The following is a 49,994-nucleotide window of genomic DNA, read 5'->3' as shown; positions in this document are numbered from 1 at the left end:
GATAATTAAGGGGTTACATTGTTATAATAAAAGCCTACCAATAAAAGGAATGTGGTCATGAAAAAAACACCGCTCGCACTTACCCTATCTCTCTTATCTAGCCCCGTTTTTGCTATTACTAATGGCACTAATGTGGACTGGCAAAATGATTTTGATGACATGGTAAAAAACAACTGTACAGGGATGGTAGTCGGTGGGAATCAAATATTAACCGCTGCGCATTGCACCGAATTAACAGGAATCACGTTTGCTAACGGGGTAGCGATGGACGCGAGCCGTCGGGATGACCACCCTAATTATTTGTATTCAAGCTCTGGTTCTCAATACGATGTATCTGTATGGACGCTACCTCAAATACCTGAGACCCAAAATATTCATTATTTTGCCAATTTGAACACACAGACCGTAGCTATTGGAGATTCTATTAAAGCGTATGGTTTTGGAGGGTATAACCCATTAGCGTATGCTGAACTTATTATAGGTAAATTATCTTCTTTAGCATCGACAGGTTTTGAATCAACCGCAATATCGGGCGACCTAATTCAAGGCGACAGCGGCGGTATATGGATGCATGGAAACAACGTTGTAGCTATAAATCGTAGCTTTAGCCACAGTCGATTATCATACGGCACAGACCTTCACTACGCGAAAGACTTCCTACTAGAAAAAATCAACAGTTGGCATTACCCTACCGTGCTCAAAGGAACGGGCACTCAGACTGTAAAAGTTCAGTCTTTACACCAAAATAGCGTAGTCGATTCTGCGACAAGCTCTGGTGATGTAACGATCACTGGCGGTACATGTCAAACCTTGCCTGCGATTGATGCTTTCGATACCTGTACGTATGAGCTCGATGTGACCGGCTCTGGTCAACTGCATTTAACCACCAATGAAGTGATTGATATCAACCCTGTGACACCGACTCCCGTACCTCCTCCAACAACGACACCAAGTTCTGGCGGCAGCGGTGGCTCTCTCGGCGTTTTCTCTCTACTTGGATTAGCTGTCTTCGGGCGTTTAAGAAAGAGATAGGTCTGATATGGATTACAAAATTAACGACCCTGTTATATTGGAAATGCTCGATGGTAATGATTGACGCGTGATACGCACCACGTACCGTCAAGCCTACGGCTATTAAGAAAAACGCATCATCGAGGGTATTTGTTGTACCACGAGGGGGCGCGGTGGGATGCAAAAGCCTGACGCTTTCACTTTGTTCAATTGTCGGCTTCATCTTGCCCCAACAAGCGGGGCTTATTGCCGTCAAAATGAACCTTATTGGATAATCTTGTGATACTTTTTGTCAACACACTCTTACTTTTCATTTTCCTACATAGATTATTGACCTTCTCTCATGCCCCTTCCGCAAAGGTAAATTTGATTAGGGGGATCAAAGGTGTCGTCATTTTAATGGTCGTCACTGTTTGGTTGATGCCGCTTCATCTCCCCTTATTCCTCCATGGCGGTGTTCTTCTTTTCACTGCGTGGATAGGTTTTGGGTACAGTGTAAGGATCGCTTTGAATGAACTCACCTTACTCAAGCTAACCCCGTCCTTAAAGAAAAACCAATACCATGTTCACCTTTCAACGGCGATCTATCCTTTTACAAGAGATACATACCAAGAGCTCGAACTGTTGATTGAACTGCTCCCAAAATACAGTGGTCAATCATTAGTACTGACGTCACCTTTACTGAGTAAGCACGGCTCATTCTTTAACATTGAACAATTAAAGCCACTCCCTGTGAGTATCGAGGCTTCTTATCATTCTTATTGGCGTTCACCGCTAGCGTTTCTGGTATTGTGTTATTACAAACACATCAAGCGTGAAACTATTCTTATGCATTCCTATTTATCAAGGCAATGTCGAATACATTTAACGTTGCCTAGAGTCGATGGTGTCTAAAGAGGTGATATCAATATGAAAAACTTGGCTGGTCATGACATTTCCCTGTTTCTTTTTCGGTTTGTTCTTCATCGTAGAGGGATCAATTTTGTCATGAATGAGTCGATTGCGGAGGATTTATACCCGGAGACCGAGCTAAAACTCAAACCTATCGTACACGCCTGCTCTGAAACTCTCTTGCGCTATAAAGACCAATGTTGCGGGGAAACCATCATGGACGGTAATCTATTGGTGGATGGTGACTTTGAAGTGATGCTATCGCCAGGGCTGGGCCGACATTTCATTCTGGAAGAGAAAAAGAACCTTTTCTCTGATGCTCATGAGATTGCTAAGTTGCTGATGGATGTGATGGACAGGCGAACGATTGAGATTAACTCTGGGGAGTATCTAGGCCCCCAAGCCGTGATCAGCTCTATCGGTCGTACGGGAATGAACCTTCAAGGGCTTGAATCGTTGGGGAACCGACAACAAAACACCTTTATCACTCAACTTCCTCAACTCACCAAGGATGTCCTTCCCGATGGAGTCAATGCTAGAGTCAGCTATGATCATCGTGGACATTGCATGGTGTTTTTACACGATAACTTCGGCGTGATAGGAAAGGTCGTACTGGTTGATGGATCCATGCCTAATATCATGGCTGAATTGTCTAAAGAGCGCTCAGAGCATGTTGATATCAAAAAGACACTGATGGAACAAATCCTTACCGCGATTGAAGTTGAGTTAATCAATCAAGTTTCGTCGTCGAGCTCTACCCTACGTTATTAAACAATATCGAGCGGTCAGGAAAGGAAGTGCGAAGTATTTTCTTTTCTGATTGCTGTGCAGGTAGGGCGCAGACCGTAGGACGGCATAGAGTCCTTACAAGAAGGCGATTTTCATAAGGGCCTTTTCAAAAATCGGATGATACAGAGTAGCTTCGCTCGCTAAGACACAAGTTCTTCCTCTTTATACCCTGACATTCATTACTTCTGGATTCATTGTATTAGAAATTTTAGCGAATATGGAAGAGGTTTTAGCGAGCACCTTTACAGGGATTTGATGCTTATGAGTCTGACACCGTATATTATGCATCACCCTCGAATAAACCACAGTTAATGATGCCAATCACGAAACCAAGCTTAATGAATGCCAATCTCAAACGATTCATGCGTAAACCCAAATTACGTATTGAAAAAGCACAATCCCTTGAGGATTTACTTAACTGCGCGGCTTTTGGAGTTCGCTGTAAAATGAACAAGCTTTCGATTAAGGTAAAAGACGGACATTTGGTCCCGCACCAATACACCCAAGGCAAAACTAAGCCCTAGTCGGTCTCAACCCACAACGCTTACCCCTTTCGATGCAACAAAAGATGAATCACTTCATGTTCATCCACATGGTCGACTTCCACGCGATAAATGCCGTTAGCTTGCACCGCTTCAATAAGCGCTTTTAATCGATGAGTTTTCACCGTCATCGCTAGCGGCTTGATTTGGTTATTGTCTTCATCAAACCCATTCTCAATGCCTTTCTCTTTCATATAGAGCGTGTCCACTTCAAGGCCTTTTTCTATGTCTTCCAGCATCGAGGGGAATTGATGCTGTTCAAATAGACCACTCAACATGATGTAGAGTTCATCCGCCTGTGAAAATTTAGCCTGGTACTCAAGGTTCAGTCGGTTCACATCCCATAACTTTTGCTCAAGGTTGCCGATGGGGTTGCGGCCAATGCTGAGCATGGTTTTGATTTCAGGTTTACACGTTGAAAACTGAGGCTGTTTGACTTTTGGTTTGATGAATTTCACGAGTCGTTCATTTCTTCTTTTCACTGTCCAGAACCCACCTTGCTTGCTCATGGTGCAATAGAGGGCGAGCAGCGCGTGGGTCGCGAGTGCATCAAGGGCTTGATAGTGTTTCAGGTTTCGGCTCATACAGTCATTTATCTGTTCAATTAAAACAAGAGTTTACCAGAAAAGGGCGAGCATAATAGAAGATAGGTGTTCTGTATATTTTAAAAGCCGCGCAGGGTAGCATATTTTATTTAAATAATCTCAATTAGAATTTCTTTATTTTGGTAATTCTAATCGAGATTTTTCTAAGGTGTTTTTGCTACGGTCGTCCCATCACTGACAACCGTAGGAGCGAGGTGTGAAATTCACTCTCAAAACGTTACTTAGAGGGCTACTGTTTAGCCTGTGGAGCCTAATATTAAGCGCCGCTTGCCTGTTCGCCTATCAGCAGGTTTTCTCACCGGTTCAACAGGAGAGCTTTGACTCACGATTGGACACACTGCATCAAAGTTTGGTGTTGGCGATGAATGAAAGCCGCGACAAGGAGCGTCAAGCGCGCATTGAGGCGCTGAACTCATTGCAATTCACGCTTGATGGGTTAACCCAGCGCCTCGATGAGCAACAGGGTGAAATTACCGAGCTCATCAACACACAATCCAATCAAGGTGCTCGCTTAGATGAATTGGGCTTAGACAGCAAAAAACTAGAAGTATTGGAGACAAAACTTCAACGCCTTTCTCGTCAGCCCACTGCAAAACCGGCGCCTGTGCGTGCCAAACCTGTCGTTAAGCCCACCGTAAAGACGCCGACCATTACGGCGCCTTTTGTTTTATTTGATGTGCAAACGCGGGGCCATACCCAACTGGCGATAGTCGGTAAACCTGGTGCCAGCACACTGGCAGAGTTATCCGCCCTTCAAGCAGGTCAACATTATCTCGGTTGGAAAATCACCGCCGTTAATGACCAACATATCGAGACGCTCTACAAAGGCCAAAGTACAACGTTAACGGTCGGGGAGGGATAAGGATGAAGATGAAGGTTTTCATTTTATGGGCAATGTGCACCTTACTGCCAATTTTCTGGGTAGGGGCAACAGAGCTTGAGCGCAATCAGGCCTCACAAACCAACATTGAACGTAACCAATCCCGCTCGCTGAGCGTCTCGAAAGACGCTCAATATTGGCAGTTAAGTCAAGCGGACTGGACGCGCTATGAGCAATTAATGCAAAGCCCACTCACCTATGACATGCAAGAGGCAAGCCCCCTAGAAGTCTTAGCTCAGTTTGCGCGCAGTGATACTGAACGTGCGCGTTTGGCTGAGCGTTTGGTTGCGTTTGATAAAGAGCGAACCGAGGGATTGTTAGCGCTGGAAGTGGCGTATCGCGCCGCGTGGGCGCGGCTCTATCCCAACTTAAAACCAATAGGCCCACGATTGCCAGAGCGCGTCGCCCTGTTTGTTCGCGCCAAGTGCGACACCTGCGTCGATGCACTTAAGCAATGGCGCTCTCATGGTGTGGCCGTGGATGTATACATGCTCGGAGGTGATGACAAAGCGTTGCAAGCGTGGGCCTCGGTCGCCGGGGTGCGCCACGGTGATGTCGAGAAACAGTGGATAACGTTAAATCACGACACGCGCGCCTTATGGATGACCCTGGCTAAAGGCAAACCTGTGCCCGTGGCCATTTCAGAGCAAGGGGAAGGCCAATGGTCGGTCGTGGCGTTGCCTTAATCATAAGCCTGTGGTGTTTCAGCGCTCAGGCGGCTATTCCGCCGCTGTATCAGAAGGTCGCCGCTCAGCACGGAATTCCCGCGAGCGTCCTATATTCCTTGGCGCTCGGCGAAAGCAAAACCCAACTGCAAAGCGGCGCAATTCGCCCTTGGCCTTGGACGCTCAATGTCAAAGGTCAATCCTATTTCTACGCGACATACCCTGAAGCTTGCCAGGCGCTGCATGGCTTTTTGAAATACACACAGATGGTGGATATTGGCCTCACGCAGCAAAATTGGCGCTGGCAAAAAGACCACTTTAACCGCCCGTGTGAGGTCTTCGACCCTACGGTGAATCTCAATCACGCCGCTGTCTTACTCAACGAAGGCATGCGTAAACACGGCAGTTGGGTAAAAGCGGCCGGATATTTTCACAGGCCAGGCGGGGGCGAGCCGGCTCGGCGCTATGAAGCCACCTTTGCCCGTCACTTACAACAATGGAGTCCCTCGTCATGAATCGCCGATTAACACTCATCACTCTACTCTTTCTGCTCAGTAGTCACGCCTTATCGGCCGCGGATTTATTGCAAGGCATGGTGCCGGTGAGTACGCCGCAGTTAACCCCTGGCAAGGTGGAACGACGCACGCTCAAACAAAGCGTGAGCACGCCTTTGTTTATCGTTGGGGATGACGCTTTATCCCATCACTGGCTCAGTGCTAAGCGGGACTATCTAGCGAGCATTGGCGCCATGGGGATGGTCGTCAATGTGCAGACGAAGGCGGGGTGGCAGCGATTCAAACGCTATAACTTAACGCTTTACCCCGTGGCAGGCCGTGACTTTGCCGCCGCTTTTGGCCTTCGCCACTACCCGGCACTCATCGAGCGCGGTGAGCTCAAACAATAATCATATTCACGACTTTTAATGAGGACAGCGCTTATGCCTACGCACGCTTTATCTTATTCGGATATTCAACACGCGATTAAAACCACCCATCAAGTGCTAGAGAGTAAGGCACTAGCGCCGGTGATTCTGGCGCTCGCCCAGCAAAGCCAGATGCACAACGTGAGCCCAGAGCACGCTTTGATGATGTTATTAAAATCTCAAGGAGAAGGTGATGAGCATTAACAGTGATAACCCCTTTGCCCAGCGCTGCTTACCTCCAAAGAGTCTTGAGCTACCGCCAGCTAAAAAGAGAAGTAATAAAGACAAAGTGACGCATCAAGTCAAGCGCCGCATTGAAATCCTCGAAGAGCGCTGCGCCTGGCAGCGAGAGTGGGGGATGACGTTAGACGATGAGACCCTGCAATGAGTGGTTACGCCGAAGGTCTGCTTCGCCCTGCTGATGAGCTGCTGAGCGCGGCCATGTTTAGCATGGCCGCTATCGTGGTGGTCATCGCCCCGCAAGTGTTCATGCTGGCCCCTGTTTTCGCGCACCCGCTCGGTTTTTGCCTTGGCTTGTGCGCGCTGATTCGCCTTAAGCAAGGGCTTTCCGTGCTCGGGTATCGCAAGCGATTACTTCGCATGCCCTATTGGGCGATGAACTCCGATGACATGCCGGTGTATCAAAATAAACTCTTTCTCGGGAAAGGCTTTCTAGTCCTGCCTCGCCATGCTCAACGCCTTTATGATACACGTCAAATCTGGGCAGAGCGCTACGTCACACCGTCTAAACTTTATCGCTTTGCGCGCACCATGGAAGCCAAGTACGAAGGAAAATGGATAGAGCGCTTTTGGTCTGGGAAACGTGTGATAGCCAGGGCTGGTAAAGGCTGGGGTATCATTAACACCTTTCTTAGTGCCATCAACCCGGTGAAACCTTTACCCCCGGTGGGGGGCGACTCTCGAATGCACGGCATCGGCCTTGATGAAGAGGTCGATTGTTTATTGCCGAGCAGCGCAAGAGCGGGGCACACCTTAGTGCTTGGCACCACAGGGGTCGGTAAAACGCGCCTCGCTGAACTCTTGGTGACGCAAGATATCCGCCGTGGCGATGTGGTGTTGATGTTTGACCCTAAAGGGGACGCCGACATGCTGCTTCGCATGTACATCGAGTGCCTGCGAGCGGGGCGCCTCGATGAGTTTTATATCTTGCACTTAGGGTATTCGGACCAAAGTGGACGCTACTCACCGGTAGGGCGCTTTGGTCGTATTACGGAAGTCGCGACCCGCGTTTCTGGCCAGCTCGACGGCGGCGGCAACAGTGCCGCGTTCAAACAGTTTGCGTGGCGATTTGTCAATATCATCGCAAGGGCGCTGGACGCGCTCGGCAAAAAGCCCGATATGGCGGCCATTCAACGTTACGTGACCGCCATTGATGAGCTGTATGTCGATTACTGCGTGAAAAAGCTGCCCTCTTATCACCCCAAAGCAGCGGAATTGGTGACCGCGCTTGAAAGTAACGTCAACGAAAAAAACACCCCGCGTCATCTGCAGGGGCGCAGCGCTCGCGTGGTCGCCCTTGAAATGTATTTTGGCGCGCACCCCGCTGCAGACGATGTACTGGCCGGACTGAGAAGCGCCATCCAATACGACAAAACCTACTTTGATAAAATTGTGGCCTCCTTACTGCCCTTGCTCGAAAAGCTCGGCACCGGTAAGACCGCTGAAATTATCTCACCGGTGCATACGCCTGGTGATGAGCGGCCCATCATCGATTGGCGCGAGGTCATCATGCAAGGGGGCGTGGTGTACGTGGGGCTGGATGCGCTCTCTGATACCACGGTGGCTGCTGCGTTCGGTAACTCAATGTTTGCCGACTTATGTTCGCTAGCGGGGGAGATTTATAAGTTTGGTAACGCGCCGGGCTTTACCAAGGTCAAGCCTCGCAACATCATGATACACGCGGATGAATTTAATGAGCTGATTGGTGATGAGTTCATTCCTATCCTCAACAAAGCGCGCGGGGCTAAATTTGTCGTCACCGCCTACACGCAAACCGAATCCGATATTGAAGCGCGCCTAGGCTCGCCTGCAAAAGCGGCGCAAACCAAAGGTAACTTCAACAGCTTGATATGCCTTCGGGTTCGCGAGCAAAAGACCGCGCAAATCCTCACCTCCCGCATGGCAACCGTGACCATCAAAGACATTGTGCCCGATACGGGCGCCAGTGATGCGCCCGGCAGTCAGACCGGGTTTCATTCAAGCAATAAAGACACCCTGCAAAACAAAGAGGTGCTACTGGTCAGCGATAACGACATCACCAACTTACCCATTGGCCAAGCCTACGCTGAGCTCGAAGGCGCCAAGATTTGGAAGCTTCGCTTTCCATTGCCAGGCAATGAAGGCGACCTCGAACTGCCAGAGGATATCCAAGCCTTAGTCGATGGGATGCTCCAAAAAAGTCAATCGGTCAAAAGTACGCACGACTGGCTGCACGACACCGAGCAGTTCAACAGCTGGATGAATAATGCCTACCTTGCGCTCGATGAAGATGAATCAAAGGCACCTCTTAATGAAGTGCAATAAAACCCAGGAGACCCTGTGGCAGAAAAAACACCGAACCCACCCGTAAAGCGCGAAGAGCCGACGCCTTGGTATGGCCTGCCTTTTGTGGCATTGGGGCATCTTTTCTGGATATGGGCGCTGTTGATACTCATCGAGTGGTTTGCGCCTTTTTGGGGACAAGTGACGGGGCAACACGCCAAAACCGTGTTAGTTGAGCACATCACCTTGCTGCAAAGCGATCAGCCGCATCTGGCGGCAAAGGTGATGGGACTGGTGAATGCGCTGAGTCAACGCATCGAGATACTGCTCAGCATTGAGTTTGATGGGGCATTGGCTTTTGCGAACGTGTATTGGCACGGCGTGGTGTATGTCACCCTTGCGCTGTTTGTTCGCGTCGCGCTGCTTTTTTTAAGTTGGCCTTTGTTCTTACTGGCCAGCTTTCTCGGGGCTTTTGATGGACTGGTCTCTCGTCAGCGGCGCACCGCCTTTGTCGGGCGTGAAACCGAAACCACTCATTACTACGCGCGCCGAGCCGTCTCTATGACCATGATCGGGGCCGGTTACTTATGGTTGTTCATTCCTGGGATTTGGCCTTTATCACCGACCTTAGTGTTGTTGCCTGCAGCAGGCATGACAGGACTACTGGTTCGCACCAGTGTGGCAAGCTATAAGAAGTATTTATAAGAACGAAGTATCACGCAGAGGAATAGATAAGAACTTTTGGAATTATACCCTAATTAAATCAAATAATCTCGATTAGAAATACTTTATTTTGACAATTCTAATTGAGATTTTCCAATGGCTTTTTTGCTAGCGTGTTGACGTCTTTCTAATTAGGAGTCAACACCGTGAAATGGCCACTTTTATTCTGTCTGAGCGTGCTCAGTCCTAACCTGTATGCCGACGTCGATACCGAGCAACGAGAGCTGGCTTTAGTCTCTTCACAGCTCAACACCCTCGACTACCTCATCACGCGCGCTGAGCGCGAAGCCGATTATCGCGCCGCACGTCAGTTTGATTACGATGCACTGCGCCTTGATATCCGCACCCTTCAAGCGGGCATCGATGCCTATTTACGCCCTGAGCGCAGCGCGCCAAAGCCTGTCACCCCACTGGGCGGCGACTACCTTTCGCAGGCGCCTCATGAATGACCCCCTTTTAGCCTTCGAGCATGGCGCCGGGTTTGAGGCCAATACGTTGGCATTGGTGTTAGCGGGCCTCACCAGCGCCTTGCTGATGCTCTGGATGCTGTGGGTGCTCTGGAGCGGCTTTCGCGGCATGAAAAACAAAAAAGTGACCAAAGAGGTGTTTCGCCGCTTGGTCTTTCGCGCCGTGTTTATCTTTCTCATCCTTCAATGGTTTTTATATTACGGAGTCGCAACATGATCCAACTTCGAGCGTTTTTTCTTTTTTTTGCCGCCTGGCTGCATAGCCTGAGCGCGATGGCGGACATCCCCACCAACAATACCCCGTCTCAGGGCGGCAGTGACAACATCTTAGAGCTCATTTACGCCTATGCCTACGACATCTTGCTTTACGGGGGTGGCATTTTTATTGCCTTCTGCTTTGTCTATTTCCTGGGTCACATCTGGGATGTATTCAGCAAAATCAAAGAGAAACAAGCCACCAAAAAAGACCTGCTCAGTGACGGCGTGATTGGCGCCGTGCTTTTGCTGCTGTCGGTATGGGGGCTCAACTACGGCCTTGATATTTTGGAGGGCGTGTAATGCACAGCGCTTCAACCTTAAACGTCATGCCGCCGTTTTACAAAGGTCTGTCGATGGGTGAGATGGGACTGCTGGTCCTTGTGTGCATGAGCCTCACGGGATTGCTGGGGTTGGCATTGTACTGGGCGTTTGGCGCACCGCTCATTTTGTTTACCGCTTTACTGCTCGGGGCGCTTGGCGCTTTTGCACTGCCCAAAAGCCTCATGCGAAAGCTCAGTCGCATCAAAACACACCATTGCCAACATTACGCCAGCAAACGCTTTGAGCGCTGGTTTCACCCAGAGCGCTATCACGTTGATGCGCGCCGCTTTGCCTGCAAACGCATCGGCTGATAAGGAGAAAACATGAGTCAACCACCGAAAAGTCGATTTCGCGCCTCATTGGCGGGGCGAGACAGTCACATCCGGTCGCTACGCAGCGCGCTCGTTATGATGAGCGCCCTCGCACTGGTCACCACATGGGGCTGGTATCAAGCCGGGCAAGACATCACGGTGCATACGCCGCCGGACTTAAGCTCAGGCTCATCACGTCCGTGGTGGGAGGTGCCTAAGCCCAATGTGTATGACTTTGCCGTCAATCTATTTGGACTGATTAACCGATGGCCCAGCGATGGCAATCAGCAATACAGCGAGAACCTGCATCGTTACACCGATTACCTGACGCCCAGCTGCAAAAAGGTCTTAACACAAGACTTTCAAAACAAACGGCGCACAGGGGAGTTGTCGGGGCGAGAGCGCAGTCTAGCGCCTATTCCCGGTTACGGCTTTTCAGATTGGCGCGTCACCACGCACAGCCGTGATAGTTGGACAGTACAAGCCGATTTAGAACTCAAAGAGTACGTGGATGGCACCTTAGTCAAACATAACTTCATTCGCTGGCCACTGCGCATTGTGCGTTACGACATTGACGCTGAGCGCAACCCTTGGAAGCTCGCCATTGATTGTTTTGATGGCCCAGCAAGAGAAATTCAATTCAATGAAGCACAGGAGAAAGAGCAATGATGCGAACGCTGATGAAAAGACATGGGGAACTGTGGTTGATACTGCTGCTGAGTCTGATGACTCATACCAATGCTCATGCCAGTACGCCTCGCGCCATGGAGTGGCAGGGCGTCCCGCTGCAAGTGGTGCTCACGCCAGGGCAAGAGACCATTTTGGCATTAGGCAGCGACGTGCGCGTCGCGCAACCGGCGCACTTAACACCTTACCTGTCCGTAGCCTCGCTGGCAGGGCGAATTTACCTCACAGCCACCGAGCCTTTTGATTCAACTCGCCTTCAAGTGATGCGCCTGAGTGATGGACTGCGCTTAATGCTCGATGTCAGCGCCAAAGCGGGCGTGGTCACCCCGCCGCAGGTTGACATTGTATTGCCAGGCAGTAAGGAAGAGGGCAATGACCGCCAGAATGGCGCCTTGAGTGGTTCCTCGACCCAGCGAAGCAGCGAGTCACATCGTTCACATTTGAAGATGGCACCGCAAGCCCTGTTGGTGCGCTATGCCATGCAAAGTCTTTACAGTCCATCGCACGCCATTGAGCCTTTGCCCGGTGTGGTGCGAGCGCCGATGGGACTGCCTCATGACATTAGCCTGAGCGCGTTCAGTCAGTGGCGAGTAAGCGCCAGACCCATTGCGGCTTGGCAATTGGGCGAGCAGGTGGTGACGGCCGTCAGCCTAAACAATAAGGCATCAAAGCGTGAAACCCTCGACCCACGACTTGTCACCCTCAGCCCTCGCTGCTTTGCACTGCGCTGCGCGGTCAGTTTTTCCCATCCTGAAATCGGGCCTGCAGGCTCACCCACAGCTCAAGCGACGGCGTTTATTGTCACGCTAGGGCCATTGGCTGGGCACCTGCTGCCTAGCCATTCACTTAGCCATGGAGGGGAGCAGTGATGTTAAATAAAGGAAACCCCGTCATACGACTGGCGGCGCTTATCGGCGCGACCGGCTTTATCGCCATACTGGTCATTGCAGTATTAAAGCCGTCAGACATCGAAGCTAATGTTGAGCCCACCGAAGACACGACTCCGGTCAGCGTGACGACGTCACAAACCCAGGCTCAAGTGCTGCAGGCGTTTGATGACAGCCCAACCGACACCATTCGAACGCTCAATGCCGCGTACTCAAAAAGTGAAGCCGAAAAAAAAGCCCTCTCGGACGCGTTAAAGCAAACGCAGCTTCAGGTTGAACATCAACAAACCCAAAACAGTGAGCAGGTGAAAGCCCTTGAAACCCAATTAAGTCAGCTCACTCAAAGGCTCAACTCATCATTAAGTACGATTGAAGAGAAAGTCAGTCAAAGCCGAGACCACCTCAAGGTGCGTCAAGCCCCAGTGCGTGAGGTGATAGACGTCTCTTATGACGACCTTGGCATTGATTCAGGACGACAGGGACTGGCCGTGGGCACGGCGCCGGGCGGCTATCACCCATCCGGTAAGGGGGCCACTCAAGACGACTGGGTTTGGACCGAGCCGCTGGATGCAACTCAAGACAAAAAAGGCAACTGGGTAACCCCTGCCACCCAAGCGGTCAAAAACGCACTGGGCGCAGCAGATGACGCGTTTACCAGCCAAACCGGTCGATTTGATGCCAATCAACAAGACGGAATGCCAGTGTACACCCTACATCGCGGCACTATGCTGGCCGATGCAGTCAGCATGACCGCACTGATGGGGCGCATTCCCTTGAACGGCCAAGTCACCGACCCTTATCCGTTTTCGATGATTCTAGGGCGTAAGAACCTGATGGCGAGTGGGTTTACCCTGCCGGATGTGCAAGGGGCTATCGTGACGGGCACGGTCACCGGCGACTGGAGTTTGTCTTGTGTGCGCGGTGTGGTCGAATCCATCGACTTTATTCGCGCCGATGGCTCGATACTCTCTTACCCAGAAGGCGAGGAAGCCGTGGATTCGGGTTTCGATGGCTCATCAATTAAAACCACTGACTTAGGTTTTTTGGCCGACCCCAACGGCAACCCATGCCTAACCGGGGAGCGCATCTCGAATGCACCTGAATACCTCACCACCAAAGGATTGCTTGACGCGGCCTCGGCAGCGGCCAATGCGGTGGCGATTTCACAACAGACCATTTCGGTCGATGGCTCAACCAGTACCTCAGCCTTGACGGGCAATGCGGCGAAAAACGCTGCAGCAGAATCAGCCGCCGCCTTCACGGGCACCGTTTCAGAGTTTATTGAGGCGCGCATGGGCTCAAGCTTTGATGTGGTGTACACCCCGCCCGGTACTAAGGCCAGTATTCACCTTCGAAAACCCGTGACACTGCGCGCCCCAGCGATACCCGTTCGCGTGCGTTACGACACTCAAACCCAAGGAGCGACGTATGAATTACCGTAACCTTATCAGCGCATTGAGCCTGCTCGGATTACTGGGCTGCTCAACGTCGCAAGACGACACTTTACCGAACCCTCAAACCAACTCCGAGCAAGTGTGGCAAAACCAAATGTCGGGCGGCGGTCAAGGTGTGGGGCAAGGCGTGGGGCAAGGCGGTGATGCGCTTAGCCAAACGCAAGGCGAGCTGCGCGTGCCTCTTGATATGACGACATTGGCGCAGCGCCAAAGCGACTACACCCGAGACAGCTGGCGTGAAGCGACCAACGTTTTTCCAAGACTGCCCAATCCCGATGTGGTGCTCTATGTTCTGCCGCATCAATCGGGCGCGCTGCCGGTGCCTGGATACAGCACCGTCTTTCCCTTGTATGAGCGCGTGCATTACGCCGCGCCCCAGGACAGTCCGGCTAATCTGCCCAAGGAGCGTTGGTAATGTTGAAAAAAATGCGTCATGCCATCACCCACTTTTTTACCGAAGGCAAAGAGTTGGAAGCCCCAGCCATCGATTACAGCGTACCGCCGTCGTTTGCGGCCAAACTGCCTTGGATTGAAATCAGCGATAAAGGTCTGGTGCAACTGGAAGACGGTCGTTCGATGGGTCTGTTTTTTGACATTACGCCGCTGGTTACGGAAGACAAAACACAAGCGCAGCTTGAGCGGGTGGTCTCAAGTGTCGCCCACACCCTCACCGCCTTGATTGACGAAGACAATCCATGGGTGGTGCAGTTGTTTGCCCGTGATGTCGACCGATTTGACGATGCGCACGAGACGTTACTCAACAGTGCGCGCGTCGATGATGCATTCACCCGCGCCGTGCTCGATGAAGACCGCCGCCATTTCGACCTAATAGGACGAGAGCAAGGTATCTTTGCGGTGGACGGTCGCCCATGGCGCGCCCGCGAGCGCCAGGTTCGTCTCGCCATTTATCGCTGGCTCCCCGAAGACGCCAGTGAAGCGCTGCAAAAAACCAACCTTCGCACCTTAAAGAGTCTTAGGCGCCGCCTGTTATCCCCGAGCACATTCAAAGATTTAGGGGTGGGCATCAAGGCCAGCTCAGGCGAGAGTATCCACGCTTGGCTCAGCCCCTTTTTTAATCCCTCTGGCATTGCGGGCGAAACCCTGCGTTATCGCCCGCCACGCAGCTTTATTGACCAAGATTTCTCCGAGCGACTGCTAAGAAGCGGGGTGCGCTCAGACGTTGAAAACGGCTTATGGTGGTTTGAGGGGGAGAAACCCATCGCCACGCGCGTGATGGAGCTCGACAATTGGGACAATGAGACCTTTTTAGCGGGCGCCGTATTTGGGGAGGTCATCGGGGATGAAGCCATCGACAAAGGCGAAAAGCGCCCACAACACGTCCTGTTCGATGAGTTGCCCACCGGCACCATGATGGCCATGACCTTAGTCGCGCAAAGTAAGGCGCAGGCCAGAGCGCGCCTTCGCACCGTTCGAGAAGCGGCGGTGGGGGAAGAAACGGAATTAGAAGTCATTCGAGATACCTGCGACAGCTTTACCACCCTAGTTGAAAAGCATCCACTGTGGCGCGGTCAACTGGCGTTCTACGTGCAAGGGGAGAGCGTCAGTGAAATAGAAGGCCGCACAGAGTCGCTGCGCGCAATATTCAACAATCGCGATCTGTCGCTGCGCTTTGTCAAAAACAGCGACCAAGAGTCCCCACTGGACAGTTACCTTCGCTGGCTGCCGATGAACTACCATCCTGAGCACGACGACAAACTGTGGTACTGCGGCTGGGTGTGGCTGGAAGATATGCTCTCGCTCTCTCCTTTGTTTGGCCGCGCAACCGGCACCGGTAGTGAAGCTTTCCAATTTTTCAACCGAGGCGGAGAGCTCTTCGGCGTCGATCCGCTGAGAGACCAACTCTCTAATGCGCACCTCAATCTATTTGGGCCCTCTGGCTCAGGCAAATCCGCGACCTTAGTGGGCATGTGTTTACGCCTGCTGGCGATTCATCGCCCAAGGCTGTTCATCATCGAAGCCGGCAACAGTTTTGGGTTGCTGGGACAGTACTGTGAACGTTTGGGGCTATCGGTCAACCGCGTTCAGGTGAGAGCTCATTCTAAAGGCCTTATGGCGCCGTTTGCCGATGCCAAACACTTGGTCGGCCAAGCCGTGCCTCACGTCAGTGACGAGAAAGCGTTGGACATTGAACATCTTAATGACAGCGATTCGCCAGACGATGAAGCGCGGGACATCTTAGGCGAGCTGGAAATCATGGCACGGCTGATGATCACCGGGGGTGAGCTGCGCGAGATGGACGATTATCGCCGCGCCGACTCGTCGATGGTGCGTGATGCAATTAAAGAAGCCGCAGAGCATTGCCATCCCACGGGCGAGCAAGTGCGCCCAGAGCACATCAAAGACGCGCTAGAGCGTTTTAGTCAAGATCCTAATAGACCTGAGCCCCGCCAAGCACGCGCACGCCTAATGAGCGAAGCGATGGCCTTTTTCTGCGATGGTCTAGAAGGGCAAATCTTCAACCAAGAAGCCGAGCACTGGCCCGAAGCGGATGTGACCATCATTGACCTAGGCCTCTACGCAAAAACCGGGTATGAAGCGCAAATGGCCGCCGCGTACATCTCTTTGATTAACCGCATCAACGGGATTGCTGAGCGTGACCAATACTCAGGGCGTGACATTGTCACCCTAACCGATGAAGCGCACCTGATTGTCACCAATGAGCTACTCGCGCCTTACGCCGTCAAAATCGTCAAGATGTGGCGAAAACTCAGTGCGTGGTTTTGGTTGGCGACGCAAGATTTGGCCGATTTTCCGGCCATTGCCCGCAAGATGCTCAACAACGCTGAGTGGTGGGTGATGCTCAACATGCCAGAGGACGAACTCAGTCACCTTGAATCGTTTAAAAAACTCTCCGAGGCCGAGAAAAATCTCATTCGCTCGATGCAATCGGAAAAGCACAAGTACAAAGAAGGCGTCATCACCGGGATGGACAACACACTAATGCAGCGCTTTTGCATTGTCCCGCCTGCGCTCTACCTGGCACTGGGTGAAACCGATGGTCCAGCGAAAAGAAAACGCCAAACCCTCATGGACTTGCACGGCATCAGTGAGCTCGATGCGGCGCTGCTCAAGGCCAAAGACATCGAACAAGCCCGGCTTGACTATCTGGGAGAGGAATAAGATGAGCCTCACCTTACTCATACACAAATCACTCAAGCGAGGGCTAGGTTTGAGCATTCTAGGCTCATGTCTGTGCGCGACCTCTGCCATAAGTCAGGAGGTCACCACCGCCGAGGTCATCGCCAGCGCAGCCTGCCCGGAGTGCCTGGATTACGAAGTGATTGGGGCGTGCGTGTGGATGACCTGCACCCCGGCGGGATGCTCCACCGACACCTCAATTAAGGTCAAACACCGTTTGCCCGATTTTGTGGTGATGAGCTACCCCGAAACCGGTGAGGCGCCTTGGCAAGACACCGCTTGGATGTCACCAGACAATGCCTATTCAGAGAACGGCGGCCACAGCGCGCGTCGCAGCGTGCAAGGCCTAGATAACACCTCGATGCGTTTTTACAACAGCGACGTCATCGGCCACCCAGGCGGGCAGACGATTTTCTCACTGCTCGCAAGTTTTGGTTACTCACTCTCAAGTCAAGCGATGCCGCTCATGCCGCATTATTTATCAAGCCTTGATCCGCTCGGTTGGCGCTACAACCTGCCAGACATGCTGTCCACTCAAACGTGGAACCCACTGACCGATACGCTCAGTAATTTTGGGGATGTCTATCCGCGTGGCGGCTTTGTCTTGCAGCGCCATTCGTTTAAAGCCGCTGCGCTGACCGCCTTTCGCGCGCTGCATGTGGTGACCCGAATGGGCGAAGGCCGTGTGTATCAACCTTTCGTTCCAACGCCGCACCCAGGCTTTTGGCCACCGGGTCCCGTTAAACCCAATAACGAAGAGACCGCTTGGCAAATGCTGTCGCCGATAGCGCAAACCGATGCGTCTGTTTGGCCACAGTTCGATGACAGCTTCACGCCTTACGACCCTTACGCGCCGCACATCGCCTCAGACGACCAGTACGTCTGGGCGGCGTGGCGCCTATACAAAGGCTGCCAGCGTCGTGGTAGCACGCTGATTGCCCACTTTGGAGAATAATGATGACCAAGACTTGGCCGCTCAAAGCGGCATTACTGCTCCCCCTATTGATGAGCGCCAGCGCGCACAGTTCGATAGGCACGAACGTGAACCTTAAAGCAGACAACGACAGTGTTCTTCACTACACCTTAGGCGGCGGGCCGGTCATCGCACTGCCCGCCAGACAAGAGCGCATCAGCCCCACCGCCCTTGGCGTCGGTTGGGACATGAACCTGCAGTGCGGGATGTTAGACCCATCGGTCACTGTTGAAAATCAGCTCAACGGTGTCACGGAAGGCTTTCAGGACATGATGGGCGATATGCTCACCAATGCCACCTCGGCGGTACTGAGCCTGCCAGGCTACTACCTGCAGAAAAAAGACCCTGGGCTTTACGATTTGATGACCAACGGCGTACTGCAAGGCAAATTCGATTTTGATGACGCCAGCAGTTCGTGTGAGGCCATGGTCGATACCATGGGCGAAATGAACACCGATAAGGCTTACGCCACACTTGCCCGTGCCCAGGCGTGGACCAACGCCGTAAAAAGTGGCGACGCCGTCAGAGCCAAACAAGAAGTGCAAGACGATATGGGCGATTCTGGGGTGACCTGGGTGGGCGGCGCCAAATACGGCGGTCGCAACCAACCGGCCATCAACGCCACCACGGATGCGACGCGCGCCGGCTTCACCTTATTGTCTGATGAATCGCAAAAAGAAAGCCACCAAGGCCTTTATCGCTATTGGGACAGTGAAGAGACAATGAGTGAGTGGGTGTCTCAAGTGATTGGTAGCCAGTCGGTACAAACCGGCATGGACAAAAGCCGAACCGAGGCCACGCCAGGGATTGGCCTGTCTCAAGAGGTAACGGAAGTGAGCACCACGTTAGAAAGTGAGCTTCGAGGCGCCATCGCAGAGAGCAAAGAGACCGAGCACTTTCCCAAAACGCTGATAGAAGCACTTACCGAGCGAGAAGTGGACAACAACACCGTATCGCGCATTGCCAGTGAGCTCGCACTCTCTCAAGCGATTGAAAAAGCCCTGTACGCCCGCCGCGCGCTGCTGACGGGCAAGTACGAAGTCAATATTGCTCAGCACGCCACGGCGCAAAAAGACATCGACAACTCAATTGCTCGCCTTGAGCGCGAGATTGACATGCTGCGCTACGAAGCCGAGGTCAGACAACAAATAGGCACCCGCACCGCCCAAGCGGTGGTGGATGACTACCGCTACCAAAGACCACAAGTTATCCCGCAAACACCCAAATCCGACTCGGTCTTTTTAGACAAAGACCGATATGACAACTCTTATGACAAGGATGGAGAATAATATATGAACACCTCAACAGCCCGACCTCAAAACCGGTGGCGCCGAAGTCGCCACGTCATCACACTGCTTTTGTGCTTGCTCGTCGCCAGCGCACTGGCTTTTTCACTGGACGGGGACACGCTATCAAGCAGCGCATACGCCTGGTATATGGTCGCACTGCGCATAGTCATCTACGGCCTCGCGCTGTGGCGCGCTAAGCGCTACGCCTTTGGTATCGCGCTTGCCCTCATGCTCAACGAACTCATCTTACTCACCCAATACGTCGATTTAGGAGCCTTCTCATGGTAGTCAACGATCCGCTTTCCGTCTTACTGACGCTGACCAGCTGGCAAATCTCCGGCAAAATCTTCATGATATTGAATCAAACCGGACTGATTGTCTTTATGTTGGCCGTCATTGTGTTCCAAGTGTGGTTTGATGTCGCTCAAGAGGGCGAAGACGAGGGCAACAAAGGCCTACTGAGCATGAACCGCACCGAGGTCAAACTGATGTTGGCCGGATTAGTGTGCTTTTTTGCAGTGATACCCTTGTACCCGGTTAACGTCAACACGCTCGTCATGGACCAAAATGCCAGTGAATCGTGCGGCGTGGGTATCAGCAGCGGCGCAACCCACAGTGACCAAAGCTCGTTAAATGGGGAATTAGTTCATGCCCCGATATGGTGGGTGCTCTGGCACAGTATTTCGCAAGGCCTGACCAACGCGGCGGTCTCCTCAGTACCGTGTCACTACGATGTCGAGCGCAGCATGCTAAAACTCTCTCAAATTGACATTAAGAGTGAGCAACTCAGGCAGGAAACCCAAGACTTCTACGAGCAGTGTTATACGCGAGCGCGCCTGATGATGAAGGCGGCCGCGCGTAAAGAGCGAGTCACTCAAAACGACTTTGATAATGCAAATTGGATTGGGGGGTCATACTTCCTTGGCTATAATTTGGCCGCGCCAGAGACCACCTATAATGGCTTACAAGCTGAAAACATCGTATTCAACTTCCCGTATAACGCAGAGCGAGACGACCCGGTGCAACAGAAGTATCGCCGAACAGCGGTTGATACCAGCGCGGCGTACCCAATGTGTGATGAATGGTGGGACAGTACTCAAGGCGGTCGCAGTGATGGCCAACGCGCCGGCTTGTTGTGGCGCTTGTTCAATCACATTGAAGACACCAACCCTGAATTGATTCATGACGTGTTGGACTATGATGGCTTCTTCTCAAAAATCATGGGCTCTGAAGTCACACCGGCCGATAAGGCGAACATGCTGGTTCAGCGCGTGTTGAGTGTTGAAAATCAATCGACCAGTGGACGCATTGTTCGTGGCTATGGCCAGGTGCTTGATAAGTCCCTCGATCACCAAGTCAGAGAAGTATGGAATAGCGCGGCTGGCTGGGCAGGATTACAAATTGGTCATATCTTCACCGGTCCCGCTTACTTCATTGTGCGAGAAGCGATGCCGATGCTGCAGTCTTTGCTGCTCATTGTGGTGGTGATTGCGAGTCCGATTGTCTTAACGGTCAGCAACTATTCGATGATGACGCTGATGTCGTTGTCACTCTCTTATACAGGGTTGTTGTTCTTGACGTTTTGGTGGGAGTTGTGTCGAAGTCTGGACAGTAAGCTGTTGGAGGCGGTGTATTCCATGCATGACAACTTTAATCCGATAACCGGCACGATCAACAGCATGGATGATTCGATATTAGCGTTTGTGATGATCACGTTTTACGTGGTAGTGCCCGCGATATGGTTTGGGGTACTGGGTTACGCCAGTTATCGCGTGAATGGGGTGTCGATGGATAGTGCTATGACCAAGATAAGTCAAGCAACACAAGAAGGAACAAAAACGCTACGAGGATATACAGGCAAAGTTTTGAATAAATAAATGAATATAGCGCTATTTACTTAAGTATTAGTAATAGCGCTCTTCTTCCATCAAACGTTCTTCTTCCATTACTTCTTCCGTTGCGATTGCTGACGCCGATAAAAACGCCCCTAAGTGTTGACTTAATGAACTATGATGGCCATCACACGACACTGATTTGTAACTCAGTGCTTCTGCATGTAGACGATCACCTTTCTCATCTCGGTATGCCTGACGCCATTTTTTCAGGAATGCTAACATTTCAGCCTCTTTTGACTCAATACGGTTAAATTACCATCAGATTACGCCTTTATGCAGACGGTTGCAAATCGAATATTAAGCTTGACTTATTTTCACACAGGTTACGCCCAATTTTTGTGGATAAGTGTTTTAATGTGTTATAAAAACATAATGTTAAGTTGGAATTCGACGAAAAAACGGAAGGCTAAGTCAACTATGGCAACGAAAATTCACTATGATATTCAGCAAGTTAAAGTTAAAAGCGATAAAGAAAGCGCTCGACTGACCAGTCAGTGGGATCAGGCTCTACAAATCTGTCGTGACAAACCACTCGGAGAGGTCGCGAGAGCAAGATTAGCGTTTAACCTTGTCGATTACATCACAAGTGAAGACCTGCCTTTTCGCTTACTTATCACCCGTGCACCACAAGCCATAGCTATCATCGGTGAAGAAACCCGAGTGTATAAAGAACATCGCATCATTAATGGTAAACAAAGCGGGATGATTTACGCCAAAAGCGAACAAATGTTGCCAAGAGAAATCATCTATACGAATGAGTTTGTGGCAACCCGCTACGTTGATGGGATAAAAACACCACTATCAGGCACTTCTCTCGTTGATTGCCTCAAGGCTGGAGAGGTCATAACACCACTCGATGGCATTCTGTTTTTAGGCTGTAAGCGCATCGCCAGTGACATAGCGCGCCTTAAAAAACTCGAACCAACCATGAACATCGAAATGAAGCGCATCGAAGTATCAGACAGCTTCACAGGCACGACAAGGAAAATGGCAAGTTACGAATGAATATCGAGGGGTCTGTTATTGCCTTATTCGTCGTGTTTCGTGAGTCTCAAAAATAGTTGTCTTGCATTCTGCAGGTAGGCATACACCAACATAATATTGTTATAGGCGGCTTCTCACATCCTTGTACGTCCCTATAGCTGTACTCAATGCGCTCACTTTAACCCACAGCTCGAAAAGCCGCACAAGTCATTGTGCAAAATCCAATGAACCCTTCGCAAGCACCAATATCATTGATATCGCGACATTGCTGAGGCACTCGCAAATACTGCACAACTGACTGATAATTTAAAGATTAACGGTCAATAATTTCAACTCTGGTACTTTGCCGTAAGATCAGAAAAATGTCGGGTAAGCGGTGCCCAAGCTTTTGCAAGTGCATAACCATCTTAGACTTATGATGCTCGTCTTTCGTCATATCATGCCCAAAATGCACGATTTTACAAAGCAGGGCTTGTTCTGTGTGATTAAAGTTTAACGTCAACTTAAGTAACGCCCGCTCTATCTGACGATAATTATAGGGCTTTGTTGACAGGGTTCTCGCTATGACACTCAACCCTAGATGCATAGCCATCATTTTATCAAGCTCACGCTGTATATCAGAACTGTCATCGATGCGGTCCTGATCATAGAAAGGGATTAAGTAGAGATAAAAGTGAGCAGGTTTGACATCGACTATCAAACGCTGGCGAACCGCCAACGACGAGGCGTTAGGATGGCGCTCTAGAATACGCTCAATACGGCGCCTTAACTGGATATCATTGTGTTGACTCATCACGCCTCAAATCAGGGAGTTACGATAAAACTATCTTGCCACACCCCATCTTGCGCTTGACCATTTTTTTATGATATGCGTCGTATAATGACAAGCACAAATGATAAAAACCTATTGATAATAAAGACATTTACCATAATAAAAATCACTCTTCCTTATACGTGACATGCCAGCTTTCGCAATAAGAGCAGGAGGGGAAAGCAAGGGAGCATAACCACAAAATGACTTGGTGGTCGTAAGATTTAGAGTATTTGATTTAAATGATGTCTGTCGGGTGGACGACACTTGTTACCAAGTGCCGTCTCCCTAAGAACCCAGCGTGCAACTTTCACTGCACTAGGCTCAAGCCTCTACAAAGGCATCAAATGATACCCAGCAACTTATAAAGCAGTGAGAGCAGGTTCAATCCAAGAATTACGAGCTGGCCTTTTGTGTTTCCTCTTTCCCAAGTATTCTTGGTATTGAGGGTCGAAAGGTGTCGCTGCGCTTCGGATCTTCACATGTCTTTCTATCGGCACTGTAGCTACCTGGAAAAGATTAAACTGGCAATCCATATCCTTTATCTTCTGCCAACCGTGAAACTGCCATTGGCCTTTTCGGTTGATGAAGTATTTCAAGGCGATCCAAGTTCTAGATTTTGTTGGATGTCGCCTTTTAGCCCAATGCCATAACGCATGAAATAGTTTGTGACCGACATAACTGAATACCTGTTTAGCTACGCAGTGGCGATAATAGTTCGACCACCCTCTAAGCTTTGGGTTAATCAGTTTAATAAGGTCGTTCACCGGTAGGGTAACGTGCTTTTTGATGAATCCGCGCAAGTTACTTAGGAACGTCAATGTGTTGGCCTTGCTCGGTTTGATGAGCAGCTTTCCTTTGTACTTCCTATGGTTGAACCCAAGGAAGTCAAAACCGTCGTTGATGTGAGTAATGTGCGTTTTCTCTTCGGATAACGTTAAGCCTCGAACCGCTAAGAAGTCAGCAATCAGTGGTTTGATATCGTTCTCCAACACTTCCTTTGAAGCGCAGGTGACAACGAAATCGTCGGCATATCCAATAAAGTTAGCTCTTGCGCCTTTCTTAAGCGCGGTAGACTTAATGCACTGTTCGAGACCCGATAACGTCATCAACATCAAGGTGGGGGATATAATCCCGCCTTGAGGCGTGCCTTCGTCGGTGTCGTAAAACAGCCCTTTGTCTACAAAGCCTGACTTTAGCCATTGCTCCAACATCCGTTTATCGATGGCGATGTTATCCATCAGCCACTGATGCCCGATTTTGTCGAAGCAAGCTTTGATATCTCCTTCAAGAACCCATTGTGCTGACCGTTTTTGACTCAAACATATAAAACACTGACTGACAGCGTCAGCTGTGCTGCGATTTGGTCTAAAACCATAGCTGTTAGGATCGGCAAGCGTTTCGGACACAGGTTCTAACGCTAGAAGATGGAGAGCTTGTTGGGCTCTATCAATCATGCATGGAATACCCAGTGGCCTGAGCTTACCGTTCTTTTTGGGGATGTAGATACGCTTGAGTGGTTTCGCTTGATAAGCTTTCCGACTCAGTTGATTTACTGCTTTCATACGACGCGTGTCTGTGTTCCAGACAACGCCGTCTATTCCAGGCGTTTTACTGCCTTTATTTTGAGAGACTCGCTTAACAGCAAGAAGTTTTGCTGAGCGAGAGTGAGTCAGTATCCACTGCAATGCTTTTGCTTTGCCGTGCTTACCGTCTCTAGTTGCCTTTGCGATACGCATTTGAAGCTTTAAGACGTTCGCCTCTACGGCTTTCCAGTTAATGGATTGCCACTGTGCACTGTCAGAAGATGCACTAATCTCATTCGAAATCATCATTTGCTTTTCTTCCTTAATAAAGTTCCTCAAACTCTCTCGCAACGAGAGACCAGTTGGAAGTGGGCTCACTTTCGTGATCAGACACAGGTCTGTATCTGCATCGTTACAATGCAGCCTTCGCTTTTTCCAACCTCCTCTACCTGCATCACTATAGGCCACAGAGGCTTTCCCATAGGGAGTGATACAGGCTTACCCTGTTCCGTATGCAACGCAATGGTAGGTTAGGTGCCCGCTATAATGCGAAGAGCGTGTCGATCACGAAAGAGCATGGGGCAATCTCTTTCCTACTCTTAGTGCCTTTTGGCGACAGCGTAAAAACCACTTCCGCTGCTTCCTAATATAACGCATCTTATGCGGATTCACGTTTGTTCACCATACTACCTGCCTAGCACTCACCCGATTTATGTGGTTATCAGGAGGAGCCTTCTCTCGCGATTTAGCTCCCGACAAAATAGTTTCTTGTCTTCGTTACATTGTCAGAGCCGCTACTTAATTCAGGCTCCTAGGCTCATCTGGTGATACAGATGGTCCATTCTTAACGCGATGGACAGCGCTGCATACGACCTCATGTCGCACGCCCCTTTATTGGTTAGATCAAATACTCCAACTAGTAAATCAGCACCCTCGTTGATGAATACACAACTGCATACCCATGCAATCTCACACTTCCAATCTCCAACTAAAATTAATAAGGTCACTTCTAATGTCATACAGGAGGAGGTCAATTATGTGGACGAAGAAAGGTCATTTAACAGGGCAGAAAAAGCCATTTAAGATCGAAGATATCTGGCGAATTCGAACTGGCCTAGAAATTGATGGCAACATCAAAGAGCTGGCGTTATTGAATATCGCTATCGATTGTAAATTACGTTCATGTGATCTGTTGAGAATGAAAGTTCGATATATTTCGTCAGGTGGTGTCATTCAGAACAGAGTTCTTTACCAACAAAGTAATACGGAACGTGAGGTTCAATTTGAAATAACTTCGCGTACAGCGCAATCATTAACACAATGGTTGATGCAAAGTGGTTTATCTGCGTCTGATTATATCTTCCCTAGCCCTCGTAAGGAGGGCAAGCCTATGAGCTATAGCTGCTATGACTCTTATCTATATGGAACCCACTCAATGCGAAGAACTAAGGCGACTTTAATCTATGCACGAACAAAAAACATTCGTGCCGTTCAGTTACTGCTTGGACATGCTAAGTTGGACAATACAATTCGTTATCTGGGTGTCGAAATGGAAGATGCACTAACTATATCTGAGGACATCGAGGTCTAACCTAGGTGACTAATCATCCAGCTTGAGTGTCACCATTGCATTGATATGAATTATTTTATTAAAAACAAATGTTTACTTTTATCTTTGAGGTTTAATATGCAGTATTTACGATAGCCTCTATGCCGTATTTATTCCTATTGATGTCGTGTTGAGTTATACTAAACCACTGTAAACTGTTAGGAGGTTCAAATGATAGCTGTCGATAGTATTTGCCAAAAGATAAAACGCTCAAGACGCTATGTCTTTGAGCGTAAAGATTTTGATGGTGTGGCAAGTTACGACCAAATTGGACGCGCTCTAAGACAGTTGGTTAACCAAGGTGAATTACTGAAGATCGGTTACGGTTTGTATACCAAAGCAAAACTAAATAGCCTCACGGGTAAACCTATGCCAACCAACCCAGGCGGTAGTGACGCGCTTATGCGTGAAATCCTAAAAATGAAAGGCGTTGATTTCGAGATGGATAGTCTATCTTTGCAAAGCCTCTCAGGTGAAAGCACTCAAATACCATCATCCGTTCATTATTCATGGAATCCTAAGCAGTTTAATCGCAAGCTGGTAGTAGGTAATCGAGTACTGAATTCACCGAGTTAACGATGAAAAAACTAAAACAACAATTCCTTGAGGTTTCCGATGCTTTAGCGCTAGGAAACCCAGCCATTATTGAAAAAGATTACTGGGTTGTTGCTCTGCTTGCTGAGCTAGAAAAACTTACCTTTGAAACTCACCAATTAGTTTTTGCAGGTGGTACGGCATTAGCCAAATCTAATGTCAAAATCCTACGGATGTCAGAAGACGTTGATATTAAACTGATCCCAAGTAAAGAGTTTGATGCGTTGAGTCGTGGTAAAAAGAAAACCGCACGTAAAATGCTTATCGAGCAAATAGAGCAGGCGATTGCGCGATCTCAGCAATTTACAGTTGAAAGCCGACTTGTTCGTGATGAATACCGTTATGTGGAGTATGAACTTAAATATCCACAACAATTCAACCAAGCTCCATGCTTGCGACCAATCATCAAATTAGAGCTGATGGAAACTATTCCGCTTCTAGAAGTAGAAGACCGAGGAATTCAATCGTTAGTTGCAGAGCTTTATAAGCAACCACAAGAGGTCAGCGCATTCGCTTGTGTTTCTGTTTACGCAACATTAGTGGAGAAAGTACTTTCTATGTTACGTCGTACTATGTTGGTTAAGCGTGACACCGAACGTAAAGATGATGTCACGTTGGTCCGTCATATCTACGACGTTCATTGCATTGATACAGCGCAGACGCTAGATATTGACTCACTAACCTCATTATTTCTCACAGTATTGAAAGAAGATATCGACCGCTTTGGTAACCAGCATGCTGAGTTTGTCGCTGCCCCTATTAAGGAGCTACGCTTTGGCTTAAAAGAGCTAGAAAACAACCCGATTTTCCGCCAACGCTTTCAAGACTTTGTTACGCCAATGGTGTTTAACACCGAACCCCATGATTTTGATACCTGCTTTGCCTCATTTAAACGCATCGCCGAATCATTGATTAAAACAATTAGAGTAGATAATGAATAAACAACAACTTGCCGCCAAAATTTGGGAATCGGCAAACCAAATGCGTTCTAAAATTGAAGCGAACGACTACAAAGATTACATCTTGGGTTTTATCTTTTATAAGTTCTTGTCAGATAAGCAAGTTCAGTTTCTTATCAATAACGAATTCGATGAACAATCAATCAAAGAACTCAACGAGCAAGACGAAGACACCCTGAATTATGTACGAAATGAGATTGGCTACTTCATCGCCTACGACAATCTGTTTTCTACTTGGGTAGAAGACGGACAAGATTTCGACATTGCCTACGTTCGTGATGCATTATCAGCGTTTGGTCGCTTGATTAACCCTGCCCATAAAGATCTGTTTGAGGGCATCTTTAACACGCTAGAGACTGGCCTTAGTAAGTTAGGGGAAAATGCCGCATCACAAACTAAAGCGGCGAGAAGCTTGATCCACTTGATCAACGACATCCCAATGAAAGGCAAGCAAGACTATGATGTACTCGGATTTATCTACGAATACTTAATCAGCCAATTTGCTGCTAACGCGGGGAAAAAAGCCGGCGAATTTTATACGCCTCACGAAGTCTCGGTACTGATGTCAGAGATCATGGCTGACCACCTTAAGGACCGAGAAAAAATTCAAATTTACGATCCAACCAGTGGCTCAGGCTCGTTGCTGATCAACATCGGTCAATCGGTAGAAAATCGTCTAGGTGGTGAGAATAACATTCGTTATTTTGCCCAAGAGCTCAAGAAAAATACCTACAACTTAACCCGTATGAACCTATTTATGCGTGGGATTTTGCCTAACGACATCATCACCCGCAATGCAGATACGCTAGAAGATGACTGGCCAATTGATAGCAATAAAACCCATGAGCCGCTGCGAGTGGATGCCGTCGTTTCAAACCCGCCTTATTCACAAAAGTGGGACCCGGAGTTTAAAGATAAAGATCCGCGTTATTCGCCATTTGGCCTTGCGCCAAAAACCAAAGCGGATTACGCCTTCTTGCTGCATGACCTATACCACCTAAAACCCGATGGCATCATGACCATTGTATTGCCTCATGGGGTACTGTTCCGTGGGGGGGATGAAGGTAAAATTCGTGAAAACCTAATAGAAAAGAACCACATTGACGCCATTATCGGGCTGCCTGCCAATGTTTTCTTTGGTACGGGTATTCCCACTATTGTTTTGGTGCTCAAGCAAACCCGAAACAACGATGACGTACTCATCATTGATGCCTCAAAAGGCTTCGTTAAAGAAGGAAAAAACAACAAGCTACGTGCCTGCGACATCAAGCGCATTGTGGATACCGTGGTTAGCCGCCAATCTCAGCCAAAATTTTCTGCACTGGTCAACCGACAGACGATCCGAGAGAACGGTTACAACCTGAACATTCCACGTTATGTCGACTCATCTGATGAGGCTGAAAGCTGGGATATCTACGCATCTATGTTCGGGGGTATCCCCAACAGCGAACTTGCGGCGTTAAGCCCCTATTGGCAGGCAATGCCAAGCCTTAAAGCGAGCTTATTTACTGCAACTTCTAGCGAATACTCCGCACTGAGCGTGGAAGATGTGAAAGCAGCCATCACCGCCCATGAGGACACCCAACGGTTTAACGGCCAATATAAACAGGCGTTCGGCGACTTTGAAGCCTACCTAAAGCAAAGTTTGATCACCGAGTTATTACAGGTAAAACGTTCGCGACAGCGAGGTATTATCAGTGATGAGATCTTCCGCCGTTTGCAAGGCATTGCCTTGATTGACAAATACGACGCCTATCAAGTGCTGGATGACAGATGGCAGCAGCTTGGGGCAGATTTAGAGATGATCCAAACCGAAGGCATGGACACCTGTAAAAAGGTGGAGCCTAAGATGGTTACCAAAAAACAGAAAGGCAAAGAGGTACAAGTACAAGAAGGCTGGATTGGTCGTATCTTTCCTTTTGAGTTAGTTGAGAAAACCTACTTTAAGGAAGAGTTAAAACACATTCAAACCATCAGCGAACGTCTGCAAACCATTAATACCGAGATTGAAGAACTTTTTAATGGCTTGAGTGAAGACGATAAAGAGTCCGCTTGCGTCAATGAAGATAAAACGGCTTTTGTGAATGGTGAACTAAACAAAGAAGTGAAGCAAATCAAAGCTGATAAAAAGCGTGGTGAAACCTTTGCTAAAGACGGCTTTGAGAACACATTGTTAGCCGTTTCAAAGCTGAAAAGTGAAGAAAAAACGCTGAAAAAGAGCCTTAAAACTGCAGATGAAACCTTGCTAGAAGCGAATAAGAAAAAGATCACTGAATTGACTAAATCAGAAATCGAGCACCTACTGCTACTTAAATGGGTGCAACCCATCGTACATTCATTAGCACAGTTGCCACAACAGCTCATCCAACGCTTAACTAATAAATTGCAAGCGTTAGCAGACAAATACGCCCAAACCTATCGCGATATAGCCAATGAAACCCAGCAAGTCGATCAGCAACTAGCTGAAATGATGGGTGAGCTACAAGGGAGTGATTTCGATATGCAGGGCATAAAAGTGTTACAGCGCTTTTTGCAATGCCCACAAGAGCAAGATGAAGCAGTGGAAGGTGGCCAGCATGAGTAAAGCAAAAGTGGCCTTACCTGCTGTGCGGTTCGAAGGGTTTAGTGGTGAGTGGAACTATAAAAAATTAGCAACTGAAGTCGATTTCTTTAGTGGTTTGACTTATTCACCTCAGAACACTGTCAAAACAAATGGGACTTTAGTTTTACGGTCCTCAAATGTTAAAGGCGGGCAAATTGACTTTAAAGATTGTGTTTATGTGAAAAATAGCGTGGTAAATTCCGATAATCTCCAAAAGGGTGATATTGCTGTCGTTGTTCGAAATGGCTCAAGAGCTTTGATCGGAAAACATGCAATGGTAACTAAGTCAATGCCGAGTACTGTAATCGGCGCGTTTATGACGGGGATTAGAGCCAAACAACCAAATTTTATTAATGCGTTATTAGATACCGCACTTTTTAAAAAGGCAGTGGAAAAAAACCTTGGGGCTACAATTAACCAAATAACTAACGGTGCGTTCAAAGAGATGGATTTTAATTTCCCTATCTCAACAAATGAACAAACCAAAATCGGCAGTTTCTTCCAAGATGTCGACAAGCAGCTCAAGCTACACCAAGACAAGCTCGCCAAGCTGCAACAGCTAAAAAAAGCCATGCTGGGTAAAATGTTCCCTAAAGCTGGACAGACGGTGCCTGAACTGCGTTTTGCTGGGTTTAGTGAGAAATGGGAAGTTGAGCCTTTGGGAACAAATGCCAGCTTTAACAAAGGAAAGGGGTTTACAAAAGGCGACTTGAATACGTTTGGAGTCCCTATCGTGCTGTATGGTCGTTTATATACCAATTATCAAACAATCATCACAGAGGTCGATACATTTGTTAGCTCTGAGAGCAAAGGTATTATGAGTAAAGGAAGAGAGGTCATCGTACCTGCGTCAGGGGAAAGTGCGGAAGATATTGCTCGTGCTTCAGCGGTTTTACAACCTAATGTAATACTGGGTGGAGACTTAAATATAATTTATCCAAATAATAAAATTCTACCTAGCTTTTTGGCACTCATCATAACTTATAGTTGTTGTCAGGCTGAGCTAGCGAAAAAAGCTCAAGGAAAATCAGTTGTTCATGTTAGAAATAGTGACATAAAAGATTTACTTGTTCCTATGCCTACTATAAAAGAACAAACCAAAATCGCTGAGTATTTCCAAAACCTTGACCGTTTGATCAACCTACAACAGCAGCAGATAGATAAGCTGAAAAATCTGAAACAGGCGTATCTGGCAAAGATGTTTGTGTGATGATTTTCATCCATTAAGTTTAATCGCTTGAATCTCAGTGCCCTCACATCAAATCTGGTGTAAGCGCACAAACAGACCAGCATAAAATATATATTTAGCCCCTCGCGTCAACCGCTGCAAATAGACGGCGGATTGCGAGCCAACGTCAGCAAGGACAGGTTGTGACCTACACCAAAGAAGCCTTATTCGAACAGGATGTAATTACCGAACTTTGTAAAAAAGGCTGGGAAGATACTGTTCTAAAAAACCTCACTGAAGCGGATTTACTGCAAAACTGGGCAGATATTCTCTTTCAAAATAACAATAGCATTGATCGCCTCAATAACGCACCGCTAACCGGCAGCGAGATGCAGCAGATTGTTGAACAGATAGCCGCGCTTAAAACGCCTTTAAAGCTCAATGGCTTTATTAACGGTAAAACCGTATCGATAAAGCGGGATAACCCCGACGATGCGCTGCATTATGGCAAAGAGATCAGCCTGCATATCTACGACCGCCAAGAGATCGCGGCGGGTAAGAGTCGGTATCAAATCGTTCAGCAGCCGAGATTTAACCGCAAAAGTGCCGTGCAGCATGACCGCAGAGGCGATCTGCTATTACTGATTAACGGCATGCCTGTCATCCATCTTGAGCTAAAACGTTCCGGGGTACCCGTGATCGAAGCGTGTAACCAGATAGAGAAGTACACCCACGAAGGCCACTTTAGCGCAGGCATTATTGCACTGGTGCAAGTATTTGTGGCGATGACCCCAAACCACAGCCTCTATTTTGCCAACCCTGGCAAAGATGGCCGCTTTAATCACGATTACTACTTCCAATGGGCAGATTTTTCTAACGAGCCGGTGAATCATTGGCATAAAGTGATTACTGATCTGCTTTCTATCCCGATGGCACACCAGTTAATAGGTTTTTACACTGTGGCCGATAATGCTGATGGCGTATTAAAGGTGATGCGCAGCTATCAGTACTATGCCACTAACGCTATTTCCAGCAAGATAAGTGGCCTTGACTGGTCGGTGAAAAACAAAGGTGGTTATATCTGGCACACCACAGGCTCAGGTAAAACCATGACCAGCTTTAAATCCGCGCAGCTTATCGCTAACTCAGGGGATGCCGATAAAGTCGTATTTCTGATGGATCGTATTGAGCTGGGCACCCAGTCGTTGGAAGAGTATCGCAGTTTTGCCGATGCCACGGATGAAGTTCAGGGCACGGAAAATACCCATGTATTAATCACCAAGCTAAAAAGCACCAAGCCTAGCGATTGCCTCATTGTTACCTCTATCCAAAAAATGAGTAACATTCAGGATGAAGGTCAGTTAAAAACCGCCGATATTGAGAAAATTAACCAAAAGCGTATTGCCTTTATTGTTGACGAAGCGCACCGCTCTACCTTTGGCGATATGCTAACTGACATTAAAAAAACATTCCCTAATGCGGTATTTTTTGGCTTTACTGGCACCCCGATTCAGGAAGAAAACCAAAAGAAAGACAGCACGACCAGTACGATTTTTGGCGATGAACTACACCGTTATAGCATTGGCGATGGCATTCGTGACGGCAACGTGCTGGGATTTGATCCCTATAAGGTGATGACCTACAAAGATAGCGATTTACGGAGCGCTGTTGCCCTCGAAAAGGCCAAAGTGAATACACATGCGGAAGTGTTTGGCGATCCAGTAAAAGAAAAAGCTTACGATAAGTACATGGACAGTGCACGAGTGCCCATGGCTACGTCCGAGATTAACGGCAAAACCGTGCGTGGCATTGAGACATTGCTGCCAGCCAGTCAATATGACCGCATCGAGCATAAGCAAAAAGTGATGGATGACATACTGGGCAACTGGACACGATTCAGCCGCGCCAACAAGTTTCATGGTATTTTTGCCACCCATAACATTCCCGAAGCGCTGGAATATTATCGCCTATTTAAGCAACAAGCCCCTCACTTGAAGGTTACAGCTCTGTTTGACCCGAATATTGACAATAAAGGCGGCGCGATAGTAAAAGAGGCCGGCTTAACCGCGATTATTGAAGATTACAATAACACCTACAACACCACTTATACCCTGCCAACCCATGCGCAGTTTAAAAAGGATATCGCGGCACGACTCGCCCATAAAAAGCCTTACCAACACGCAGAGCAGCAACCAGATCAACAATTGCACCTGTTGATTGTCGTTGACCAAATGCTGACGGGGTACGATTCAAAATGGGTAAATACCCTCTATCTGGATAAGACGCTGGAATACGCCAATATCATTCAGGCGTTTTCACGCACTAACCGTCTGTTCGGTTTGGATAAACCTTTCGGGAATATCCGTTATTACCGTAAACCACATACCATGGAGCAGAACATCAATAAAGCGCTCAAGCTTTACTCTGGGGATCGTCCTTTTGGTGTCTTCGTCGATAAGCTGGAAGATAATCTTAATCACCTCAACGAGGTGTTCGCAGACATTGAAGTACTGTTTAACAATGAGCAAATCACGTACTTTGGGCAACTGCCGAAAGACGAGGCTGTTCAAGCTAAGTTTGCGAGCTTATTCAATGAGTTCAATAAGTATTTAGAAGCGGCCAAAGTGCAAGGATTCGACTGGCAGGAAAGCAGCTATCAGTTTGAGGATACGGGCAGTGCGGTAGATGTGGCCTTTACCGAATCGCAGCATCAAACCCTATTGCAGCGCTATAAAGAGCTATCATCTGGTGGTGACGGTGGGGGTAATGAGCCCGCCGTACCTTACGCCATTTTGGGTTATTTGACAGAGCAAAACACGGGGCGAATTGATCATAACTATATGAATGCGCAGTTTTCTAAGTTTCTAAAACAGCTTAGTCAACCCAATGTTACGCCTGAGCAGATGCAACAAACGCGAGATGAGCTACACAAATCTTTTGCGAGTTTAAGTCAAGATGAGCAAAAGCAAGCCCATAAACTGCTTATTGATGTACAAGCAGGTAACTTGATTATCGAATCCGGTAAAACGTTGCAGGACTACATTACTAGGGCGCAAGTAGAAGAAGAAAATGAAGCTTTGCTAATTATTGTCGATGCGTTGGGGCTAGATGAGCAACTGCTAAAATCATTGAAAACTGGTCAAGTTACAGCGGCAAACCTCAATAATTTTGGGCGCTTTGACACGCTGAAAGCCAGTGTCGATAAAGCCAAGGCAAAGGCTTACTTGGAAGCAAAGTTAGATAAAACGTTACCACCACCTAAGGTGAACATCGAACTGGATAAGCTTCTAAGAGAGTTTGTTTTACAAAAAGAAGATTAAAGTACAATCCCATATGATTTTTATGCAAAAAAACAGCCTATAAAATCACAGCATTTGTTGGTGGAAAAATAAAACCCGAGTTAACATATTTACTCGGGTTTTTACTCTAACTGATAATTGTCCATTTATTGAGAATTGTTAGTTGCCAATAATCACCTAGTTTCATATAATCATACGCGCATACTTCGCTTGAAATATTTTAATACCTACTTTGCCCACTCTCATCCAGTCTGACAGTGGGCTTTTTTTACCTTGCCATACCAGTATTATTCATTAATTGCTAATTTAGGAAAGTCACAGACTCATTTTCAGATTTTGTACAATTTCCTTTGGCATTGAAGAGTGGCCAATGTGTAAACAAGCGTCACGTATGGGCGGGAGATGGTTCGTAAAGTAGGCGCGCCTTAGCTTGCATAAGAACAAACTAAGACGCGAACGCATCATTGAGTACTAAGGCTTAAATAATACGATGCGCATTCAAAATGTAACTGAAAAAATCGGACAATTCCAGACCTACTAAAATTCAATTGCCATCAACCCTCTGTGCCCCTTTTGCGAATGCCTGAGACTTTGACTTGAGAGCCCCAGGATGGAGCAAATACGCTCAATTGAAATCGGTTGATTTGACACCATGTAAAGAGTTCTGTATCTATAATTGACTCATAATGACCAAAAATAAAGGCAGCTCCATTCCCAATAAATGTAATCTAGTCTCATTGCAAGACTTAGCCCGCTGGAATCAAGATAAGCGAATAGGGCGACGTACAAAACACAATAAAGAGAATGTTGTCAATCAACAGTACTACGTACCACAAAACCGTCTAGAGCAAGCTCTAGTGGATTATGCGTCTGGTCAGTTTCGATTTAAAAAAGAGGTCGCTAAAAAGTACAAAATGTCAGCACAAACCTTGGTTCGTCATGCCAATCTTCGGGGGATCAGTTTCATTAAAAAAGACGCAGAGGACTAAATTGAAACCAAATAAGCCCTAGTAAATCTATTTTAATATCAATACGAAAGAGTGCTATGCCTTTCCCTAAAGATACAAACGAAACGTTTATTAAAAAAGCCATTAAGCAATGGGGCAACCGTTACGACTACTCTCTTGTTCAGTATGTGAACAGTCGAACGCCTGTTATTATTCTTTGTAACAAGCATCAGCAAGTGTTTGAACAAACCCCTAAAGCCCATTTTGCAGCGAAACGCCATTGCTGCCCACTGTGTTATCAAGAGGTGGTGGGAAGTTACCAAAATGAGTGGCGATTACAGAATAAGTCAACCTCAATTGAACCCAATTTAGGTAAATTGACACCCATAATAGAGAGTATCTTTCGTGATATTGAGTCATAGGCTAAGTGACACATAATATCTTGACAATTCTGAAGTACTCCATAGTTTGTTAATGTCCGGTTTTATGAAACGAATTTTTGTTCCTAAACGTTTAAAGTTATAACTTTAAGTTGATGTGTGTAAACACAAGTCCAACTTACGTCTCCTTGGTGCAGACGTAAGTTACGTTAATTCATTGTTATTTTTAACGTTTCATTCTACTAATCGATTGAGTTTCAAGTACAATTGACCTCACCGATGATCTTACATCGGTTTTGATACTGACTTATATTCAAGGATTTATATATGAACAAAATGTTAATAGCAGCAGCTGCCTCTTCTGTATTTCTACTTGCTGGTTGTTCTTCGGGCCCAGATGAAGAAACCATTACCAAGATGAACGCTCTAAACGATCAAGTAAGCCAGCTAAACCAAGATGTACAAGCCCTGAAGGACGAGAAAGCAACACTAACCTCTGAAGCTCAGCGAGCTAAAAGCACCGCAGAAGTCGCTCAAGAAGAAGCGGCTCGCGCAAACGAGCGAATCGACAACATAGCACAGTCTTACACTAAATAATTCTGCCATTATACCTCCCGTGGGGAGGTATTTTCATCTACAGTTAAAATTCAAGTATATTTCCTTCTCTTCCAATAAGACGGATTCTAGTGCCCTTACAATTAAGAAAAAACACCATTAGCTTAGCAAACACAAAAGCCAAAAAAGTGCTCATAATGAACTCAAAAGGAGGGGTTGGAAAATCAACGGTTGTCATCGGCATAATCAGCCAGCTTTTAAATCAAGGTTATAAAGTCGCCCTTATCGATTTTGACAAACAAAAGTCGAGCCACGATTGGGCAATAAACATAATTCCAGGATTTGTAAGCGCATACACCCCCTCTTTTTATAGCTTGTCTGAACTCACTTTGAAAATCCGAGTACCGAAAGACACAGACTTTGTGATCGTTGATTCTCCGTCTAACTTCACACAAGGGGAAATGGCGAGGTATATTCATTTTATGGATGGTGTCATCATTCCAATGGCTCCCTCACCAATAGATCTTCATGCCAGTTTGCCATTTATAAAATCGTTACTTGACTCAAAGGTGTTAAGTAGGAAGAAGATCTCTTTATCTTTTATAATAAATCGATGCTACTCTCACGATGAAAGATTAAGAAAAGTTCACCACCTACTCAGTTATTTCAGACACTATCCGACGATTGGAGTGGTCACCGAAGATCGCTGTTATCAAGATGCTTTTTACAATAGAACTGTGCTTACGGGAACTCATGACAAAAATACGTGGGATAAGATAGTAAACTGGATACAACGCTTACCTGGCAAGTAATTGATTGCATGTTTGCCAGGCTGGACACCAACACAAAATTACATTTTGTGTTCAGCTCTTAATGCATTTCACACCTTATGAGCTACTCAATCGAGTGTTCGTCATAATTACAACGCTCAACGGTTACTCGATCTAACCGTCTAGGTTCAAGAAAATCAATTAACTCGTCATTTAACTGGCAAATTCGGCACTGTTCACCACAAAATAATTCCTGAGAAATAAAGTGTTCATTAACTAACTGTGACACTACCGCTTCAGCTAAATCATAAACCCTTGTATCTTGCTCTGAAGATACACCTAAAAGACGATTAAAAGTCTTAACAATATCAAGTTCTAGTGCATTCATAAAACGGTTATCCATTCCTACGTTATATTCCAACTTAGAAAAGTCGTGCAAACCCTTACAATACCACCTCCTTCACCAACACAAAGTGGTTGACACGCTTCCTACCCTCTTTTAACCTAAATAGTTCAAACGTTGAATACTGACGCACCAGTATTAAGCACACGGGTTTAACCGCCCTTAAATGGCTCTCTGAAACGTGTCGCGACTTCTTTTTAAAGAAGTGAAAGCATACTGATAATCCATCAGCTACCCCTCACCACCCATAGGAAACCTTTCCTTTGGGCAAGTGTTTCCTTGTTTTATAACAGGAGAAACACATGGACTACATAACCCTACTCGATAACTTCGTTTTTTGGGGCATCTTTCTATCGGTCTTTTGGCTGGTTTGGAAAAGTCATGCACCCATGACGTTTTTTGCTGCGCATTGGACACTGCTTCAACGCAACGCTGCGCCGATCCTTCGCATGAAGTTCGCACGCCGAAGACGTTAACACTCAAACTATCTTGCCGAATCACCTCACCTTTTTAGGAGCTTTCTCCTAAAGGGGTCGCTCCTTTTTTATTAGGAGCGATTATGAGTCAAACTACCCCACCGCTATTTGGTCACTATGTACTTAATGACGCCCTCGATCCATCGGGCTTTATTGATATCACATCCACAGCCAAGGACGCGGGCTTTTACTTCCCGTACACCGGCATCAGTCAACAAGCGTACTTTCAAGCGGTTGATGTGCCGGACGTTATCATTGAGTGCAGCAAAGAGAAGCTCACCCTTCAATTGCTGAAACTGGCGCGGCGAGCCGCCCGTAAAGTACCGGCTCAGTCGCAGGTGCCCTTTACGGTGTGCCAACCACCCAGCCTCGATAATCTGTACGTCAACCGCTCACTCGACTTAATTGCGAGCATTGAGCGAGACCGACACGATCAACCTATGCTCATCATCACGACCAAAGAGGACGAGGTGCACGACGCATAATCACTGACCGTCAATACGGTGGTGCTTTGCACCACCTTTACCCATGAGGGGGCTCCCCTTCATGGGTGCTCCTTTTTATTAGGAGCACCTGTATGCGATACCAATCCTCCTATGGCCAAGGCAAATTGCAAGAGCTGCAAGACGCCCCTGGCGAATACTACCAACTCACCGAGCCGGTGAGCCCCGATGAACTGCTGGATATGGCAAAAGCCATCGCCATCGACCGTTTATCACGCGGCGTCACCTTAGACAGCCCGGAGCAAACGAAACGCACCCTCAGTGGTTTACTGCAGGGGATGGACAGAGAAGTCTTTGGCGTACTCTTTCTTAACACTCAACATCAGTTGATTGAGTTTGAGATATTGTTTTATGGCACCGTTAACTCGGCCAGTGTCTATCCCAGAGAGGTCGTGAAACGCGCCCTACTCTGGAATGCCACCTCGGTCATTTTATGTCATAACCACCCTAGCCTATGCAGCGAGCCCAGTCAGGCGGACCGGCGCATCACACGGCAATTGTCGGATGCACTGGCACTGATTGACGTGCGCATCCTCGACCACTTTGTGGTCGGTGAAACCGTCACCTCGTTTGCTGAGCGCGGCTGGCTTTAACTTTTACTATTCCCTAACCGGAGAGGTCTTCCGGTGGGAGGCCTTTTGACGTTTAACTCAGGAGGCCAACATGGTCCAAGTACCCGGCACACTCACCATCAAAACCGTTAGCGGGCGTTATGGCGACTTTAACGTCGCCATGCTCGATACCGACATTGGTCAATTCTCCGTTCGAGACGCGGTCTTAGATGAATACAGCGAAGGCACCTATCAAGGCACCTTTGGATTACAACGTATTTATCCGGGCAGCTATCAAACCAGCAACCGATTTGTGATTGAAACGCGCGCCGAGCTTAACGGCATTTGGCTCAGTGATTACAAAGAAGAGGCGCTGCCACGAGACGAGCCAATGGAAGAAGATCCGTTAGCCAAAGAGCGCAAGGCGCAGCAACAGCTGACCGAGCAACGAGACGTGGCCAGTCAGGCGTTGGCGTCGTCCCAAGAAACCCAAGAGGACTTAGTCAGCTTGTTTGGGGCGCTGTGGCCATTACCAAGTCACATTGGTGACATCGTCAAACTCACCCCAGAAGTGGGGCGAGAAGTGATGGGCAAGCAACTGGCTTACCTCAAGCGTCGCATCAATGATGAACGCGTGTGGAAGTTTGAGCCCAAAGCGCAGCATTGGATGCGCCTTCGTCTTGATGAGGAGGCAAGCTAATGGCCGTGATGCACCCGCGCGTGGCGCACAACTACCTCAAGGATGGGTATTACCCCACCGATGAGGCGACCTTAGCAGAGATAGCCAAGCGACTGCGGTTCAAAGCGGGCACTCAGCACTTACTCGACCCGTGTTGCGGAGAAGGCAAGGCGCTGGCTCAGTTGGCGAGTCACATCGCCCACCATGAGCAGAGCGTACTTCACACCTATGGTGTGGAGCTGGATGAGGCGCGAGCCGTCAGTGCCAGTCAGTGCCTCGATTCGGTGCTGCGCAGCAATGCGTTTGACACACAAATCGGCTCAGGCAGTCAGACGTTGCTGTTTTTAAACCCGCCTTATGGCGCGGTGGTCACCGACCAAGTGGACAAGCAACATCGTGACATGGCCAGACTGGAAGTGCAGTTCACTCAACGCCTGCTCCCCACGCTAAAGCGTGACGGCGTATTGGCGTTGGTGGTGCCCTACCCCTCTCTCTCGCCTGCGTTTAGTCGTTATCTTGCAATGCGGCTACGACAGGTCGAGGTGTTCGCCGCCTCAACGGGCCGCTTTAAACAAGTGGTCATCTTAGGGCGCAAAGCGGACATGAGAGGGCCAGAGCATCAAGCGGAGCGCACACAAACAGCGACCCAATTGATAAGCGCTGGCGAAGGTAAGGCAATACTGCCTCACCCCGCTCGACCGTTTGAGATAACTCCGGTCAATGACGCGCCATTTCGTTTTGAAATGATACGGCCAGACACCGGGCAACTTGAGCAAGCGTTTGGGGCGCATGGGGGGCTTTGGCCCACCTTTGACACCCAATTTAACCTCGCGAGGCACCATCAAGTGCCTCGGCCGTTAAGAAAACTGTCACCCTGGCATTTGTCGTTGTCGCTCGCGGCGGGACAGATTGCCGGCAAGGTGCACAGCAACGATGGCGCTCAGACCCTGCTGGTCAAAGGCGGCACTCAAAAGGTGCAGCGCACCGTGACCACAGTTGATGAAAGTCAAACCATCACCACCGTGATAGACCAATTTCAACCGCTCATTCGAGCGATTGACCTCACCCCGGGTGAGCGCTTTGGTTGCATCGTGGTCATACAATAACTTCACTGCCCGTCAGGCGCTTTTCCTGACGGGAAGGCGCCTTATTTTTTAATAAGGAACCTAACCATGAAGACTCCACTGATTTCGCTCGATAACGGGCTTTATCTCGATGCGGTGGTCACCACCACTGATAACCAAGTGCAATTTCTCTCCGTATGGGGACGCGATGGCGCCATGCAACACTTTTTCGCCGCGCTCACGCTACCGATGAGCGAGGGCGGAATACGCGTCATGACCGTCAAATTGCCAGGCGGTAATCTGGTGCTCGACTTTGCCCAGGCGAAGTCACTCACCAAGCGTACTACGCGGTTACCCAAACACACCCCTGTGGGCGAATGGGTGCATACCTGGCTGATTCATCCGTCGTTACTGAAACCTAGCGGTCAAAGTATGACAGTGATGAGTCAAACCCCGCTTTCTCACACCGCGTTGTGGCCAACGCTCAAGCAACTGTGTCATTTGCCGTTACTAGAGCATTGGCAACCGGCCCTGCAACCGAGACTGCAATCCATGATTCATGAGCTGCCCGCTTATGGGGTGTTTGCGTATCACTTGGACTTGCAGATTGATGTGATGGAGCCCTTAGTCAGTGAAGCGCTGCAGCAAGGCGTGTTAACCGTACCGCAAGGAGCGATGCGATGAGCGACTCGACAGAAATCACTCAACAAAACGAGCAAGACAACGTGTTGTCTCTGCATGACTTCATCGACCAATTCGGTGACGGCCTATTGGCCAACATTGAAGCGGCGCACCCAGCGCGTTATCAATCGGCGTGTGAAAAGCGCACGGCGGTGATGCAATCGCTCAAGCGCGTGCCGTTTGAGGCGCAAGCCGAAGCGATTCAGGCCATCAGTACCCTACTGCTCGATGAGCGCGCCCCGGCGGGCATTCTCAACGGCGAAATGGGCTCGGGTAAAACCATCATGGGTATCGCCACCACGGCGGTGGCTTTCCATGAAGGCAAGGCCAAACGCTTTTTACTGTTAGCCCCGCCGCATCTGGTGTACAAATGGCGCCGAGAAATTCTCGATACCGTTCACAACGCCAAGGTGTGGGTGCTCAATGGCCCTGATACGTTGCGCTCTTTGCTCAAACTGAGACAAGCGGCGGCTCATGATGGACCTGAGTACGTGATACTGGGCCGGGTTCGGATGCGCATGGGGTATCACTGGAAAAGCGCCTATCAAACCAAGACGCTCAAACGCACGTTAGGCCATGACGGTCTGCAGGCGCAAACCGCCCAGCTGGACTTTGTTCGTTGCTCGGATTGCGGCGAATTAGCCAAAGATGAAGAGGGCGAGCTTATCGCTCCGACGCATTTTTCGGTGGATGTGCAACAGAGCTGCAAAGCGTGCCATGCACCGCTGTGGACGCTTAAACGTCAACGCCAACACGACAACCTGAGCAAGACCATTTCACGCGCCCTGCAGACCTTACCGACCATAGGTAAAGTCACCGCAGGGAAGTTATTGGATGGCGTGGGTGAGCGCGTACTGGCGAAAGCGCTGACGGACAACATTTACGAGCTGGTTAACTTGCTTGATGAAGACGGGGAGTTTGTGTTTAACGACCGACAATCTGAACGCATTGAGCGCAAGTTGGCCAAAACGCAATTTGCGTTTGGTCAAGGCGACTACCAGGCAAGTGAGTTCATCAAACGCTACTTCCCGAAGGGGTTCTTTGACTGGCTCATCATCGATGAGGCGCATGAATATAAGAACGCAGGGGCGGCGCAAGGCCAAGCCATGCAGGTACTCGCCGGTTGCGTGAAACAGTGCTTACTGCTGACGGGGACGCTGATGGGCGGCTATGCGGAAGACCTTTTTTATCTGCTGTGGCGCACCATGCCATCAGTGATGATGGAAGAGGGCTATCGTTACCACCGAGGAAAGCTCGGCAGCGCCGCCCTCTCGTTCTCGCAAGAGCACGGCATCATCAAGGAAATCATGAAAGTGACCCACGATGTGAACCACAAAACCGCGAAAGGCAAGAACGTCAAAGTGAGTCAAACCCGCGCGCCCGGTTTTGGGCCGATGGGGGTGGCCAAATTTGTCTTACCTTACACGGTGTTCGTCAAACTGGCTGATATGGGTGACGGCATTTTGCCAGACTACCAGGAGCACTTCATTGAAGTGGCCATGGAGGATGAGATGCAGATGCATTACGCCGACATGGAGCAACGCTTAACCGCGAGGCTTCGTCAAGCGTTAGCCGCTGGAGACCAAACCCTATTAGGCGTGGTCATGAGCGCGCTGCTGGCGTGGCCAGATTGCGCGTTTCGAGAAGAGAGGGTAACTCACCCTCGCTCTCAAGAAACCCTGGCTTATATTCCGGCTTTGTTTGATGAGCAGACACCAACCCCCAAAGAGCAACAGCTCATTGAGATGGTCAATGCGAACAAACGCAAAGGCCGACGGACCTTGGTGTACACCGTTTACACCGGCAAACGCGACACCGCATCGAGGCTCAAGTCACTGCTGAGTGACCAAGGCTTAAAATGCGCCGTGCTGCGTTCAAGCGTAAAAACCGAAGACCGAGAAGATTGGATACTGGAGCAGGTGGACAGAGGCATTGATGTGCTCATCACCAACCCAGAGCTGGTCAAGACCGGACTGGACTTGTTGGAGTTCCCTTCGATTGTGTTTACCAACACTGGCTATAACGTCTACACGCTGATGCAAGCGGCAAGACGCAGCTGGCGTATCGGCCAACGAGAGGACGTGGACGTGAGCTTTTTAGGCTACCAAGACAGCGCGCAAATGGCGTGTCTGGTATTGATGGCCAAGAAGATAGCGGTCACTCAATCCACTTCTGGCGACATGCCGGACAATGGATTGGATGTACTCAACAGTGATGGCGACAGTGTGGAGGTGGCGTTAGCCAAATCCTTACTCAAGCAAACGACGCGTTAAGACGTTAACGTCTTAGCTTATCCCTAATGGGCATCTGATGCCCATTGGGTCTTGGGTGCCCATCGACCTTTAAGGACACAATGATGACGCAACCCATATCAACCAACCATGCCTTAGCCTTTGCGTATTTCAAAGAAGGCTTTCCGTATGGCGACGACAACCACTTATTGTTTGAGCAGGTCTCAAACGGTGGGGACTTGGAATTTTTCACTCTCGTACTGGAAACAATCATTCCTGTAATAGAGCAATATCTGGCGCAATTTGAGATAGACGCGCCTGATAAGTTGTACCTCTTCTACGGGGAGGTGTTTCCTTGCCAATTGAAACGGTTACTTGAGCGTGAGCCCAATCCTACCCGACAAGCGTTGGAGCAATGCGCTGACAAGGTCTTGCAACACATCGCCCAGGCGATGCGTGACATTCGACAATAACTCAACCCCAACCGGGAGCTTGCCTCCCGGTACGCTCCCTTTTTTATTTTAACGGGAGCAACCCTATGAACAACATGAATCACGTACTGACTGAGCTGATGGCTTGGCTCGACGACAACATGGCCAATCAAACCGACCTGCATTTTGATAATGACGGTCAAGTTGATTCGGCCGCCGTCTATCAAGCCTTGTCCATGCAGCTGACCACCTTGCCGCCGTGCGACGCGTTAAAGGCCCACCTCACCTTGTCGCACTCAATGCTGGCACAAGTGGCTCACTTACAACGTGTGCACCGTCCAGCCTTCTCCTGGCAATCTCAGCTTATCACGTTGATTGAGCGAAGAACGTCAGGTGGACTGTTTGTGTCACCGAGTACGAACTCAGAACCGTACCGTGAATTTCACTACTATTGTGATGAGCACAATACGCTATGGGCCTTGATGGTGATGGACAACGAAGACCGCATCATGGATGTGTATTTGCACCCTGAGCTTTATGGCGACCCTGAGGTCTTTGCGCTTTGTCTACTCTCCCATACACAAACGGGAGAGAAAGCATGAGCGATTCTAAAGAGCAACGCCTGCAGGTGGCCAACACCATTCTCATGCAACTGGGAGGACGTCGATTCAGCATGATGACCGGCGCTAAACAGTTCGTGGCCATCGAGCGGGGGTTATTGTTTGCCTTACCGGCGAGGTTAGCCAAACAGGGCATCAATAAAGTGCGTATTGAGTTGGAGGCCAACGACACGTATACCGTGACCGCTTTAAAGGTCAACGCACGTCACGGTGACGTCATCGAGGTTCAATGTGAATCAATGGTGTACCGCGACCAACTGGAAGCGACCTTTGAGCGCATGACGGGCGTATACACTCGCCTCTAAACTTTGGAGCAACCCATGAACTATTGCATCAACGGTGGAGAGCAGGGCGCATTACAGCCCCTGGATGTTCCAGCCAATGACGAACCACCGTTCCTAGAGCGTGGTGAGTTTGGAGCAGATAACCGCTATAGCCAAGAGCAGCCTGTCACGATATTACAATGTCAGCACTGCCAACATGAGATGATTGACCTATCATCGTAAACAAGAAAGGGAGAGCATCATTGCTCTCCCTTCTTTTTATGACTCTATCTCACCAAGCAAACGTCTGAAGCAACCTGACTACGATTACCTATATTCAATAAGACTCAAACCATTGTCCACCGATAGACATTGAAGCAATACCCCTAATGTCCTGCGCCCAGCGCTGTGGTTCAGAAGACTAGTATTTTGTATCAAAGGGGAGGCTGCGCCAAAGGGGAAAGGGGTCAAGGGAAGGGTTTTCCCAAGGGAAAAGCCCTATCCAGAAAGGGGAAAAGGGAATCTCCGATCAAGATGGAGCTTATAGTTACATTTTACGCTGTCATTAAGCAAAATCATAAGGGGCTAGTTAAAACTTTGGCGAACAACCCCCTTGTAATTTTAATGAAACGCATGGCAGCATGCTTAAAATGGTCTCATAAACTTCTAGGTGTCTTATCCAACTAACTATTTAGCTTCTTCTTTAATTAACCTTTCAATTTTATCGATTAACTCTTGGCTCTGTCTACCAAGTTCAAATTTCACATTACGTCCATTTGAACTAATGCTCATTCTCGCGTGTTTATCTTTTGCGTCAAACGAAATAATCTGAGTAGTTTGCCATTGCTTACTTTGTTTATTTCTACCTAAAACATCGTTGAGCATCATTTCCATTTGATTTAAGACTTTCATTTGAGATTCTTTGATCTCTAAAGATTCCAAACAGGGCAGTTTCGTAGTTAACTCATTGCAAAATTCACTTACGTCTCCAGAATACTTGATTAGCTCCTTCTCAACCTTAGCTATACGCGCATAAAATGAAGACGGTATACCTTCATAATCAGGAAATATTTCAATAAGTTCAGCATTAATATCACTAGCTTGCAGGCATTTTCGAATGGTTTCTCGGCCGACATATAAAGCATCAGCAACTTCGTTGATTTTCATCTCATCAGGATTAAAACCTTGTTCTATCAACGCCTTTTTATAAGCCAATCCACGTTCGCGTAGCGAGTGCCTTTTCTTATTACTAATGTCTTCGATCAGTTCGCGGAGTTCTTTGTTAGATGCACAATCATATGGGAGAACTTTGATGGGGTATGACTTTTCACACTCGATAGCGCAGTAACGTCGAACGCTTCCTTCAAGCACTAAAATTGTTTTTTGATCTTCAGACCAAATCCCCAAACAATCTTCAAGGATTCCTTTTTCATTAATAGAATTGAAGGTATTACCAATTGATCTAGCATTGAGCGCATTTTGAGTTCTTGGATTAAGTGGATGTGGTTTCGTTCTTACTTCAACATCATTTGCTGAAATAACACGACGAACAGCTTTCACAATACCTTTATCAAACTGGTATTCGTAAACGTCACGCCCGCGCTTAAGGCCGTTGTCTTGTTTAAGTGAACTCTTCTGAGATTTTATATTAGAACCTAAGATGTCGTCTTTACTCATCGTTGAACCATATTTACCCGTCATAGAGTTTCCTTAATAGAAATAGTCTTAATTTCACGAATAATTTGCTTATACGTTTGGTTAATGCTTGCTATCGCTTCATCATATTTTGCTCCTGAGCAAACTTTTTCTTGTTTTGCTACATCTAGAGCTGTGCGGTTCATAGAGCTTGCATAACTGATTAACTCAGAATGAATGATACAACTGGAGAGTAAGCGATCTTGAACGGTTCTAGTCAACTTACTAACCGTTGAAAGCTCAGAGTTACTTTTCTCATTATGGTTAACGACAAGAAAACGAGACCAAATAAGATTTGAACCTTTACTCGGCAAAGATTCAAAGCGTCTGGACGTCGTTAACGAATAGTTTACAGTTGATGCATAATCATATTCACGAGGTGTGATCGGGATTAACAAGCAATCAATTGCCTCATTCACAAGCCATAATAACGGCGACTCTTGTGGCGGAGTATCTATATAAATAATGTCATATTTCGACTTAAGCACAGGTAAAATATCGCGACGGAAACGACAAATAAATTCATCTTTCATATCATCATCAGCTTTCCAGAACTGGTGCAAGAAACGCTCATCAGTGCTGAAGGCTGGCATAACATCCAAATTGGGTAGGTGTGTGTTAAACGGTGATGCTAATATGATTTCTTCCTCAGAGTAGCCATCATCGATCAAATCTTGAAACTCGCTATCAGGTTCATACATCCCCAAAGTGAGATCAATCGGGGTAAGATAAATAGCATCAGATTCAACAGTAGCTTGATTAATCATCCCTTGACCATTTGAACCTTGCGGATCAATTTCAATAATCAATACTTTAGCGTTAGTCGTTATATCAAGAGCCGTGGCTGTGGCTAAGGTAGCTGTAGTCGTACTCTTTCCTGTCCCACCTTTTTGGTTTTCAACCGCAATTGCACGAGGTTCATGTTCATCACGATATGAAGAAAACCCAAAGTGTTCCCAAAGTCTTGCAATATCGTGTCGAGTAAATAAATGCTGCTTATTATGGAAGACAGGTTCAGTAATGACACCTTTATTGATCGCGTCTTGAATAAGATCTTGAAAGGTATTAGTTCCAAATGACGTAAATCTTCGAAGCTTGGTTTTGTTCAAACAATGGTTGTAAATCAACCGTGGTAAACTGCCAACAACTTCATCGCTTACATTTACATTATTTCCAGTCGCTAGAAGTTCTTTTTTCGATAACTGTTCTTCTTTCATGCGATTTGCGATTTGCAAAAGGCGTACTGATTCCGTCATTTTTAAGCTCCACTTAGAGTATTGAGGTAATAATAAATGCCATCAGTATCGATTACAACTATAAAAATCAATTATCGTTACCGGCATCAACTTTAACTATCAGGGGGATTATTAATTACGTCAATTCAGCTTACATTTGGAAATGAGGAAACTTTAAGATTCCTTAATCAAAAATAACAAGGGGGTTGTTCGCCACAATTAACGCGTTTAGATTGACGAAGATAACGAAAGAATAAATCTAATAAAAAAATGAAAGGAGTAGGAGTCCAGTTCAGGGAAGGTCTGGACTCTAAGGGTCATATAGCTATTGAGTTAAGCCAATACGACGAAAGATCTTTACTGTTTGGGGATAGTTACCCCCAACTTTTTTAATAAATATTAGCTTAATCCTCTTAAAAGAGAAAAAAGTTAGGTCAGAGTATTTATGAGCTCAATAGCCTTATCACAAACATTATTACCTGATAAAACAAAATCTGATAGGTTCGTTTTCAAAATTTCAATTTCATCTTGCGTAACCTCTTCATTTGCCAGAATCTTACAGTGAATAACAACAGCACGCTCAAGTGGAGTAAGCTCTTGGTCTAAAACTTGTTCTTTCGAAGTACTATCCCAATAATAAAGAAATTCTAGCTTAACAACTTTTCGACCTTCTTTTCCCGTTCTAAAACCATAATATTGCGGACTCGAACTATCAGAATAGAACCTAATTCTAGGTTCTATTCGCTCTATTTCAGCAATTGCTGGCCTTATGACTCTATTGATAAACAAGCTCAACTTAGTAAATGATTGTTTTTTTAATCCCCCCTCTTCATCTAATAAGCCGAATAGCCCATATAACTCTTTTAACGTCCTATACCCAACAGTACCAGATCCGTGATCTTTAAAACGGCTAAGAATTGCATATAATTTCTTGCTCGATTCTTTTTTCAAACTACGAAATTCGATATCTGAAACTCGCGCATGACCTCTCGACCCACCAAAATAAGCTGGCAAGAGGATGTCATTAGGGGTAATAGTTAGTACCCCGCGTTTATAGCTGATCTCTTTAAACAGTGCTGTATGTTTAAATTCGTCTTTAGATTTTAAACCAATATTTTTACCCATCAGTCTTTTACAAGGCTCGTATAGGACACGTTTGAATACTGATGGCTCTATGTGGAACCAATTTTTAAGCTCTTCTGAAGAAAACTCATAAGATAGAGGCTTACCTGTATAGACAAGCTTTCCGTCTTCGTTTGGCAACAAGTAATCCTCACGGTTATCAAATGCTAACCTTTTAAGAAACATCGCAAAAATATCATGCTCTATTGGAGTTAAATCAAGCTGACTAAAAACGATTTCATGCGACTTTTTAATGAAGTCATCTTGTTTAAGCAACGCCACGTTAGATTTGGGTTCAGACATAAATGAAGTACCGAATAGGGATCATAATCTTTAGTTTTCATCCGTAGCATAGAGTAAATATCAATCAAGATAAGTTAAACACCTCATTGATGAGCCATTTTGGTGACAAATTACTTAGTTTTTTGTGAAATTAATCATTATAAGCTGAGTAATACGTTACCTTTAAGTTCTTGTAAAAAGTACACTGTGAATAAAAACCCTTATAACTGAGTAAACCGTACCTTATAACTAAGTAACCTGCAACCTTTAGCTAAGTAAACAGATCTATAAAACTAAGTAACCTGCAACCTTTAGCTAAGTAA

Annotated in this window: 53 protein-coding genes; 45 read left to right on the top strand and 8 right to left on the bottom strand. The window is 47.7% G+C overall.

What is annotated here, in order from left to right; translation table 11 throughout:
• Positions 1–57: 57 nt before the first annotated feature.
• Together BCT81_RS17550 and BCT81_RS17540 are read left to right on the top strand one after the other, a co-directional pair.
• Positions 58–1,032, top strand: a complete 975-nt coding sequence (locus tag BCT81_RS17550) for a trypsin-like serine protease (protein WP_102425283.1) — start codon at positions 58–60, stop codon at positions 1,030–1,032.
• Between the two features lie 966 nt (positions 1,033–1,998).
• The gene (locus tag BCT81_RS17540) at positions 1,999–2,673 is read left to right on the top strand and encodes a hypothetical protein (RefSeq protein ID WP_241908232.1); all 675 of its coding nucleotides are present in this window, start codon (positions 1,999–2,001) and stop codon (positions 2,671–2,673) included.
• A gap of 562 nt (positions 2,674–3,235) precedes the next feature.
• Here BCT81_RS17540 and BCT81_RS17530 read toward each other — a convergent pair.
• A complete protein-coding gene (locus BCT81_RS17530; RefSeq protein ID WP_102425281.1) occupies positions 3,236–3,817 on the bottom strand; it encodes a DUF2913 family protein in 582 nt (193 codons plus the stop codon).
• A 217-nt stretch (positions 3,818–4,034) separates the two neighbouring features.
• Between BCT81_RS17530 and BCT81_RS17525 the strand changes: the two genes are divergently transcribed.
• The 21 genes from BCT81_RS17525 (at position 4,035) to BCT81_RS17425 (ending at position 21,213) form a co-directional block, all read left to right on the top strand.
• Positions 4,035–4,700, top strand: a complete 666-nt coding sequence (locus BCT81_RS17525) for a hypothetical protein (RefSeq protein WP_102425280.1) — start codon at positions 4,035–4,037, stop codon at positions 4,698–4,700.
• A 2-nt stretch (positions 4,701–4,702) separates the two neighbouring features.
• Positions 4,703–5,404, top strand: a complete 702-nt coding sequence (locus BCT81_RS17520; RefSeq protein WP_241908231.1) for a TIGR03759 family integrating conjugative element protein — start codon at positions 4,703–4,705, stop codon at positions 5,402–5,404.
• On the top strand, positions 5,380–5,898 hold the full coding sequence (locus BCT81_RS17515) for a hypothetical protein (RefSeq protein ID WP_102425279.1): 519 nt from the start codon (positions 5,380–5,382) through the stop codon (positions 5,896–5,898). Before BCT81_RS17520 ends, BCT81_RS17515 begins: the two co-directional genes overlap by 25 nt.
• Positions 5,895–6,287: an integrating conjugative element protein gene (locus BCT81_RS17510; RefSeq protein WP_102425278.1), complete on the top strand. Its 393-nt coding sequence runs from the start codon at positions 5,895–5,897 to the stop codon at positions 6,285–6,287. Before BCT81_RS17515 ends, BCT81_RS17510 begins: the two co-directional genes overlap by 4 nt.
• Before the next feature lie 33 nt (positions 6,288–6,320).
• Positions 6,321–6,509, top strand: a complete 189-nt coding sequence (locus BCT81_RS17505; protein WP_102425277.1) for a hypothetical protein — start codon at positions 6,321–6,323, stop codon at positions 6,507–6,509.
• Complete coding sequence (locus BCT81_RS17500; RefSeq protein ID WP_102425276.1) at positions 6,499–6,693, top strand: hypothetical protein; 195 nt, start codon at positions 6,499–6,501, stop codon at positions 6,691–6,693. Before BCT81_RS17505 ends, BCT81_RS17500 begins: the two co-directional genes overlap by 11 nt.
• Positions 6,690–8,849, top strand: coding sequence for a type IV conjugative transfer system coupling protein TraD (traD, locus tag BCT81_RS17495; RefSeq protein WP_102425275.1), 2,160 nt, complete (start codon positions 6,690–6,692; stop codon positions 8,847–8,849). Before BCT81_RS17500 ends, traD begins: the two co-directional genes overlap by 4 nt.
• A 15-nt stretch (positions 8,850–8,864) precedes the next feature.
• Complete coding sequence (locus tag BCT81_RS17490) at positions 8,865–9,512, top strand: DUF4400 domain-containing protein (RefSeq protein WP_102425274.1); 648 nt, start codon at positions 8,865–8,867, stop codon at positions 9,510–9,512.
• Positions 9,513–9,676: 164 nt separating this feature from the next.
• A complete protein-coding gene (locus BCT81_RS17485) occupies positions 9,677–9,979 on the top strand; it encodes an RAQPRD family integrative conjugative element protein (protein WP_102300518.1) in 303 nt (100 codons plus the stop codon).
• Positions 9,972–10,214 (top strand): TIGR03758 family integrating conjugative element protein, encoded by a 243-nt coding sequence (locus tag BCT81_RS17480; protein ID WP_102425273.1) that lies wholly within the window; start codon positions 9,972–9,974, stop codon positions 10,212–10,214. Before BCT81_RS17485 ends, BCT81_RS17480 begins: the two co-directional genes overlap by 8 nt.
• Positions 10,211–10,555 (top strand): TIGR03745 family integrating conjugative element membrane protein, encoded by a 345-nt coding sequence (locus BCT81_RS17475; RefSeq protein ID WP_102425272.1) that lies wholly within the window; start codon positions 10,211–10,213, stop codon positions 10,553–10,555. The genes BCT81_RS17480 and BCT81_RS17475 overlap by 4 nt, the downstream gene beginning before the upstream one ends.
• The gene (locus BCT81_RS17470; protein WP_102425271.1) at positions 10,555–10,887 is read left to right on the top strand and encodes a DUF3487 family protein; all 333 of its coding nucleotides are present in this window, start codon (positions 10,555–10,557) and stop codon (positions 10,885–10,887) included. The genes BCT81_RS17475 and BCT81_RS17470 overlap by 1 nt, the downstream gene beginning before the upstream one ends.
• Positions 10,888–10,899: 12 nt before the next feature.
• Complete coding sequence (locus BCT81_RS17465) at positions 10,900–11,556, top strand: PFL_4703 family integrating conjugative element protein (protein WP_102425270.1); 657 nt, start codon at positions 10,900–10,902, stop codon at positions 11,554–11,556.
• Positions 11,553–12,443, top strand: a complete 891-nt coding sequence (locus BCT81_RS17460) for a TIGR03749 family integrating conjugative element protein (RefSeq protein ID WP_102425269.1) — start codon at positions 11,553–11,555, stop codon at positions 12,441–12,443. The genes BCT81_RS17465 and BCT81_RS17460 overlap by 4 nt, the downstream gene beginning before the upstream one ends.
• Complete coding sequence (locus BCT81_RS17455; RefSeq protein ID WP_102425268.1) at positions 12,443–13,903, top strand: TIGR03752 family integrating conjugative element protein; 1,461 nt, start codon at positions 12,443–12,445, stop codon at positions 13,901–13,903. The genes BCT81_RS17460 and BCT81_RS17455 overlap by 1 nt, the downstream gene beginning before the upstream one ends.
• Positions 13,890–14,330: a TIGR03751 family conjugal transfer lipoprotein gene (locus BCT81_RS17450; protein WP_102425267.1), complete on the top strand. Its 441-nt coding sequence runs from the start codon at positions 13,890–13,892 to the stop codon at positions 14,328–14,330. The genes BCT81_RS17455 and BCT81_RS17450 overlap by 14 nt, the downstream gene beginning before the upstream one ends.
• Positions 14,330–17,056 carry a conjugative transfer ATPase gene (locus BCT81_RS17445; RefSeq protein ID WP_102425266.1) on the top strand — a complete coding sequence of 909 codons (2,727 nt, stop codon included), beginning with the start codon at positions 14,330–14,332 and terminating at the stop codon, positions 17,054–17,056. Before BCT81_RS17450 ends, BCT81_RS17445 begins: the two co-directional genes overlap by 1 nt.
• A gap of 1 nt (position 17,057) precedes the next feature.
• Positions 17,058–18,029 carry a TIGR03756 family integrating conjugative element protein gene (locus BCT81_RS17440; RefSeq protein WP_102425265.1) on the top strand — a complete coding sequence of 324 codons (972 nt, stop codon included), beginning with the start codon at positions 17,058–17,060 and terminating at the stop codon, positions 18,027–18,029.
• Positions 18,029–19,336 carry an integrating conjugative element protein gene (locus BCT81_RS17435; protein ID WP_102425264.1) on the top strand — a complete coding sequence of 436 codons (1,308 nt, stop codon included), beginning with the start codon at positions 18,029–18,031 and terminating at the stop codon, positions 19,334–19,336. Before BCT81_RS17440 ends, BCT81_RS17435 begins: the two co-directional genes overlap by 1 nt.
• Before the next feature lie 3 nt (positions 19,337–19,339).
• Positions 19,340–19,624 carry a hypothetical protein gene (locus BCT81_RS17430; protein ID WP_102425263.1) on the top strand — a complete coding sequence of 95 codons (285 nt, stop codon included), beginning with the start codon at positions 19,340–19,342 and terminating at the stop codon, positions 19,622–19,624.
• Between the two features lie 62 nt (positions 19,625–19,686).
• A complete protein-coding gene (locus BCT81_RS17425) occupies positions 19,687–21,213 on the top strand; it encodes a conjugal transfer protein TraG N-terminal domain-containing protein (RefSeq protein ID WP_241908229.1) in 1,527 nt (508 codons plus the stop codon).
• A gap of 27 nt (positions 21,214–21,240) precedes the next feature.
• Here BCT81_RS17425 and BCT81_RS17420 read toward each other — a convergent pair whose 3' ends face one another.
• Entirely contained in the window at positions 21,241–21,453 is a 213-nt protein-coding gene (locus BCT81_RS17420) for a hypothetical protein (RefSeq protein ID WP_102300508.1), read from the bottom strand.
• 195 nt (positions 21,454–21,648) lie between these two features.
• Here BCT81_RS17420 and BCT81_RS17415 point away from each other — a divergent pair, with 195 nt between their 5' ends.
• Positions 21,649–22,236, top strand: a complete 588-nt coding sequence (locus BCT81_RS17415; protein ID WP_241906801.1) for a hypothetical protein — start codon at positions 21,649–21,651, stop codon at positions 22,234–22,236.
• Between the two features lie 292 nt (positions 22,237–22,528).
• On the opposite strand, the gene BCT81_RS17410 is transcribed toward BCT81_RS17415, so the two are convergent.
• On the bottom strand, positions 22,529–23,008 hold the full coding sequence (locus BCT81_RS17410) for a hypothetical protein (protein ID WP_102300507.1): 480 nt from the start codon (positions 23,006–23,008) through the stop codon (positions 22,529–22,531).
• 380 nt (positions 23,009–23,388) lie between these two features.
• The gene (gene ltrA / locus BCT81_RS17400; RefSeq protein ID WP_102425261.1) at positions 23,389–24,861 is read right to left on the bottom strand and encodes a group II intron reverse transcriptase/maturase; all 1,473 of its coding nucleotides are present in this window, start codon (positions 24,859–24,861) and stop codon (positions 23,389–23,391) included.
• A gap of 727 nt (positions 24,862–25,588) precedes the next feature.
• Here ltrA and BCT81_RS17395 point away from each other — a divergent pair.
• The 10 genes from BCT81_RS17395 to BCT81_RS17350 all read left to right on the top strand — a co-directional run bounded on the left by BCT81_RS17395 (position 25,589) and on the right by BCT81_RS17350 (position 37,477).
• Entirely contained in the window at positions 25,589–26,143 is a 555-nt protein-coding gene (locus BCT81_RS17395; protein WP_102300504.1) for a tyrosine-type recombinase/integrase, read from the top strand.
• Between the two features lie 189 nt (positions 26,144–26,332).
• Complete coding sequence (locus BCT81_RS17390) at positions 26,333–26,737, top strand: DUF6088 family protein (protein WP_102300503.1); 405 nt, start codon at positions 26,333–26,335, stop codon at positions 26,735–26,737.
• A gap of 2 nt (positions 26,738–26,739) precedes the next feature.
• Entirely contained in the window at positions 26,740–27,696 is a 957-nt protein-coding gene (locus tag BCT81_RS17385; protein ID WP_102300502.1) for a nucleotidyl transferase AbiEii/AbiGii toxin family protein, read from the top strand.
• On the top strand, positions 27,689–30,298 hold the full coding sequence (locus tag BCT81_RS17380) for a type I restriction-modification system subunit M (RefSeq protein ID WP_102425260.1): 2,610 nt from the start codon (positions 27,689–27,691) through the stop codon (positions 30,296–30,298). Before BCT81_RS17385 ends, BCT81_RS17380 begins: the two co-directional genes overlap by 8 nt.
• A complete protein-coding gene (locus BCT81_RS17375; RefSeq protein WP_102300500.1) occupies positions 30,291–31,526 on the top strand; it encodes a restriction endonuclease subunit S in 1,236 nt (411 codons plus the stop codon). Before BCT81_RS17380 ends, BCT81_RS17375 begins: the two co-directional genes overlap by 8 nt.
• Before the next feature lie 161 nt (positions 31,527–31,687).
• Complete coding sequence (locus BCT81_RS17370; RefSeq protein WP_102425259.1) at positions 31,688–34,804, top strand: HsdR family type I site-specific deoxyribonuclease; 3,117 nt, start codon at positions 31,688–31,690, stop codon at positions 34,802–34,804.
• Positions 34,805–35,469: 665 nt separating this feature from the next.
• Positions 35,470–35,772: a hypothetical protein gene (locus BCT81_RS17365; RefSeq protein WP_102425258.1), complete on the top strand. Its 303-nt coding sequence runs from the start codon at positions 35,470–35,472 to the stop codon at positions 35,770–35,772.
• Positions 35,773–35,828: 56 nt separating this feature from the next.
• Positions 35,829–36,152, top strand: coding sequence for a hypothetical protein (locus tag BCT81_RS17360; RefSeq protein ID WP_198596917.1), 324 nt, complete (start codon positions 35,829–35,831; stop codon positions 36,150–36,152).
• 285 nt (positions 36,153–36,437) lie between these two features.
• Positions 36,438–36,707 carry an Lpp/OprI family alanine-zipper lipoprotein gene (locus BCT81_RS17355; RefSeq protein ID WP_102425257.1) on the top strand — a complete coding sequence of 90 codons (270 nt, stop codon included), beginning with the start codon at positions 36,438–36,440 and terminating at the stop codon, positions 36,705–36,707.
• A gap of 89 nt (positions 36,708–36,796) precedes the next feature.
• Entirely contained in the window at positions 36,797–37,477 is a 681-nt protein-coding gene (locus BCT81_RS17350; RefSeq protein ID WP_347232112.1) for a ParA family protein, read from the top strand.
• 82 nt (positions 37,478–37,559) lie between these two features.
• On the opposite strand, the gene BCT81_RS17345 is transcribed toward BCT81_RS17350, so the two are convergent.
• Positions 37,560–37,838, bottom strand: coding sequence for a hypothetical protein (locus tag BCT81_RS17345; protein ID WP_102425255.1), 279 nt, complete (start codon positions 37,836–37,838; stop codon positions 37,560–37,562).
• A 302-nt stretch (positions 37,839–38,140) separates the two neighbouring features.
• Here BCT81_RS17345 and BCT81_RS29380 point away from each other — a divergent pair, with 302 nt between their 5' ends.
• From BCT81_RS29380 to BCT81_RS17295, 11 genes are all read left to right on the top strand, one after another.
• Positions 38,141–38,314: a hypothetical protein gene (locus BCT81_RS29380; protein ID WP_198596916.1), complete on the top strand. Its 174-nt coding sequence runs from the start codon at positions 38,141–38,143 to the stop codon at positions 38,312–38,314.
• A gap of 83 nt (positions 38,315–38,397) precedes the next feature.
• The gene (locus BCT81_RS17340) at positions 38,398–38,799 is read left to right on the top strand and encodes a hypothetical protein (protein WP_102333687.1); all 402 of its coding nucleotides are present in this window, start codon (positions 38,398–38,400) and stop codon (positions 38,797–38,799) included.
• A gap of 92 nt (positions 38,800–38,891) precedes the next feature.
• A complete protein-coding gene (radC, locus tag BCT81_RS17335; RefSeq protein WP_102425254.1) occupies positions 38,892–39,410 on the top strand; it encodes a DNA repair protein RadC in 519 nt (172 codons plus the stop codon).
• A gap of 70 nt (positions 39,411–39,480) precedes the next feature.
• Entirely contained in the window at positions 39,481–40,068 is a 588-nt protein-coding gene (locus tag BCT81_RS17330; protein WP_102425253.1) for a DUF3275 family protein, read from the top strand.
• Positions 40,068–41,153: a DUF6094 domain-containing protein gene (locus BCT81_RS17325; RefSeq protein WP_102425252.1), complete on the top strand. Its 1,086-nt coding sequence runs from the start codon at positions 40,068–40,070 to the stop codon at positions 41,151–41,153. The genes BCT81_RS17330 and BCT81_RS17325 overlap by 1 nt, the downstream gene beginning before the upstream one ends.
• Before the next feature lie 66 nt (positions 41,154–41,219).
• Complete coding sequence (locus BCT81_RS17320; RefSeq protein ID WP_102425251.1) at positions 41,220–41,795, top strand: hypothetical protein; 576 nt, start codon at positions 41,220–41,222, stop codon at positions 41,793–41,795.
• The gene (locus BCT81_RS17315; protein ID WP_102425250.1) at positions 41,792–44,065 is read left to right on the top strand and encodes a DEAD/DEAH box helicase family protein; all 2,274 of its coding nucleotides are present in this window, start codon (positions 41,792–41,794) and stop codon (positions 44,063–44,065) included. Before BCT81_RS17320 ends, BCT81_RS17315 begins: the two co-directional genes overlap by 4 nt.
• An 80-nt stretch (positions 44,066–44,145) precedes the next feature.
• Positions 44,146–44,496, top strand: a complete 351-nt coding sequence (locus BCT81_RS17310; RefSeq protein WP_241908228.1) for a hypothetical protein — start codon at positions 44,146–44,148, stop codon at positions 44,494–44,496.
• Between the two features lie 65 nt (positions 44,497–44,561).
• Positions 44,562–45,056, top strand: coding sequence for a hypothetical protein (locus BCT81_RS17305; RefSeq protein ID WP_019820934.1), 495 nt, complete (start codon positions 44,562–44,564; stop codon positions 45,054–45,056).
• On the top strand, positions 45,053–45,379 hold the full coding sequence (locus BCT81_RS17300) for a hypothetical protein (protein WP_019820935.1): 327 nt from the start codon (positions 45,053–45,055) through the stop codon (positions 45,377–45,379). Before BCT81_RS17305 ends, BCT81_RS17300 begins: the two co-directional genes overlap by 4 nt.
• Before the next feature lie 15 nt (positions 45,380–45,394).
• The gene (locus BCT81_RS17295; protein ID WP_019820936.1) at positions 45,395–45,580 is read left to right on the top strand and encodes a hypothetical protein; all 186 of its coding nucleotides are present in this window, start codon (positions 45,395–45,397) and stop codon (positions 45,578–45,580) included.
• A 444-nt stretch (positions 45,581–46,024) separates the two neighbouring features.
• Here BCT81_RS17295 and BCT81_RS17285 read toward each other — a convergent pair whose 3' ends face one another.
• The 3 genes from BCT81_RS17285 to BCT81_RS17275 form a co-directional block, all read right to left on the bottom strand.
• Positions 46,025–47,038, bottom strand: a complete 1,014-nt coding sequence (locus BCT81_RS17285; RefSeq protein WP_102425248.1) for a ParB family protein — start codon at positions 47,036–47,038, stop codon at positions 46,025–46,027.
• Positions 47,035–48,288, bottom strand: a complete 1,254-nt coding sequence (locus BCT81_RS17280; protein ID WP_102300558.1) for a ParA family protein — start codon at positions 48,286–48,288, stop codon at positions 47,035–47,037. The genes BCT81_RS17285 and BCT81_RS17280 overlap by 4 nt, the downstream gene beginning before the upstream one ends.
• A 408-nt stretch (positions 48,289–48,696) precedes the next feature.
• Positions 48,697–49,692: a replication initiation protein gene (locus BCT81_RS17275; RefSeq protein ID WP_102425247.1), complete on the bottom strand. Its 996-nt coding sequence runs from the start codon at positions 49,690–49,692 to the stop codon at positions 48,697–48,699.
• Positions 49,693–49,994: the final 302 nt, after the last annotated feature.

The organism is Vibrio sp. 10N.261.52.A1, from assembly GCF_002876325.1.
GTDB classification, from domain to species: Bacteria; Pseudomonadota; Gammaproteobacteria; order Enterobacterales; family Vibrionaceae; genus Vibrio; species Vibrio chagasii.
This window is presented reverse-complemented; position numbering and strand designations above follow the sequence as displayed.

Excerpts from the sequence above, each read along its gene's own strand:
- BCT81_RS17515 (WP_102425279.1), top strand. The coding sequence starts at position 5,380 with ATGGTCGGTCGTGGCGTTGCCTTAATCATAAGCCTGTGGTGTTTCAGC.
- BCT81_RS17385 (WP_102300502.1), top strand. The coding sequence starts at position 26,740 with ATGAAAAAACTAAAACAACAATTCCTTGAGGTTTCCGATGCTTTAGCG.
- BCT81_RS17285 (WP_102425248.1), bottom strand. The coding sequence starts at position 47,038 with ATGACGGGTAAATATGGTTCAACGATGAGTAAAGACGACATCTTAGGT.
- BCT81_RS17480 (WP_102425273.1), top strand. The coding sequence starts at position 9,972 with ATGAATGACCCCCTTTTAGCCTTCGAGCATGGCGCCGGGTTTGAGGCC.
- BCT81_RS17360 (WP_198596917.1), top strand. The coding sequence starts at position 35,829 with ATGCCTTTCCCTAAAGATACAAACGAAACGTTTATTAAAAAAGCCATT.
- ltrA (WP_102425261.1), bottom strand. The coding sequence starts at position 24,861 with ATGATGATTTCGAATGAGATTAGTGCATCTTCTGACAGTGCACAGTGG.
- BCT81_RS17320 (WP_102425251.1), top strand. The coding sequence starts at position 41,220 with ATGAAGACTCCACTGATTTCGCTCGATAACGGGCTTTATCTCGATGCG.
- BCT81_RS17275 (WP_102425247.1), bottom strand. The coding sequence starts at position 49,692 with ATGTCTGAACCCAAATCTAACGTGGCGTTGCTTAAACAAGATGACTTC.
- BCT81_RS17345 (WP_102425255.1), bottom strand. The coding sequence starts at position 37,838 with ATGGATAACCGTTTTATGAATGCACTAGAACTTGATATTGTTAAGACT.
- BCT81_RS17455 (WP_102425268.1), top strand. The coding sequence starts at position 12,443 with ATGTTAAATAAAGGAAACCCCGTCATACGACTGGCGGCGCTTATCGGC.
- BCT81_RS17520 (WP_241908231.1), top strand. The coding sequence starts at position 4,703 with ATGAAGATGAAGGTTTTCATTTTATGGGCAATGTGCACCTTACTGCCA.
- BCT81_RS17510 (WP_102425278.1), top strand. The coding sequence starts at position 5,895 with ATGAATCGCCGATTAACACTCATCACTCTACTCTTTCTGCTCAGTAGT.
- BCT81_RS17375 (WP_102300500.1), top strand. The coding sequence starts at position 30,291 with ATGAGTAAAGCAAAAGTGGCCTTACCTGCTGTGCGGTTCGAAGGGTTT.
- traD (WP_102425275.1), top strand. The coding sequence starts at position 6,690 with ATGAGTGGTTACGCCGAAGGTCTGCTTCGCCCTGCTGATGAGCTGCTG.
- BCT81_RS17500 (WP_102425276.1), top strand. The coding sequence starts at position 6,499 with ATGAGCATTAACAGTGATAACCCCTTTGCCCAGCGCTGCTTACCTCCA.
- BCT81_RS17460 (WP_102425269.1), top strand. The coding sequence starts at position 11,553 with ATGATGCGAACGCTGATGAAAAGACATGGGGAACTGTGGTTGATACTG.
- BCT81_RS17530 (WP_102425281.1), bottom strand. The coding sequence starts at position 3,817 with ATGAGCCGAAACCTGAAACACTATCAAGCCCTTGATGCACTCGCGACC.
- radC (WP_102425254.1), top strand. The coding sequence starts at position 38,892 with ATGCGATACCAATCCTCCTATGGCCAAGGCAAATTGCAAGAGCTGCAA.
- BCT81_RS17325 (WP_102425252.1), top strand. The coding sequence starts at position 40,068 with ATGGCCGTGATGCACCCGCGCGTGGCGCACAACTACCTCAAGGATGGG.
- BCT81_RS17440 (WP_102425265.1), top strand. The coding sequence starts at position 17,058 with ATGAGCCTCACCTTACTCATACACAAATCACTCAAGCGAGGGCTAGGT.
- BCT81_RS17425 (WP_241908229.1), top strand. The coding sequence starts at position 19,687 with ATGATATTGAATCAAACCGGACTGATTGTCTTTATGTTGGCCGTCATT.
- BCT81_RS17430 (WP_102425263.1), top strand. The coding sequence starts at position 19,340 with ATGAACACCTCAACAGCCCGACCTCAAAACCGGTGGCGCCGAAGTCGC.
- BCT81_RS17420 (WP_102300508.1), bottom strand. The coding sequence starts at position 21,453 with ATGTTAGCATTCCTGAAAAAATGGCGTCAGGCATACCGAGATGAGAAA.
- BCT81_RS17505 (WP_102425277.1), top strand. The coding sequence starts at position 6,321 with ATGCCTACGCACGCTTTATCTTATTCGGATATTCAACACGCGATTAAA.
- BCT81_RS17355 (WP_102425257.1), top strand. The coding sequence starts at position 36,438 with ATGAACAAAATGTTAATAGCAGCAGCTGCCTCTTCTGTATTTCTACTT.
- BCT81_RS17365 (WP_102425258.1), top strand. The coding sequence starts at position 35,470 with ATGACCAAAAATAAAGGCAGCTCCATTCCCAATAAATGTAATCTAGTC.
- BCT81_RS17330 (WP_102425253.1), top strand. The coding sequence starts at position 39,481 with ATGGTCCAAGTACCCGGCACACTCACCATCAAAACCGTTAGCGGGCGT.
- BCT81_RS17340 (WP_102333687.1), top strand. The coding sequence starts at position 38,398 with ATGAGTCAAACTACCCCACCGCTATTTGGTCACTATGTACTTAATGAC.
- BCT81_RS17410 (WP_102300507.1), bottom strand. The coding sequence starts at position 23,008 with ATGAGTCAACACAATGATATCCAGTTAAGGCGCCGTATTGAGCGTATT.
- BCT81_RS17280 (WP_102300558.1), bottom strand. The coding sequence starts at position 48,288 with ATGACGGAATCAGTACGCCTTTTGCAAATCGCAAATCGCATGAAAGAA.
- BCT81_RS17465 (WP_102425270.1), top strand. The coding sequence starts at position 10,900 with ATGAGTCAACCACCGAAAAGTCGATTTCGCGCCTCATTGGCGGGGCGA.
- BCT81_RS17450 (WP_102425267.1), top strand. The coding sequence starts at position 13,890 with ATGAATTACCGTAACCTTATCAGCGCATTGAGCCTGCTCGGATTACTG.
- BCT81_RS17550 (WP_102425283.1), top strand. The coding sequence starts at position 58 with ATGAAAAAAACACCGCTCGCACTTACCCTATCTCTCTTATCTAGCCCC.
- BCT81_RS17300 (WP_019820935.1), top strand. The coding sequence starts at position 45,053 with ATGAGCGATTCTAAAGAGCAACGCCTGCAGGTGGCCAACACCATTCTC.
- BCT81_RS17305 (WP_019820934.1), top strand. The coding sequence starts at position 44,562 with ATGAACAACATGAATCACGTACTGACTGAGCTGATGGCTTGGCTCGAC.
- BCT81_RS17475 (WP_102425272.1), top strand. The coding sequence starts at position 10,211 with ATGATCCAACTTCGAGCGTTTTTTCTTTTTTTTGCCGCCTGGCTGCAT.
- BCT81_RS17380 (WP_102425260.1), top strand. The coding sequence starts at position 27,689 with ATGAATAAACAACAACTTGCCGCCAAAATTTGGGAATCGGCAAACCAA.
- BCT81_RS17470 (WP_102425271.1), top strand. The coding sequence starts at position 10,555 with ATGCACAGCGCTTCAACCTTAAACGTCATGCCGCCGTTTTACAAAGGT.
- BCT81_RS17390 (WP_102300503.1), top strand. The coding sequence starts at position 26,333 with ATGATAGCTGTCGATAGTATTTGCCAAAAGATAAAACGCTCAAGACGC.
- BCT81_RS17540 (WP_241908232.1), top strand. The coding sequence starts at position 1,999 with ATGAATGAGTCGATTGCGGAGGATTTATACCCGGAGACCGAGCTAAAA.
- BCT81_RS17445 (WP_102425266.1), top strand. The coding sequence starts at position 14,330 with ATGTTGAAAAAAATGCGTCATGCCATCACCCACTTTTTTACCGAAGGC.
- BCT81_RS17315 (WP_102425250.1), top strand. The coding sequence starts at position 41,792 with ATGAGCGACTCGACAGAAATCACTCAACAAAACGAGCAAGACAACGTG.
- BCT81_RS17435 (WP_102425264.1), top strand. The coding sequence starts at position 18,029 with ATGATGACCAAGACTTGGCCGCTCAAAGCGGCATTACTGCTCCCCCTA.
- BCT81_RS17310 (WP_241908228.1), top strand. The coding sequence starts at position 44,146 with ATGATGACGCAACCCATATCAACCAACCATGCCTTAGCCTTTGCGTAT.
- BCT81_RS17295 (WP_019820936.1), top strand. The coding sequence starts at position 45,395 with ATGAACTATTGCATCAACGGTGGAGAGCAGGGCGCATTACAGCCCCTG.
- BCT81_RS17415 (WP_241906801.1), top strand. The coding sequence starts at position 21,649 with ATGGCAACGAAAATTCACTATGATATTCAGCAAGTTAAAGTTAAAAGC.
- BCT81_RS17395 (WP_102300504.1), top strand. The coding sequence starts at position 25,589 with ATGTGGACGAAGAAAGGTCATTTAACAGGGCAGAAAAAGCCATTTAAG.
- BCT81_RS29380 (WP_198596916.1), top strand. The coding sequence starts at position 38,141 with ATGGACTACATAACCCTACTCGATAACTTCGTTTTTTGGGGCATCTTT.